We start from the raw sequence: 56,261 nt of genomic DNA, 5'->3' as shown, positions 1-56,261 counted from the left end.
CGGGTGTGGTGAACAGGACGGACGCGGGGATGCTGGGCCAGCAGAAGTTCGACGCCGAGGTCAACGTCATGAACACGGTGTACGAGCACATGGGCCTGCGCGGACTCACCGTGGGCGACAAGGGCCGGGTGCGCGGCACCGTGCTGGTGGCCTCCACCCAGGGCACCTGCGACAGCTGCAAGTTCGTGGTGGAGTCCATGAACAACGAGTACTTCCCCCACGTCGAGGTCATCGTCCTCTACGGCAAGCCGGGGGAGGGCAAGCCGTACGGACCGATGGGTCAGCTGAACGAGCGGGGTCTGTCGATGGGATTCGTCTCCATGAGCATCCCCATCTGGTACGGCTACCGGAAGGTGTGGGAGACCGAGATCGAGACCGACGACGGGAAGTACTACCGCCTCACGCCCGCCCACCACCCCAAGAACGGCTGAGCGTGGTCAATCCCCCTGCGCCCAGGCGGCGACCGGCAGCGAGAGGTACACCCCGAAGTCCTCCAGCCCGGTGGCCTCGCAGATGCCCTCGTGCAGCGAGTCCACCCGCTCCTGCCGGTCCGCCGCCCTGCTCGCGAACCACTTCGACCTGATCTCGATCACCACGTCGAGCCCGCTGCGGTCCAGCGGCCCGAGCGCCCGGAACCGGACCTCCACGTCCCCGGGCTGGAGGTCCCCGTCGTACGGCTCCTCGGGGCACTCCACGGCGAGCGACACCAAGTGCGGCAGTACCGCCCCCAGTTCGCGCAGAACGGCCTCGGGCACGGTGGGCGCGTACGTCACATCAACCAGCGGCATGCCCACCACACTAGGCCCTCGCCCGGGTCAGACCACCCGCCGGTCGGCGATCCGGGCCACCTCGGCGAAGTACGCCCGGAACAACGGCTCGTCGGCGGCGGGCACCCGGAACGCGGGCGAGGTGGAGTACTGGAAGGCGCCCGGATCGGTGCCGTAGAGCGGGGCGCCCAGGTCACGCACGGTGCCGATGAACAGCTGGCCCGGCCTGTCGGGCTTCCTGTAGTGCACCAGCGCCCCCAACCACCGCAGCGGCACCCGGAGTTCGGACCGTCCCGCGCCGAACTGCTCGAACACCCCCCGGTCCACGCGCAGATGCAGGTCCTCGTAGTCGAACGTCAGCGGCTCCATGCCGGGACGATAGCCCACGACCGGTCGGCCCGCTGCCGACGGTCTCTAGGCGCTCTCCGGGTAACAGCGGAGTTCGACGGTGTTGCCGTCCGGGTCCTGGACGTAGAGGGAGGTGGCGGTGCCGCGGGCGCCGAAGCGGGGGCCCGGGCCGTCGAGGACGGTGAAGACGCCGGAGTCCACGACCTCCTGCCAGTCGAGGGGTTCGACGGTGAGGCAGATGTGGTCGACGTTGGATTCCTGCCGGGGGCGGTGGAACAGGTCGATGATGGTCGCGGCGTTGACCCGGACGGACGGGAAGGACACCTTGCCCGCCCGCCATTCCTCGACCCGGACGGGCTCCAGGCCGAGCAGGCCCGTGTAGAAGGCCAGCGAGCGTTCGATGTCGGCGACGTTGAGGACGAGATGGTCGAGGGCGATGACGCGCATGGGGGCCTGCTCCGGGTGGTGAGGGTGGTCGTGGTGACGGGTTCCACGATCCCTGGATCCCGGCTTGGTATCAAGACAAGATCGAATGATGATCGTTTAGCTGGATCCGACGATCCTGATCCGAGGCCGTTGGCCGTTTGGGTGGCCTTGTCGTGGGTGGCGGTTATCGTGCGCACATGAACGTTCCCGAGGTCATCCCCATCAGCCACGAGCCCGACTACCGCACCGACACCATCGGGCGGTACGAGGGCGGGCAGTTCTTCGCGTCCGTCACGGCGGCGTTCCCCGAGGGGTGGAGCGGGGACGACTGGGCGTCCGTGAAGCGGTGGCACGCCGTGCTGCACCGGTTCGACGAGGCGGGCAGGCACCTGGACTCGCGGATCGAGGCGACGGGGACGACGGCGGAGGGCGAGCGGGCGGCCATCGAGGCCGCCCGCCTCCTGCTCGACGGATGGCTGGCCGAGCTGCCGGGCCGGGAGTACGGGGACATCGCCGTCGCCCCCTTCGAAGTCCGCTTCGAGGGGGCGCTCTTCGGCCTGGTCGTGGAAGAGGACGAGGAGGACGACGAGGAGGAGGACGAGGACGGCCGGCTGTGGGTGGAGCTCTACCCGGACGGCCTCGGCTTCTACCCGCCCTGGGACGGCTCCTACGACACCTGAGCGTCAGCCCCCCAGCCCCCGCAGCGTGTGGTAGACGCCGCACGCCTGCAGGGCCAGCGGGAGCAGCGACAGCGCGCACAGCGTGTGCAGGATGTCGGCGAGGCGCCCCCAGTACGGCAGCAGGCGGCGCCCCGGGACCGTCCACCCGGCGACGAGCAGGGAGGCGGCCGCGCCCAGCAGCAGCCCCAGCAGGCCCAGGCGCCCGCCCGGGGACGCCGAGCCGGCCTCCCGCGCGAGCAGCACCAGCAGCCCGTACGCCCCCGGCAGCAGCAGCGCGAGCCGCTGCCGCGTGCTGCCGATGGCGCGCCCGTGCAGCAGGAGCAGCACGGCGAGCGCGCCGCCCTCCGCCGGGCCGGCCCAGCCGTCCGCGTACGCGAGGACCGTCAGGCAGGCGGCGCTGACGGCGCCGATCGCCGCGTACAGCGCCATCAGGTAGTCGTCGGCGACGAGCGCGCGCGGCAGGACGGCCTCGGCCGGGACGGGCTCGATGTTCTCCTGGAGCTCCTCCGCGTTGCGCGGCAGCATCGGCAGCCGCAGCCCGGACAGCCGGAACGCGATCGAGGGCACGAACGCGCCGACCAGCACCGCGAACACCGCGACCAGCGACACGAGTTCGGACGGCGTCAGCCCGGACAGGATCAGGACCCCGGCCAGCACGCCGATCACCGCGACCAGCACGATCCCCACGAACAGCGGCGCCGCCGCCCCCACCGCCGCCAGCGCCAGCACCGCCGCGCCCGCACCCGCCGAGGCGGCCGCCAGCACCCGGGCGCCCAGCAGGTCCCCGCCGGAGCCCGCGCCGCCGGGCAGCAGCAGGGCCGCCAGCCCCAGGTACGGCACGGCCGCGGCCCCGAGGGCGGCGCCCGTACCGGCGTCGGACATCGCCCGGGAGGCGCTGGCCGCGCCGAGCAGCAGCAGGAGCGCGACGGCCCCGGCCGCCGCCTCGCGGGCCCGCCCGGGGCCGGGCAGGGCCAGCAGCACCCAGCCGGCGGCGAGCGCGGTGAGGGCCAGGGCCAGGGCCAGGCGGCGGGTCAGCGCGGGGCGCCAGCCGTCGCCGCGCTCCTCCATGCCGGTGGCCACGCCGTCCACCAGGTCGTCGAAGTGCACGGCGGGCAGCGCCTCGTGGCGCGGCCGCAGGTACACCGTGTCGCCGTCGTGCAGGCCGAGCGCCTCCGGGGAGTCGTCCTCCGCCAGCGGCTCCTCACCGAGCCGCTGCAGCACCCAGCCGCCGTGCTCCAGGCCCTCCTCCGCGAGGTCCGGGCCCGCGTGCGCCAGGACGGCGGGCAGCAGGTCGGCCAGGGGCACATCGGCGGGGACGGCCAGTTCGAAGGCCGTCCCCGGCGCGTGGAACCTCAATCGGCACAGTCCTGCCACGACACTGCTGCTCACGCCGGTCCTCCGGTTCGGTGAATGCTCTCCGCCCGGATGAACGGCCTGCCCGGTGTGTCGCGTTCACCGTGAACCGTCTGTTCACCGTGGACCGCCCGTTCACCGTGAACCCCCGACGACGCTCCGCACGTGGGTCAGATCGTGAGCAAGCGGGACGACGTGGCGATGAGGAGCCCCGAGTGAGTGTCGAGCTGGTCAGCCGGACGCCCCGGCGGCCCGGGCCCGAAATGCCGGACGGCGAGATCCAGCTCCAGGAGCCGCCGGGCCTGCCCGAGAAGCAGAGCGGCATGGCCGGCGTCATCGCCATGGCCCCCATGGCGCTCGGCTCGCTCTCGATGGTGTTCATGTTCCTGCACCCCGGCGGCGGCGACGGCGGGGCGCTCAGCTACGTCGCGATGGGCATGATGGCCCTGTCCGCCGTCGGCATGCTCGTCACCCAGCTGATCCGCGGCTCCAGCGACCGCAAGCAGCAGCTGCGCGCCGAGCGCCGCGACTACCTGCGCTACCTCGCCCAGATGCGCCGCCAGGTCCGCCGCGCCATCGACGCCCAGCGCAAGGCGCTCGCCTGGCGCCACCCCGCCCCGTCCGAACTGGGCTCCCTGGTCGGCACCACCCGGCTGTGGGAGCGCCGGGCCGCCCACCCCGACTTCAGCGACGTCCGCATCGGCATCGGCGCCCAGCGTCTCGCCACCCCGCTCGCGCCGCTGGCCACCAAGCCCGTCGAGGACCTCGAACCGCTCTGCGCCCACGCGCTGCGCCGCTTCATCCACGCCTACGGCACCGTCGCCGACCAGCCGATGGCCATCCACCTGCGCGGCTTCTCCCAGGTGCTGCTGCGCAGCGACGACCCGGCCGCCGCCCGCGACCTCGTACGGGCGGTGCTCGCCCAACTCGCCGTCGTCCACGGCCCGGACGAGCTGCGCGTCGCCGTCGTCGCCGACGACGCCCACCGCGCCGAATGGGACTGGGCCAAGTGGCTGCCGCACGCCCTGCACCCCACCGAGACGGACGGCGCCGGGCCCGTGCGCCTCGTCGCCGGCAGCCTCGTCGAGGCCGAACAGCTCCTCGGGGACGAGTTCACCGGCCGCCCCGGCTTCGAACCCGACGCCGTGCCCAACCGCGACGAGCCGTTCACCGTCATCGTCCTCGACGGCCCCGGCGCCCACACCGGCAGCCGCGCCGCCCTGGCCGGATACCGCAACACCGTCCTGATCGACCTCGCCGACACCCTGGAGTGGAAGGCCTCCCGCGTCACCCTGCGGCTGCGCGTCGAGGACGGGCGCCTCGCCATGGTCGGCGCCGACCGCAACCGCAAGGACGTCGTCACCGAGCTCGGCCGCCCCGACGCCCTCACCGCCCCCGCCGCCACCCGCCTCGCCGCCCGGCTCGCCCGCTACCGCATCGCCGACGGCGTCGACGCCGCCGAGCCGCTCGCCACCGACTTCGACCTCACCGCCCTCCTCGGCATCCCCGACCTGCACGCCCACGACGTCGACGCCCTGTGGGCCCAGCGCGGCATCCCGCAGCGCCTGCGCGTCCCGCTGGGCCTCGGCCCGGACGGGCGGCCCGTCGACCTCGACCTCAAGGAGTCCGCCCAGGGCGGCATGGGCCCGCACGGCATGCTGATCGGCGCCACCGGCTCCGGCAAGTCCGAACTGCTGCGCACCCTGGTGCTCGCCCTCGCCGTCACCCACTCCTCCGAGGTGCTCAACTTCGTCCTCGTCGACTTCAAGGGCGGCGCCACCTTCCTCGGCCTCGACGACCTCCCGCACACCTCCGCCGTCATCACCAACCTCGCCGACGAGGCCGCCCTCGTCGACCGCATGCGCGACGCCCTCCACGGCGAACTCGTGCGCCGCCAGGAGGTGTTGCGCGAGGCCGGGTACGCCTCCCTGCTCGAGTACGAGACGGCGCGCAGCGCCGGCGCCGCGCTGCGGCCGCTGCCCACCCTGTTCGTCGTCGTCGACGAGTTCAGCGAACTCCTCTCCGCGCACCGCGACTTCATGGAACTGTTCGTGATGATCGGCCGCCTCGGCCGCTCCCTCGGCGTCCACCTGCTGCTCGCCTCCCAGCGCCTCGACGAGGGCCGCATGAGCGCGCTCGAGTCCCACCTCTCGTACCGGATCGGCCTGCGCACCTTCTCCGCCATGGAGAGCCGCGGCGTCCTCGGCGTCCCCGACGCCTACCAGCTGCCCTCCTCGCCCGGCAACGGCTTCCTGCGCAGCGACACCTCCACCCTCACCCGCTTCAAGGCCGCCTACGTCTCCGGCCCGTACCGCCCCAAGCGCCGCGCCGGGCAGCAGGCCGCCATCGCCGGGCAGGTCGTCGCGTACGGGACGGACTACGTGATGCCCCGTCAACTCCCCGTCGCCGCCGTCGAGGTGGAGGAGGAGACGGCCGCCGGCTCGCTGCTGGAGGTCGCCGCCGGGAAGCTGCGCGACGCAGGCCCGCCCGCCCACCGCGTCTGGCTGCCGCCCCTGGACGTGCCGCCCACCCTCGACGAACTGCTGCCCCCGCTCGTCCCGCACCCCGAGCGCGGCCTCACCACCGCCGACGAACGCTCCCACGGCGCGCTCACCCTGCCCGTCGGCGTCGTCGACCGGCCCTTCCACCAGCTGCGCGACATGCTCACCGCCGACCTCTCCGGCGCCGGCGGCCACGTCGGCGTCGCGGGCGCCCCGCAGAGCGGCAAGAGCACCCTGCTGCGCGCCCTCATCACCGGCCTCGCCCTCACCCACACCCCCGCCGAAGTCCAGTTCTACTGCCTCGACTTCGGCGGCGGCACCCTCTCCGCGCTGCGCGGCCTGCCGCACATGGGCGGCGTCACCGGCCGCCACGACGGCGAACGGGTGCTGCGCACCGTCGCCGAGATCAACGCCGTCATCACCCGCCGCGAACGGTACTTCGCCGAACTCGGCATCGACTCCCTCGCCTCCTTCCGCCGCCGCAAGGCCGCGGGCGAACTGCCCGACGACCCGCACGGCGACGTCTTCCTCGTCGTCGACGGCTGGAACACCCTGCGCCAGGAGTTCGCCGACCTCGTCCAGCCACTCACCCTGATGTCCCAGCGCGGCCTCAACTACGGCGTCCACCTCGTCGTCGGCACCACCCGCTGGGGCGAGATCAGCAGCGGCCTGCGCGACCAGCTCCAGACCCGCTTCGAACTGCGCCTCGGCGACTCCATCGACTCCGTGATCAACATGCGCGCCGCCGCCAAGGTCCCCAAGGCCCCCGGCCGGGGCCTCACCGAGGAACAGCTCCACTTCCTCGGCGCCCTGCCCCGCATCGACGGCTCCGGCCGCACCGACGACCTCGGCGAGGGCGTCGCCGACCTCGTCGACGCCGTCGCCGCCCACTGGACCGGCCCCCGCGCTCCCGAGGTGCGGATGCTGCCCCTCACCCTCGACGCCGACCGCCTCCCCGCCCCCGAGGGCCGGCTGCGGGTGCCCATCGGCCTGGAGGACACCGAGGTCTCGCCGCTGTGGCACGACTTCGAGGAGAGCCCGCACCTGCTCGTCGTCGGCGACAGCGAGGCCGGCAAGACCAACATGCTGCGCCTGATGATCCGCGCCATCACCACCGCCTACACCCCGGCCGAAGCGCGCATCATGCTCGTCGACTACCGGCGCGGCCTCTACGACGCGGTACCCGAGGAGTACCGCCTCGGCTACGCCGTCGCCGTCGACAAGCTCCGCCAGATCGTCGACGGCGCCTCGCGCGCCATGAAGAACCGCATCCCGCCCGCCGACATCACCCCCGCCCGCCTCAAGCTGCGCGACTGGTGGACGGGGCCCGAACTCTTCGTCCTCGTCGACGACTACGACCTCGTCGGCGCCGGCAGCGGCGCCCACCCCTTCGCCGCCCTCCTCGAGGACCTCTCCCAGGGCGCCGAGATCGGCCTCCACCTCGTCATCGCCCGCAGCGCCAACGGCATCGGCCGGGCGATGGGCGACCCGCTGATCCGCAAGCTCCAGGAGGTCAACTCCCCGGTCCTGCTGATGTCCTGCCCGCCGAGCGAGGGCTACCTCTGGGGCAACCTCAAGCCCCGCACCCTCCCCGCCGGCCGCGGCCTCTACATCACCCGCCGCCGCACCGTCCAGGTCCAGACGGGCCTCCTCCCGGACCCGGAGGCGGAGTGACGGGCGGCGGGCTCGGGCGGGGCCCTACGTGTGCGGTGTTCCGCGCGCGAGAGTGTGGCGAGCGTCGGTGGTGTGCGGGCCGGTCGGGAGATGGATTGACATCGTCCCCGCCCTAAGCGGCGGGGATTCCTCCCGCGCCTGCGGCACGGACACCCGTGAATCGCTGGTCGCCGAGGTGGGTTCCCCGTTCATCGGGCCGTGCCTGGCGTGGGATTGCCACGCCGGGTCTGACCGGCCCTCCAGGGACGTTCAGCCTGTCCGCCTGCCCGGCGGCCAGGATGTTGCGAGCAGCATTGAGGTCACGGTCATGGAGCACACCGCACGCGCCACACGTCCACTCGCGGACCGCGAGGGGCTTGGGGCCGTCCCGGTGCCCGCACCGCGAGCAGAGCTGGGACGACGCGAACGCACGGTGCACGATGCCGACGGTGCGCCCGTACCGGGCCGCCTTCTCCTCGAGGAGGCGTCGGAAGGCGGCCCATCCGGCGTCGTGGACGGACTTGGCCAGCCGGCCGCGTCCGAGGCCGCGCACGTTCAGGTCTTCCAGGTACACCGCTTGGGTTTCGCGGATGATCCTGGTCGTCTGTTTGTGCAGCCAGTCCCTGCGGGTGTCGGCCACCTTGGCATGTGCCCTGGCGACCTTGCGTCGGGCCTTCTCCCGCTTCTTGCTGCCCTTGGCCTTGCGGGAGAGTTCCCGCTGCGCGGCCTTCAGTCGCTTCTCCGCCTTGCGCAGGAAGCGCGGGTTGTCGATGACGCTCCCGTCGGACAGGACGGCGTAGGTGGTCAGTCCGAGGTCGATGCCGATCTCGCTGTCCAGCGTGGGAAGGTGCTCCGGCTCGACGTCGACGATGAAGCTCGCGTGGTAGCGGCCCGACGGATCGAGCAGGATCGTCACCGAGGACGGATCGGCGGGCAGGGCACGCGACCACTTCACGCGTACGTCGCCGATCTTCGCCAGGTTCAGCTTCCCGTTGGAGCGGATGCGGAACCCGTTGCGGGTGAACCGAAGGCTCTGCCGGCTGTCCCGCTTCGACTTGAACCGGGGAGGCCCCATCGCACGCCCCGCGCGCTTGCCGGACACCGAGTCGAAGAAGTTCCGGTACGCGGTGTCCAGGTCCCGCAGGGACTGGATCAGAGGGTCCACACCGACCGAGGCCAGCCACGAACGCTCGGTAGTGCGCTTCGCCCCCGTGATCACCAGCTTCTGCAAGTCGGTGCCCCTGGGATACGGAAGGCCGTCCTTGCGGGCCTGCTTCCGAACCGCCAGGGCATCGTTGAACACCACCCGCGCACACCCGAACGTACGGGCCAGCGCCGAGCGCTGACCAGCCGTCGGATAGACGCGATAGGAGTACCGAAGGTGCACAGGATCAACCTAGCGGGAGCCACTGACAACGGCCCCTGCATAAACCTCCGAAGCCCACTCCGCCATTTCGCGGCCCCGAGCCAAGGACCCTCCCCCACCCTCCGGGCGGGGGGACCCCCATCTCCCCGGCCCGAAGGCCGGGGCATCCTGGGAGATCAAAGGTGATGGGCGGTTCTTCGGCGTCGACGCTGCGGGCGGTCGGGGCGCATCTGGTGATCGCGCCGGTCGGGGCGGAGGCGGCTGGGCTGGCGGAGGCGTTGGCGCCGGTGCGGGGGGAGGCGCGGGCGGTGCTGCTGTTCGCGGCGGCCGCCGACGCGGCGCCCGTGTTGCTGGCCTCGCTGGACGAGGTGGCGAAGGTGGTGGCGGAGCGCGGGGCGGAGGTGCTGGTGCTGGCGGCCTCCGGGCTGGCCGCGCCGGGGCCGGACGGGCGGCGCCCGGCCGAACTGCTGGCCGCCCGTTGCGGGTTGACCGTCGTGGCGCCGGACTCCGTCGTGAGCATCGAGGCGGACGGGACGCTGCTCGCCGTTGACGGCTCCTGGTGGCGCTGCCGTCCCTCCGGGCCGGGCGCCGCGATGGGCGCGTACTGGCCGCCCGCCGCGACCGTCACCCCGCTGAGCGGCGCGAACGCCTTCCAGGTCACCGAGGCCGCCGTGACCTCCGCTCCGCCCGTCCTGGAGCAGGCGGTCGCGGACGGTCTGCTGCTGGTCCTCGGCGAGCCGGGCGGCGGACTGCCGACGGGGCCGCAACTCGCCAACGCCACCAGCCTGTTGCTGGAGAGGGCGGGCGACCCCGAGCACCTGACGCTGAGCGCGCCGTGGGCGGAGCCGGTGGTGCTGATCGAGCTGGTGGCGGTGGTCGCGGCCTCGCTGGGGCGGGAGGTGTGGGCGTCCGTCGGCGTGCCGGTCGGCGGTCGGCGGAACGTCCACCCGACGGCGGACGGCGGCGCCGGATGGGAGCCGTACCTGACGGAGCTGGTGGCCCGGCCGAGCGACCGTACGGTGACGGCCGTCGGCTGGCGCACCCGGCCCGACCTGCCGCCCGTGCCCGGTGTGGCGCGCTACCCGGCCTTCCCTGGCTGGGAGTTGGAGGCGGTGGCGGCGGGGCTGTGGCTGCGTCCGTCGGCGACCTCGGACCGTGGGCCGCGCCTGCGGCGCCCGGACCCGGCCGGGCCGGTGCTGGTCGTCGGCACGCCGGGGCGGCCGGTGCCGGAGACGGTGTGGGACCACCTCGGCGCGATGCTCGGCTCCCTGCCGGCGGCCTCGGGGCGCTTGGCGCTCACGGTCGCGGGGGTGCTGGACGTGGAGTCGCGGGCGGTGGGGCGGTTCTGCGCGCGGCTGTACGGGCTGGAGTGGGTGGAGGGGGCGGAGACCGTCGAGGCAGGGCCAATGTTGGCCCCGATCGTCGAGCCGGAACCGCACCCGGAGCCGGAGCCGGAACCGGTGCCCGAGCAGGAGCCCGAACCCGAGGTCGAGGCGGAGGCTGAGGTCGTGCCCGACCTTGCCCCGCCGACGCCCGTGGTGACCGTGGCGAGCACGGAGCCGGAGCAGGAGCCCGAACCGGACCCCGAGTCCGAGGTCGTCGAGGTCGTTGAGGTCGTCGAGCCGGAAGAAGAACCCGAGCCGGAAGAAGAACCCGAGCCGGAAGAAGATCCCGAGCCCGAGCCCGAACCCGAGCCGGTAGAGGGCCCAACATTGGTCCCTGAACCCACCCCCGAGCCGACCCCCACCCCCGCCACCGACCGCGCCACCCTCACCACCCAACTCGGCCCCACCTACCAGCGCCTCGCCCGCCGCGCCGAGGACGCCGCCACCCGCCTGCCCGCCCTGCGCGTGCAGACGGCGGAGGGCGAGGCCGAGCCCGAGCTGGTCGCCGTGCTCCTGCACCAGGGCGACAGCACCCCCCTCGCCCCCCGCGCCGAGCTGCTCGCCGCCGCCCGCGACGCCACGCCCGGCGCGTACGGCCCGTACCTCCGCTGCCTCGCCGCCGGGCTGCGCCGCCTCCCCAGCCACTACGGCGGCGTGCTCGTCGCCGGCCCGCCCGAGGCGGCCGAGCCCGAGCGGTACGCCCCGGGCACGGTGCTGGTGGAGCCCGCGCCGGTGAGCGGCGTCGCGGCGCCGGGGGCGGACCTGGGCGAGGGCGTGGGCGTCGAGTTCGCCGTCTGGTCGGTCGGCGGGCGCCGCAGCTCGGCCTTCGGCGAGCCGGGCGAGCAGCCGTCCGTGATCTTCGCCCCGGGCACCGAGTTCGAGGTGGTCGACGTGGACGAGCCGGACCCGGACACCGGCCGCCCGCTGCGCGTGCTGCTGCACGAGATCGGCGGAGTCCGCCCGGGGCCGGACCGCCTGCGCGGCTGGCTCGCCCGCCGGGACGCGATCGCCCCGGCCGACCGCGTGCGGCCCTCCGACCCGTCCCGCTACCTGCTCGACCTGGGCGCCACCCGGTAGCGGCCGGGCCCGGAGCCTCACACCCGGGGGCTCACGCCCAGGGCCTCACACCCGGGCCCTCACAGGGGGCGGCGCACCTTGGCCGCCGCCCCCGCCCGGGGCGCGCCGTCCACCGACAGGCAGATCCCGTACACCCGCTCGTGGCCCGTCCACCCGTTGACCCGCCCCCGGTTGTTGCTGATCTGCACCCGCCGCCGCGCCGGCTCCACGGCCGAGACGAGGTGCAGGTAGACCGTCCCCGCGACCCGGGCGAGCACGATGTCCCCGACGGCCAGCAGCGCGGGCTCGACGGGCGCGACCACCACCGCCTGCCGGCTGCGGATCAGCGGCACCATCGACGCCCCGCTGGGCCGGAACTCCACCGTGGCCCCCTCGGCCACCCGCCTCGCCACCGCGTCCAGTGCACCCATCCCGCGATGCTCCCAGCCCGCCGAGCCCCCGGTCCACGGGATAAACCACTCGCACGGGCCGCCCCCGGGAGCGCCCGCCCCGGCCACCGGGTTAGGACTGGACGGGACATCACCGCTCACCCCCCCCCCCCCCCACCGCCCGGCCCCGCGCCCGGCGGCCTCACCCCCAGGGGCCCGCGCATGAACGACTCCCCGACCGCCGGCGCCACCGTGCACCTCGTCGAGCCGGACGGAGCCGCCGGCCCGCCCCTCGGGCACGGGTTCCTCGCCGGCCCGGCCACCGTGCTCGTGCCCGACCCGCCGCAGGCGCTCGGCGACCCCTGGCAGCGGTACCTGGTCCGCATCGGTGCCGAGACCGTACGCGTCGCCGGGGTGAGCCTGGCCGCCGTGTCGGCGGACGGCATCCGGACGGCGGCCGCCGTCCTCGCCCTGGTCGAGCCCTCCGTCCAGGCCGACCAGGCGACCGTAGGGACGACCCTGGCGGCGCTCACCGACAGCCTGCGCCGCCACCAGGGCGACCTGTGGTCCTCCTACCAGGCCCTCGGCTTCCCCGTCGCGGCCCCCGGGAACAGCGGCAGCCAGCCGGAGACCGACGGCTGGTGGATCTCCCACGCCGCCCACGACCTGGTCGTCTTCGCCGCGGGAATCTGCTGCGTCACCACCAACTGCGGTGGTTGTGGGAAGAGTTGAGGTGAGCAAGCCCCCGTCGTCCCGCCGCTGGCTACGGTCGACCCGGCTGCAGGACGCCGCCCTCGCCCTCGCGGTGATCGTCCCCGAGGCCTTCTTCTTCGGGGACCCGGTCGCCCCCGGCGCCACCACGTCCGGCCGCCTCGAACTGCTCGCCTTCTGCCTGCCCGAACTCCTCGCCCTGATGTACCGGCGCCGACGGCCCGTGGCGGCGTTCGCGGTGGTGTGGGCGGCCGCCGTGGGCGCCAACCTGCTCACCGCCACCACCGACTTCCAGTTCACCCCGTACTTCGGGATGCTGGTCGCGCTCTACACCGCCGCCCGGCAGAGCACCCGTGCCGCCGCGTTCGCCGCCCTCGCGCTCGCACTCGTGCCCGCCGCCCTGGCCGTGCGCTACACCGTGGAGCAGCTGGCCGCGCCCGGCTACCACACGGCCGCGCTGATCGCGGGCATCGCCTTCTACCTGCCGGTGACGGCCGCGACCTGGGGCATCGGCGTGTGGTCCCGGGCGGTGGCCGAGGCGGCCGCCCGGGACAGGCGAGAGCTGGCCCGCGCCCGGCGCGCCGTGGTGCACGAACGCACCAGGATCGCCCGGGAGTTGCACGACATCGTGGCCAACGCCGTGGCGGTGATGGTCATGCAGGCCGAGGCCGCCCGCGCCGACGCCCGCCCCGCCCCGGGCGCCCGACCGGCCGCCGCGGACGCCTCCTTGGCCAGGATCGAGGAGGTCGGCCGCGCCGCCATGGCCGAACTGCGGCGCCTGCTGCGGCTGTTGCGCACCGCCGAGGCCTCCTTCGACACCGACGGGACGGAGCCGGACACCGCCCGCCACGGACTCGCCGACCTCGCCACGCTCCTGGAGGACGTGCGCCGTGCCGGGGTGCTGGTCGAGCTCGAAGTCTCCGGCACCCCGGCCCACTTGGACGACAGCCTCGACGTCACCGCCTACCGCCTCGTCCAGGAGGCCGTCACCAACGTCACCAAGCACGCCGGCCCGGGCAGCCGGGCGGTGGTGCGCATCGGCTGGTCGGAGGTGCTGCACCTGGAGGTGGTGGACGACGGTGCCGGGCGCAGCGGCCTCGCGGCCGCCCGGGGGCTGTCCACCGGCCACGGCCTGCTGGGGCTCGCCGAGCGCGTCGCCCTGTTCGGCGGCGAGCTGTCCGCGGCGCCGTACCGCAACGGCTTCCGCGTCACGGCCACCCTCCCGCTGACCCCTGTTTCCCCCTCGGCCATCGAGCCCGGCGAATCCCCCTGACCGGTTTTCCGCAAAAGCGCCCCAACCCCCTTCCTCCGGGCGGATTCCGATCGCCGCCGAAATGTCGGGGCACGGAATATCGGGGCGGCATCGAATTCCGTACGGAAAAGGGGCCAATTCGCCAACGCCCCAGGTCGGCACGGTTCGTCCGATCGCCGAATTCCGGTCGTCCGATGAACTTTGGCAAACACTCCTCCTCCGCCGCCGCACCCGCCGACACCGCCCGGCAGGATCGGGGGCCATGAGTCGAATCACCGCAATTCCGCAGGGGGTTCCCGCATGAGGGCCTTCCGTTTCCTGCCCGGCGTCGCGCTGGCCGTGGCCGCCGCCGTGATCGGGCTGACCGCCGTCGTCCCGGCCTCCGCCTCGACCTCGCGGGTGGACCTCACCGTCCTGGTCGTCACCGATGGCAACCCCTGGGTGGAGGCCATCCGCCAGGAGCTGAACACCGAGGGCGTGCCCACCACCGTCATCGACCTCACCAGCGGCAGCCGCGCGACCCTGACCGCCGGGTTCCTCGCCGACACCCTCGCCGACGGCACCCCGCACGGCCACTTCGAGGGAGTCGTCCTGCCCAACGCCGCGCCCACGCAGCTGAGCGCGGCCGAGCTGAGCGCGCTCAGCGGGTACGAACAGGCCTACCACGTACGGGAGGTGGACGGTTACGTCTGGCCGGGCGCCACCCTCGGCCTGAACACCCCGACCTGGGCCGGCTCCCTGGACGGCACCACCGCCACCGCGACCGCCTCCGCCCGGGCCGACGCCTTCCGCTACCTCAACGGGCCGGTGCCCTTCGAGGGCACCGCGGGCGGCAGCGGCTCGTACGGCTACCTGCCCACCGCCCTGCCCGACGACCCGACCACGGGCGCGCACTTCGAGCCGTACCTGACCGAGACGATCCCCGGCACCACCACCACGGGCGTCCTCGCCGGGGTCTACTCCTCGGGCGGGCGCCAGCAGTTGGCGCTGACCTTCGCCTACAACTACTACCAGCAGCAGTACCGGCTCCTCGCGCACGGCATCGTCGAATGGGTCACCCGGGGCGTGCACCTGGGCCAGTGGCGCAACTACTTCTCCGCGCACATCGACGACCTCTTCAACGACAACGCCCGCTGGAGCCGGAGCGGCCACTGCACCCCGGGCGCGGGCGACTGCGCGGCGGGCGTCCCGGCCACGGGCGTGATCCGGATGACGCCCGCGGACGTCACCGCCACCGTCGCCTGGCAGCAGCAGAACAACTACACCCTCGACCTCCTGTTCAACGGCGGCCCCAGCCTGGACTACGCGGCCGCCAACGGCGGAACCGACCCGCTGACCACCGCGCTGCTCGCCAACAGGAACAGCTTCTGGTGGGTCAACCACACCTACCAACACCCCTTCCTGGGCTGCCTCCAGGACTTCACCGTCATCCCGTGGAAGTGCCGGACGGACGCGAGCGGCGCCGTCCAGTACGTGGACCAGGCGACGGTCAACAGCCAGATCCAGCAGAACATCCAGTTCGCCCAGACCAACGGACTGCCCTTCAGGCCGAACGAGTTGGTGGCGGGCGAGCACTCCGGCACCGCCGTGCTGCCCCAACAGCCCTCCGACAGCCCGAACTTCCTCGCCTCGCTCAGCCAGAACGGCATCCAGTGGCTGGGCGTCGACGCCTCCCGGGAGAGCGGCCAGCGCCAGATCGCCTCGGCGCTCGGCGTGCCGCGCCACCCGGTCAACGTGTTCTACAACGTCTCCACCCAGGCCGACGAGGTGAGCGAGTACAACTGGCTCTACACCTCCAAGGCCAACGGCGGCAGCGGCGCCTGCGAGGCCAACCCGGCCGCCACCACCTGCATCACCCCGCTCGACCTGACCACCGGCTGGGCGAGCTACGTGCTGCCCCTCCAGGCGAAGATCACCCTCGGGTACGTGCTCGCCAACGACCCGCGGCCGTTCTTCATGCACCAGTCGAACCTCGCCGACGACCGCCTCGCCCTCCAGGCGCTCAGCGGCATCCTCACCTCCTACCGCAGCTGGTTCACGGCGGACACCCCGGTGGTCGACCAGACCCTCACCGACGCCGGCACCACCCTCCAGCAGCAGACGGCCTGGCAGCAGACCCGCACCGCGGGCACGGTGAGCGCCTACATCCAGGGCGGCACCGTCACCGTCCAGGGCCCGGCCGGCACCTCCGTGCCCGTCACCGTCCCGTCGGGGACGACCGTCACCGGAGGCGGCACGCTCTTCGGCACGGTGTACGGCGGCGAGCAGTCCGGCACGTCCGCGCTGGGCAGCGCCCCGACCAGCCTGACCCTGGCCACCGCCGCCTTCGGCACCGTCGCCGCGAGCAGCCCGGCGCCGACGGGCGGGCTCGCCCTCGCCTCGTACGGAGTGGGCAGCGCGCACGAGGTGAAGCGCGGCGGCGCCGCCGTCACCGTCACCGACCGGTTCGGCGTCCACGTCCTGCCGAAGCTGGCCGGCAGGCCGGAGGAGGAACTGCACATCGGCGCCTCCCACCACCACCCGTACCGGACCGGGACGTAGCCGGCACGCAAAACCGAAGGAAGCGGCCGGCGGCCCGGGTGAACCCCGGGGCGCCGGCCGTCCGTGGTCATGGGAGTGAGGCCCGGCGGAGCGAGGAGTGCGGGAATGGGCGAGGAGACGGTGGACGGCGGGTTCCGGCTCGCGGCGGTGTTCGACCGGGTGGACCCGGTGACGGGCCCGGGCTTCGCCCCGGACCGGCCCCGGCTGGAGCCGGCCGAGCGGGAGGCCCTCGCCCGGTACCTGGACGCGGGCGAGGCGGTGCTGCTGACGCCCGTGCTGATGGACGACGTCCTCGACCCGCAGCGCCGGGGCGAGGTGCCGATGGGCTACCGCACGGACGGCCGCTGGGTCTGGACCGACACTGTGACGTACTACCTGGTGGAGTACGGCCTGGCGCCCGAGGCCGGCCTCCTCGCCCACCTGCGCGCACAGGGCGGTGCGCCCTGCCCGCCGGTGGACCCGGAGGCGGTGGAGCGGGCCGTCGCCTTCGTGCTCACCCCGCCCGGGGAGGACTCCGAGCCGGTGTGGACGATCGGGTCCTGAACCCGGCTGAACCCCGGCGGGCCCGCCGTCCGTAGCTCACCACAGGAGTGTCGTCGAGCGCAGGGGAAGCATGGTGGGCGAGGAGAAGCGCGGCGGGGCGGGGGCCTCGGGTTCGGCCGGGTTCCAGCTCCCGGCGGTGAACTGGGCGCTGGCGGCCGAGGAGCCCGAGGCGGAGCCCGCGAACGGGCCTGCGGCGGAGTCCGCGAAGGGGCCCGTGAACGGGCCTGCGGCAGGGCCCGCGAAGGAGCAGGAGAAGAGCGGCAGCGGGAAGGGCGGCGCCACCGCGCCCGTCCCGCCGCCCGCCGTGCCCCCGGTGCCCGAACCGGAGCCGGAACCCGAGTCGGACCCGGCCGCCGCCCTGGCGGTGCCCGCGCCCGCCGCGGCCACCCCGGCGGCGGTGGCGGCCGCCGTCGTCGCCGAGCCGGACACGGCGGGGGAGAGCGACCCGGGCCCGCGCCCCGGCCGGGTCTCGCGCCCGATGATCGCGGCGGCCGTCGCCGTCGGCCTGGTCCTGGTCGGCGCCTCCGTGGTCGTCACCCGCCTCGGCCACGACCCCAAGACGGGCCCCGCCCGCGCCGACAACCCGCCCGGCTACGGGCAGAGCGACGGCGGCGGCAACGGCTTCGCGCCGACCTTCGACGAGCACGGCGGCACGAGCGGCACCAGCGGCGACGGCGGAACCCCCGCCCCGGGCCAGGGCGGCGCGCCCGCCCCCGCGCCGGACGGCGGCACCGCCACCCCCGGCGACCAGGCCGCGGCCGCCCCCAACGCGGGCGTCCCCGCGCAGCCCGGCCAGCCCGCGCGCCAAGGCAGCGGCACCGGCACCGGCGGCACGGACAGCCGCTCCCAGGGCGGCTCGGGCACCTCGGGCACCTCGGGCACCACCGGAGGCGGCGGCACCAGCGGCAGCTCCGGCGGCAGCACCTCCGGGGGAGGGGGCACCGCCGGCGGCGCCGCCCCGGTGCAGCCCGCCCCCCAGCAGCCCGTCCCGCCCGCCAAGCCCGCCCCCACCGTCGCCTTCGCCGGCCCGTACTGCAGCGCCAAGGGCACCTCCCAGGTCAACGGCTGGTTCGACCAGGGCGTCTCCGGCTGGCACAAGAACTCCGGCGGCTGGAGCGGGGACGGCTGCAACGGCACCTACCTCTCGGTGCCCATGTCCGGCGCGGCCAACAAGGACGACGGCAACTCGGTGGTCTGGACCTTCAACCTCGACAACGTCACCTCCTGCACCCTCGCCGTCTACATCCCCGCCAGCGGCGACGTGAAGAACGTCGGTGGCAAGCCGACCTTCTACACCGTGAGCAGCGGGGGCTCGTTCAACATCGACCAGACGGCCTACCGCGGCAGTTGGTTCAACGCGGGCACCTTCCCCTACCGGGGCACGCTCTCCGTCACCCTGCACACCCGGGGCGTGGACTGGGGCGGCAACAGCTACGCCCACCACGCCGCCAGCGCCGTCCGCGCCACCTGCACGCCCTGACCGACCCCGCCCCACCCCGGCCGCCCGCCCGGCGGCCCACCACCCCCATGACGAAGGGAACCCCCAGGCATGTCGCGCCCGGTGCTGACGGTCTGCGCGGAGCGGCAGGAGCCCGGCTCCTACCGCACGATCGGCGAAGCCGTCCAGGCGGCCCGCAGCGGCGCGGTGATCGCGGTGCGGCCCGGAAAGTACGAGGAGAACCTCGTCCTCACCAAGGTGGTCAGCATCACCGCCGAGGAGGCCCGGGGGAGCGTACGGATCAGCCCCCGGCGCGGCTCGGTCGTCCAGGTCCTCGCCGAGGCCGTCCAGTTGACCGGCCTGGTGCTCCAGGGGCAGGACGAGGACCTGCCCGCCGTCGACGTCCCGCGCGGCCAGCTCGCCCTCCAGGACTGCGAGGTGGTCGGCAACTCCTGGACGGCCGTCCTCACCCGCCAGCAGGGCGAACTGGCCATGCGCGGCTGCCGGGTGGTCAACACCGCCGGCGCCGGGCTGGTCGAGACCTCCAGCGGCAACAGCGTCATCGAGGACAGCGTCGTCGAGCACCTCGGCACCTCCGCCCTCGTCATCGGCGAGCGCGCCAACCCCACCGTGCGCCGCACCGTCCTGCGCGACGCGCGCGGCAACGGCGTCTGCGCCAACGGCGAGTCGCGCGGCGTCGTCGAGGACTGCGAGATCTTCGCCACCGACAAGCCCGCCGTCGCCATCGAGGAGCAGAGCACCACCCGCCTGCTGCGCACCGAGATCCGCGACGCGGCGCTCGGCGTGTTCGTCGGCACCACCGCCCAGGCACTCCTGGAGGACTGCACCGTCACCGCCGTGCGCGGCCACGGCTACGTCCTCACCAACGGCACCGACCCCGTCATGCGCCGCTGCCGCGCCGTGCGCCCCCAGGGCAGCGGCGTGCACGTCTCCGGCCGGGCGCGCGGCACCCTGGAGGACTGCGAGGTCGTCGGCGCCACCGGGCCCGGCATCCACGTCGGCGAGTCGGCCGGGCCCGCCGTGCTGCGCGCCGTCGTGCGCGACAGCGAGGGCGACGGCGTCGAGCTCACCGGCGAGAGCGCCGCCGAGTTCGACAAGCTGGAGGTCCACGACAGCGCCGGCAACGGCGTCGTCGTGCGCGAGGGCGCCAACCCGCTGCTGCGCCGCACCACCGTCACCAACGCCGGCGCCCACGGCATCGAGGTGCTGCGCGACGGCCGCGGCCGGATCGAGGAGGCCACCGTCCTCGACTCCGCCAAGCACGGCGTGCGGATCAGCGACGGCGCCAACACCTACCTCGGCGGCTCGACCGTGCGCGGCGCCAAGTCCTGCGGCGTCTCCGTCGGCGCCGAGGGCGTCGCCACCCTGCGCGACGTCCAGTCCGCCGACAACGCCTTCGACGGCGTGAGCGTCGAGCGCGGCGGCGAACTCACCGCCACCCGCGCCGAATTGCGCGCCAACCGCCGCCATGGCCTGCACCTGATGGGCGGAGCCCGCGCCACCCTCACCGCCTGCCGGCTCACCGGCAACACCGTGGACGGGCTGCGCTCCGAATCCGCGGAGCCCGTCCGGCTCACCGACTGCGTCGCGATCGAGAACCAGGGCGCGGGGCTGCGGCAGAGCGAGCCCACCGAGCGCCTCGCCGTCGAGAACCTCGACAGCCGCGACAACCGCTCGCCCGACGCCCACGGCACCGCCGCGGCCGCCTCCGCCCCGTCCGGCGTGCCCTCCGCCGACGGCTCCTCCGACGCGCCCGCCGAGGCCGGCGCCGCGACCGGCGCCCCCGCCGCCCCGCCCGGGCCGCAGGGCCCCCAGGCCGTGCTGCAGACCCTCGTCGGCCTGGAGGGCGTCAAGGAGCAGGTCGCCACCCTCGTCAACCTCAACAAGCTCGCCCGCCGCCGCGAACAGGCCGGCCTGCCCGCCCTGCCGATGAGCCGCCACCTCGTCTTCGCCGGCCCTCCCGGCACCGGCAAGACCACCGTCGCCCGGCTCTACGGCGCGATCCTCGCCGAACTCGGCGTGCTGCGCAGCGGCCACCTCGTCGAGGTCGCCCGCGCCGACCTCGTCGCCTCGATCATCGGCGGCACGGCCCTCAAGACCACCGAGGTCGTCAAGGAGGCCCTCGGCGGCGTGCTGTTCATCGACGAGGCCTACACCCTCTCCGCCGGATCCGGCGGCACCGGCCCCGACTTCGGGCGCGAGGCCATCGACACCCTCGTCAAGCTGATGGAGGACCACCGCGAGGACCTCGTCGTCATCGTCGCCGGGTACGAGGCCGAGATCCGCGACTTCCTCGCCTCCAACCCGGGCCTGGCCTCCCGGTTCAGCCGCACCGTCGAGTTCCAGAACTACAGCGTCGACGAGCTCACCACCATCGTCGAGCACGCCGCCGGAGGCCACGGCTACGAACTGGCCGAGGGCACCCGCGAGGCCCTCGCCGTCCACTTCGACCGGATGCCCAAGGGCCCCGACTTCGGCAACGGCCGCGCCGCCCGCAAGGTCTTCGAGGAGATGGTCGACCGCCAGGCCTCCCGGCTCGCCGTGCTGGAGAACTTCGACAACGCCGACCTCACCCGGCTGCTCCCCGCCGACGTCGGCGAGCAGGCCGCCGCAGCCGCCGCCCGCGCCGCCGCCGGGGAGGAGGGGCCCGCCGAGCCCGGCCTGCTCGACCGGCTGCGCGCCATGGTGGGCCTCGGCGCCGCCAAGCAGCAGGTCGAGGACCTCGTCAACCTCACCCGCCAGACCCGCCGCCGCGTCGAGGCCGGCCTGCCCGCCGCCACCATCAGCCACCACCTGGTCTTCTCCGGCCCTCCCGGCACCGGCAAGACCACCGTCGCCCGGCTGTACGGCCAACTCCTCGCCGAACTCCAGGTGCTGCCCGCCGGGCAGTTGATCGAGACGGCCCGCGCCGACCTCGTCGGCCGCTACATCGGCCACACCGCCCAGCTCACCCGCGAGGCCTTCGACCGCGCCCGCGGCGGCGTGCTGTTCATCGACGAGGCCTACACCCTCACCCCGCGCCACGGCGGGGGAGGGGACTTCGGCCAGGAGGCCGTCGACACCCTGATGAAGCTGATGGAGGACCACCGCGACGAGGTCGTCGTCATCGTCGCCGGGTACGAGGACGAGATGCGGGGCTTCCTCTCCTCCAACCCCGGCCTCGCCTCCCGCTTCTCGCGCGAGATCACCTTCGACCACTACGCGGACGACGAACTGGTCACCATCGTGCGCCTCCAGGCGGAGACGGCCGGGTACAGCTGCACGCCCGAGACGCTGGCCGCCCTCGGCACCCTGTTCACGGGCGTCCCGCGCGACCGCTCCTTCGGCAACGGGCGCTTCGCGCGGCAGGTGCTCGAATCGATGATCACCCGGCAGGCCGGGCGGCTCTCCAGCCTCGACATCGCCGACCTCGACGAGCTCAGCCTGCTGCTCCCGCAGGACATCCCGGCCGAGCGCATCGGCAGCCTCGCGTGAGGCGAGGGGCAGCCCTCGGGCTCGCCGTCGTGCTGCTGCTGCCGACCGCCGCGGCGGCCGACTCCGGCGACGCGCTGCCCGGCGTCACCCAGCAGCGGCGCGACGCCGGGGGCAAGCCCGCCGGGTGCCTGCCGCCGTCCACCAAGGGCACCCAGCTCACGCCCTGGCCGCAGACCTTCCTGCGCCCCGAACGGGCCTGGCCGCTCAGCCGGGGCGAGGGCGTCACCGTCGCCGTGGTCGGGACCGGCGTCACCGACGGGGCCGGGCTGCTCGCCGGGCGCCTCGACCACGCGCCCCGGCTCGCGGGCGCGGGGGACCCGGCGCAGGACTGCGTCGGGCACGGCACCTTCCTCGCGGGCCTCATCGCCGCCGACCACCGCGACGGCACGGGCTTCTCCGGGATCGCCCCGCGCGCCCGCGTCCTCGCCGTCTCCGTCACCGACGACGGCGGTGCCACCTCGCCCGACCTGCTCGCCCGGGGCATCACGGCCGCCGCCGACGCGGGGGCCCGGGTCATCGCCGTGGGCGTGGCGCTGCCCGCCGGGAACGACGCGCTGGCCGCCTCCGTCCGGGCCGCGCGGGCCAAGGGGGCGCTGGTCGTCGCCCCGGCGGGGCCGGACGCCTCGGGAGGCCCCTCGAAGCCGGTGCCCGCCTTCCCCGCCGCCTACCCCGAGGTGCTCTCCGTCCGTGACCTCGCCCCGGGCGGAGTCCTGCCCGAGGGCGCCGCGGTCGGGGGGCGGGTCGACCTGGCGGCGCCGGGCGTCGCCGTCATGGGGCCCGGCCCCGCCGCCGGCGGGTACTACACGGGCGCGGGGCCGAGCTTCGCCACGGCCTTCGTCGCGGCCTCGGCGGCGCTCACCCTCGGGTACCAACCGGGGCTCACGGCCGACCAGTTGGCGCAGCGCCTCGAAGCGACGGCGTACCGCACCACCGACCCCGCGTACGGGTACGGCACCGTCGACCCGGTCGCCGCCGTCACCCGCCTCACCCCCGCCGACCCGGCCCCCGTACCCGCCGCCACCCCCCTCGCCGTCCCCCCACCCCCGCCCCCGAGCCCCGCCCCGGACCGCGCCACCCTCATCGCCCTCACCTCCCTCGCCGTCGTCCTCCTCGCTGCCGCCGCCGCCGTCCTCGCCCCCCGCGCCCGCAGCCGCTCCTGGCACCCGGGGCGCCTGCCGGCCGACTGACGCGGGCCCGCCCGGGGTGCCGGACGGGCGGGGCGCTCAGGTGGTCGCCGGGTCCGCCGCCGCCCCCTCGCCGACGCTCTCCTGGGCGGGGACGGCGCGCAGCTGGGGCGCCGGCGGTGCGGGGATGACGGCGGCGACGGCGGCCGCGATCAGCGCGACGGCGCAGCCGATCACCAGGCCGACCCGGAAGCCGCCCTCCGAGGGCAGGGCGTGCCCGCCCAGGGTGACGGTCATCTGGGACAGCACCACGCCCATCACCGCGGCGGACACCGAGGTGCCCAGCGAGCGCATCAGGGTGTTGAAGCTGTTCGCCGAGGCCGTCGCGGACAGCGGCACCGCGCTCATGATCAGCGCGGGCATCGCGCCGTAGGCCAGGCCGACACCGCTGTTGCAGACGATCGTCACGATCAGCACGCCCCAGGTGGCGCCCATCAGCGGCAGGGCCAGCCCGTACCCGACGGCGATCGTCAGCGCCCCGGCGACCAGGGTGAACTTCGGTCCGCGCGCGGCCGACAACTTGCCGCCCAGCGGGGAGACCACCATCATCATCAGCCCGCCGGGCGCCATCCACAGGCCCATCGCCAGCATCGACTGCCCCAGCCCGTAGCCGGTGGCCTTCGGCAGCTGGAGCAGCTGCGGCACGATCAGCGCCTGGGCGTACATGCCGAAGCCGACGAGGACGGAGGCGGCGTTGGTCAGCAGCACCCGCGGGCGGGCGGTGACCCGCAGGTCCACCAGCGGGTCGGTGACGCGCAGCTCCCAGCGGGCCCAGATCAGCAGGATCGCGGCCGAGGCGGTGAAGAGGCCGAGGGTCCGGGTGCTGCCCCAGCCCCAGTCGCCGCCCTTGGAGACGGGCAGCAGCAGGCAGACCAGGCCGAGGCCCAGGCCGATCGCGCCGACGAGGTCGAAGCGGCCGCCGGCCCGTCGGCGCCCGTCGGCGGACGGGGCCGGGGCCGGGATGACCTTCCAGAGCGTCCCGATGATGACGACGGTGAGCACGGCGGTGCCCCAGAACAGCACCCGCCAGCTGGCGTAGTCGGCGACGCCGGCCGCGATCGGCAGGCCGAGCCCGCCTCCGATGCCCATGGACGCGCTGACCAGCGCGATCGCCGAGCCGAGCCGTTCGGGCGGCAGGACGTCGCGCAGCAGGCTGATGCCGATCGGCACGAGGCCCATGCCCATGCCCTGCAGCGCCCGGCCGGCGATCATCGGGACCACGGAGTCGGCCACCGCGCACAGCACCGAGCCGAGCAGCAGCGGGACGCAGGAGGCGATGAGCATCGTCCGCTTGCCCAGGAGGTCGCCGAGGCGGCCGCTGATCGGGACGAAGACGGCGGCGGACAGCAGGGTCGCGGTGATGACCCAGGAGGCGTTGGACGCGCTGGTGTGCAGGAGTTGCGGGAGCTCGCTGATCAGCGGGGTGACCAGGGTCTGCATGATCGCGGCGACGGTGCCGGTGAACGCGAGCGTCGCGACGATCGGACCGGTGCGGGGAGTGGGGGCGGGGCCGTTGATGACGGGCCTCCTCGAGCGTTCGGGGGAGCGGGGGTATGCGGTTCGCACATCATGTGCAGATAGCACAGGCTGATCAGGCTACACACGATGTGTGCCATGCACATCCTGTGGGATGCGCACATCTCTGGCATACTGGACGCGATCGACGATGAAACCGCAGGTCAAAGCGGTGAGGAAGGGATTTCGACATGGCCAGCCCCACGCACGAGGTCGCCCTCGAATTCCTGGTGTTCGCCCGGCACCGCGACCTCAACCAGGTCGACGACCGCCGCCCCGAGGGCAGCCAGCTCGAACGCGGCGCCTACATCCTGCTCAGCCGCGTCGCCGCCCAGGGGCCCATGTCGATCGGGCAGCTCAGCGACGCCTTCGGCCTCGACGTCTCCACCCTCAACCGCCAGACGGCGACCCTCACCACAGCCGGGCTCCTCGACCGCATCCCGGACCCCGACGGCGGCATCGCCCGCAAGTTCCGGCTCACCGAGGAAGGCCGGCGCCGCCTCGCCGACGAACGCGAGGCGCACGTACGGGCACTCGACCTCGTCATGGCGGACTGGCCGCAGGAGGACATCGCGACCTTCGCCGAATACCTGCGCCGCTTCAACACCAGCATCGAACGGATCGACGGCCGCCCCTGGCCACGAGGCTGATCACGGGAACACCGGCGCCGCCCCGGGAGCGGTAACCGGCGCGAAGGCCACCGGACTCGAAGACTTCGGCGCCACCCTCATCACCCGCGCCCTCTACGAGGCCACGCAGGCCCCCACCATGGCCGGCGCGTACGCCACCGCCGCCCTCGACCTCGGCGCCACCACCGGCCCCTCCTCGCCGCGGCCACCCTCACCACACCCGCCGCCGAACGCGGGCCGCTGTGGGTCAGCGCGGCCTTGGTCGCCGCTGCTCCGGTGCCGGGCCGAAGGGTCGCGGCGTAGCGGAGGCACGCCCGCGCGCAGGTGAGCCCAACCTGGCGGCGGCCGGTGGCTGTTGCTCGCACTGGGTGGTGAGGGGCGTGGGACGCCGGATCGGTCTGGATCACGCCGCGTCCGCGCAGGAAGTCGGCCTGGCCGACTTCCCACGCGCGGGCTCACGCCGGGTGGCGGCCCGCCATGGTGTCGCCGATGAGGGCGGCGGCCTCGAGGTAGCCGTGGCGGTCGCGGGGGCGGAGGGAGGCGGGGGTGGCGAGGGTGAGGGCGGCGCGGCAGCGGGGGGTGAAGTGGGAGACGAGCTGGGCGCCGGGGACGGCCCGTTGGCCCGGCGGGGCGGGGGTGAACAGGAGGACGGCGGCGGGGCCGAGGCGGTCGAGGTGGGCGGAGGCGTCGCGGGCACCGTCGGCGGAGGCGGGTTCGCAGATCAGCACCTGGTCGGCCGCCGAGGCGAGTTCGGGCGCGCCGGTGGCGTCCGTCAGCACGACCGGGAACTGCCCGACGGCCTCGGCGAGCGCGCCCCGGTAGTCGCTGCCGGCGGGCAGGGAGCGCAGCAGCAGCCGCCCGTTGCGGACGTCGCCGGCTCCCGGCCCGGACGGGTCGAGGACGATCACCCCGTCCGCCCGGTGCTCCGCCAGCACCCCGCCGAGCACTGCCGCGACCCCCGCCCCGCCGCCGCCCACCACGGCGATCCGGTGGCAGATCCGCAGCGGGGTGCGGATCCGTTCGACCAACTGCCGCCGCCGGGCCTCCCCGCCCCGGGGCAGCGCGAGCCGCCGCCGCGGCGCGGCGGCGGCGACCGGCGAGGGAGGGGGAAGGGGAGCAGCGGTGGCGTCCACGGGCGGCGGGAACGGGAACGGGAAGGGCGCCGGGGCGGCGACGGCGGGCTGCCGTTCCGCCGGCGGGATCAGCACCGTGCCGAGCGGGTCGAGCGGCTTGCGCGGTACGAGCCGTACGGGTTCGGGCCACACCGCGGGGGTGTAGTCGGAGGTCTGGGCCTCGGGGGTTGGGTCGAAGAGGGCCATCGCCTGACCTCCCGGGTTGCCGCCGCCTCTGCAACCTGTTCCACGTCCGGGAACCCGCCGCGGGTTCAGCTCCGGTTCAGCTGAACCGCCCCGGCGGGGGACCCCGTTGAGCGGTTCGGGACGCGGGGAGGCGCGCCCCACGACGACACGGGGACGACGGGAGGAGAGCCGGGAGGAAAATCCCCTGCCGCATCGGCGGGCACTCGCTACCGTCTCCCGATGGCACTCAACGCGCGTTGAGTGCCACGGACCAGGAACCGGTACGAGTCCCGGGAACGGGGCGGGGGAGGGACGACGATGGACGAGGACGAACCGAAGGCACCACCCGGGCGGCCGGAGGAACACCAGGAACGCGAGCACGAACCGGTGACGGAACTCCTCCGCGAGAAGGCCCCGCCCCGGCCCGGCCGCCCCGCGCTGACGGTCCCCGAGCAGCCGGCCGTGCAGGTGATCGCCCAGGCCCGGCGCCTGGCCACCGAGGTGGCGCCGCGCGGTCGGCACCGGCCCACGCCGGACCTGCTGCGGGTCGCGAAGGCCCTGGTCGTGGACGAGCACCCCTCGGCGCCCGGCTGGTCGGCGGCCGAGCGGGAGCTGCTGGCCGGATGGGTGGCGGTGCTGATCGAGCACCGGGGAGAGGACGGGGTGCAACAGCTCGTCAGCGCGCTAAACCTCCTTGGCGACGGACGTTAGCGAAGCGTTTCCGGGGCATTGGCGGCGCCCGGCAGGCTGCTGCACAGCCGCGCCGGACGGGAACGACCGGCGCGTGACCCTGTGCCCGCGCCTCCCGCGGTGCCGCAGCCCGACCTGAGAGGTAGCGCGTGTCCTCGAAGCCGTCCGTCGCCCCGTCCACGCCCGTCGCCCCGCCGGCGGGCCCCCCGGCCGACGCGGCCCCCGCGACCGCCAGAGTCCCGGCCCAGCGCTCCGCCCCCACGAAGGCCCCCGCGAAGGCCTCCGCGCAAGCCTCCACGGAGGCCCCGACGGCCGCCCCCGCAAAAGCCCCGGCCCGCGCCACGCTGGACCAGGACACCCTCGCGGAGATCTACCGCCTCCACGGCGGCTACCTGCTGCGCTCCCTCCTGCGCGCCACCGGCGGCGACCGGGGCAAGGCCGAGGACATCCTCCAGGAGACCCTCCTGCGCGCTTGGCAGCACCCCGAGGCGCTGGCCGCCGGTGCCGAGCAGAGCCGCCCCTGGCTGTTCACCGTGGCCCGCCGCATCGCCATCGACCACTACCGGATGGCCGCCGCCCGCGCCAAGGAGGTCATCGGCGAACCGCTGGAGGACCGCCCGCTCGCCGAGGACCCGTACGAGCAGGTGGTCGTCTCCCGCGACATCGCGCTGGCCCTGCGCCGGGTGCAGAAGCACCACCGCGAGGTGCTCGTCGAGCTGCACCTCAAGGACTGCTCCGTGCAGGAGGCCTCCTCCCGGCTGGGCGTGCCCCCGGGCACCGTCAAGTCCCGCAACTTCTACGCGATCCGGGCGCTGCGCCCGGTCCTGGCCGCCGAGCACGGCTACGCCCCGACGGGGACGGGTGCGGCGGCCGTCTGAGGACGCGGCCGCGGAAGAGCCCCCGCCCGGGCAGTGGGCGGGGGCTTCAGTGCATCCACGGACGGATGGTCAGATCCGGGTGTCCTCGACCACCGGCAGCTGCCCGTCCTCCTGGGCCCCCGGGGCGGAGGAGCCCGCCGGCGGCACGAACGCCGCGCGCGGCGAGGCGCCGCCCGTCGCGGCCTTGGGCTTGGCCCCGCAGAACGCCGGCTCCAGCGCGCCCATGAGCCCCTGCGTCACCGCCCCGTTGTTGGAGGCGTTGGCGAACACGACCACCGTCCGGTGCCCGTCCGGGGCGGCGAAGGACTGCGTCTGGTACCCCTGGACGATGCCGCCGTGCCCGTACACGTCCCCGCAGGACAGCGAGATGCGGCGCAGCCCCAGCCCGTACGCGATCTTCGCGCTGGGCGTCGGGATGGCGGCGCTCATCTGCCGCAGGGAGTCGTCCGTGACGAGGCCGCCCGCGCTGCCGGCGACGAGGGCGGTGAGGAAGGTGTCGAGGTCCTCGGCGGAGGAGATGACGCCGCCGGCGGCCCAGAGCCAGGAGGCGGTCTGCTCGGTGGAGTCGAGCAGCGGCTTGGAGCGGTCGTCGTTGGTGAGGTACCCGGTGTAGTGCGGGCCCTCGATCTTCTGGTCCGGCACGACGAAGGAGGTGCGGGTGAGGCCGAGCGGCTCGATGATCCGCTCGCGCAGCACGTCCGCGTACGGGCGGCCGGTGAGGTTCTCGACGGCGAGGCCCATCAGCACGAAGTCGGTGTTGGAGTACGAGTAGCGGCTGCCGGGCGTGTACTGCTGGCCGTGCCGCACCGACATCGCCACCAGCTCGGTGGGGCTGTACACCTTGGTGCGGATGCGGGCCTCGAAGGCAGCGGTGGTCTCCTCGCCCGCCTGCTCCAGCAGGTCGTTGGTGTGGTCGTAGATCCCGGCGCGGTGCTCCATGACCTGGCGGCCGGTCATCGTCCAGCTGTCGGGGAGGGTCCCGGCGGGCAGGTACTCGCGCAGCGGGCGGTCGAGGTCGATGCGGCCCTGCTCCGCCAGCTGCATCACGAGAACGGCGGCGAACATCTTGCTGTTGCTGCCGACCCGGAACCTCCACGCCCCGTTCATCGGGGTGCCGTCGAGGTCGGCCTTGCCGACGCTCAGCGTGCGGGTGTTCTCGTCGTCGCCGTGGTCGCTGATCACGGCGAAGGCGCCCGGGGCGCCGGCGGCCTGGGTGGTGCGCAGCGCGGCGAGCACGCCGGCCGTGTCGGGCGCGGGCGCGCCGGTGCCGTCCTGGCCGGCGGCCGCGGCGTTCGCGGCTCCGGTGGCGGTCAGGACGGCCGCGGCGGCGGCCACGGCCAGGGGGCGCAGGAGGCGGGTCTTCGCCATGGTCCTCGGTTCTCTGTGCGGCTGACGCGGCGTCGGTGCGCGTCTGTCGGTGATCCACTATCGGATGCTCGGGAGGGCGGTGGCAACCTGAACCCGTGGGCCCGTATCGCCCGTTATGGGCGGTGATGTGAGGCGGTTTCACACCGCTCCTCCCCGCCGGGACCGGCCCCCGGGGATCTGCACCCAACCGTTTCCCCGGCCGGAGGCAAGGCTTTACCTCCCGTCATCTACCCGCGTTGACCGAGTCCCGCCATGCTGTTCGAGCGCCTGGCGCGGCCCCCGGAACGGTCTGCGCCACGGCCACTTCGCCCCCGTCCCCCCGACCGTGGAGCACCCATGCCCCTCACCTCCCTCGCGCGCCGCGCCGGCGCGCTGCTGCTCGCCACCGCCGGCCTGATATCCGCCGCCGGCACCGCCTCCGCCGCCACTGCCGGGGCCGCCGCCCCGCAGGCCCTGCCCCTGGCCGGCACGTTCAGCACGGTCGTCTTCCCCGACCAGGACCACAGCGTGGTCTACAGCCTGATCAACTCGGCGACGAAGTCCGTCGACGTCACCATGTACGAGCTGCGCGACACCACCGCCGTCAACGCCCTGATCGCCCGCCGGCGGGCCGGCGTGACGGTGCGGGTGATCCTCGACGCCCGCCACACCTCCGTCAACGGCGCCGCCTACTCCGCCCTCAAGGCGGCCGGCGTCGGTGTGACGTACTCCTCCTCGGCGTTCGTCTACACCCACCAGAAGACCGTCACGGTGGACGGCGCCAAGTCCCTGATCCTGACGGGGAACCTGGACTCCACCTACTACAGCAGCAGCCGCGACTACGGCGTCCTCGACGCCGACGCCAACGACGTCGCCGCGATCGAGCAGGTCTTCGCCGCCGACTACGCCAAGACCTCGATCACCCCCTCGGACGGCGACAACCTCGTCTGGTCGCCCACCGACTCCCAGGACCGCCTGCTCGCCCTGATCAACGGCGCCCAGACCTCCCTGGACGTGGAGGAGCTGGAGTTCGGCGACCCGGCCCTGGTGGACGCCATCACCGCCGCCGCCAACCGCGGCGTCACCGTGCGCGTGGTCGGCATGAACCCGAGCTCGTACGGCTCGTACTTCGACCAGGTCACCGCCGCCGGCGCCAAGGTCGTCACGTACTCCTCCACCACCGGCCTGTACATCCACGCCAAGGCCATCGTCGCCGACTACGGCACCGCCTCGGCCAAGGTGTTCGCGGGCTCGGAGAACTTCTCCGACAACTCGCTGAACAACAACCGCGAGCTCGGCCTGATCGTCAACGACGCGGGCGTGCTCTCCACCATCGAGAGCACCTTCGCCACCGACTTCGCCAACGGCACCCCGTACTAAGCCCGTTGGTCCCGTTGGGTTCCGTCCGCCCGTTCTCGACCCGAGGATCGACATGACTTCGACAGCGAAGCCCCGCTCCCGCCGCACCGCGACCGCGATCGGCTCCGCCGCCGCGCTGGTCGCCGCCTCCGCCGGCCTCTGGGCCGCGAGCGGCGCCGACGCCCAGGCGGCCGGCCTGCCCACGCCCGACCACATCGTGGTCGTGGTGATGGAGAACCACGCCTACAGCCAGGTCATCGGCAGCTCCAGCGCGCCGTACATCAACGGCACCCTGGTGGCCGGCGGCGCCAACCTCACCCAGTCCTACGCCATCACCCACCCCAGCCAGCCGAACTACTACGCGCTGTTCTCGGGCTCCACCCAGGGCATCACCGACGACAGCTGCGTGAGCGTCGGCGCCCTCCAGGCCGCCAACCTCGCCTCCGAGGTCACGGCCGCCGGCAAGACCTGGGGCAGCTACAACGAGTCCCTGCCCAGCCAGGGCAGCACGGTGTGCAGCAGCGGCAACTACGCGCAGAAGCACAACCCGTGGTTCGGCTTCGGCAACGTCCCGGTCAGCTCGGCGAAGACCTTCGCCCAGTTCCCGACGAACTACGCGACCCTGCCCAACGTCTCCTTCGTGGTGCCGAACCTGTGCAGCGACATGCACGACTGCTCGGTCTCCACCGGCGACACCTGGATCAAGAACAACCTGGGCGCGTACGCGAGTTGGGCGAAGGCCAACAACAGCCTGCTGATCGTCACCTTCGACGAGGACAACCGGCTCGCGGGCAACCGCATCCCGACCGTCGTCTACGGCGCCCACGTGACCCCGGGCAGCACCTCGGCCACCACCTACAACCACTACGACGTGCTGCGCACCCTGGAGGACCTCTCCGGGGCGAGCGGCCACGCCGGCAACGCGGCCACCGCGAAGGACGTCTCCGGCATCTGGAACTGACGCGCTCCCCGGCGGGCCGGCCGCGCTCCGGAGGCCGGCCCGCCGGGGCTCGACCCGCGCCGCGCCCGCCTGGTAAGGATGGGCGGGTGCGATTCGAACGTGTGCCGATGCCCGAGGCCGTGGCCGCCCGCCCCCGGGACGACCGGGGGTACCCCGTGCCGGCCATCACGCCCTGGCAGGACGGGCTGCCGCAGTTCGCGCTGACCGACCACGACCGCAGCGCGAACTGCGCGCTGGAGCGCCTGTGTTCGGTCTGCGGGGGCTTCATGCCGCGCGGCCCGGTGTGGCGGGTGGTGGGCGCCGACGAGAGCGGGGCCATCGCCGCCGCGCTCGCCGGGGGCCGCCCGTACCGCAATCTCGCGCCGACCCTGGAGGGCCCCGGGCACCGCGCCTGCATGCTGTACGCGGCGATGGTCTGCCCCTACCTGGCCCGCCCCAACGCCCGCCGCCGCACCGGCGGGCAGGGCCCGTCCGAGGCGCAGGGCCCGGCCACCGCTCTGACCGCCGCCGCCGTGCGCGGGGCGGTGCGCGGCGGTGAGGGCGCGGTGGTCGGGTTCGGCGACTACGAGTACGCCGTCACCGGGGCCCAGGTGCTGTTCCGCTTCCTCGACCTCGTCGAGTTCCTGCCGCACGAGTCGGCGGACGAGCAACTTCCCTTGCTACAGGCCGAGTTGGACTCTAGGGCCGGAAGGACGGCAGGCCCTTGACGGTCGACACCTGGACGGGCGCGGCCGAGCCGTCCGAGGGCAGCGTCGCGATGCCGTCCGGGGTGCGCACCGCGAGGGTCTTTCCGTCCGGGGACCAGACCGGCTCGGTGTAGTCGGTGGCGGCCTTCGGGGTCAGGTCCTTCTCGGACTTCGCGTCCAGGGTCGAGCGGCGGAACAGGTGGTCGTGGCCGTCGACCGAGCGCACGAAGACGACCTGCTCGCCGTCCGGGGAGATCGCGGGCTGCGAACCCTTGCCCATGCTGTGCGTGTTGGGGCGGATGTAGGTGTCGTAGACGAACACCTCGTTCGCCGGGCCGTTCGCGTACGCGATCTCGCCGCGCTGCCCGCCCGCGTTGGGCCAGCCGTTGCCGGCCTGCGGGGGCTGCGGCATGTTCTCGTTGCCGCCCTCGGAGTTGTGCGGGGCGAGCACCTCGGGGGTGCCTCCGACGGACTTGGCCGGGATCGTCTCCAGCTTGACCGCGCCGCCCTTCTCGGAGGCGAAGACGATGTTCTTGAACCGCTCGGTGGCGTTCGGCGAGGTGTCGGCGAGGTTGTCCCTGCCAGAGCGCTGCCAGGTGGGGTGGGACCAGGTCTCGCCGGCCGGGTGCTTGGCGACCACGGTCTTGCCGCCGCCGTCCGGGTTGGAGGTCACCAGGTCGCCGTCGCCGTTGACGAACACGGCCCTCTTGCCGTCCGGGGACCACTGGAGGTCGCGGACGGCGGTGCCGAAGTCGACGGTGGTGCCGTTCATCGCGACGGTGGTGCCGCCGGTGCTGATGGTGAGGTGGTTGGCCGCGGAGGTGCCGTTGACCACCTGGCCGGTGGGCCCGGGGGGAGTGGCCTTGCCGGTGCCGCCACCGCCCGTACCGCCGGAGCCGCCCGAGCCGCCCGAGCCGCCGGGAGCGGCGGTGGTGCCGCTGGTCGGGGCGGCGACGGGGTCGCTGTTGTCCGGGCCGCAGGCGCTGAGCAGGACGGCGCTGACGGTGGTCATCAGGGCGATCGCGGCGGCGGTGCCGAATCTGTTGCGCACGGACATTCCAGGTTCCCCCTCTGGTGCGAACTGCGTCGGGGAAGAGACTGGCAGAGCGAGGTCAGCGCACGGTCGGGGTCGCGTCACAGGGCTGGAACAGCACCCGGGCACGATCCTTCGCCGCGCCGCCGTACCGCCGTCGGGCGCCGGGGTGGCCGGTCCCGGCGCCCGACGGGTCGTCAGGCGATGGCGTACGAGCTGCCGAAGGCCGTCACGGTCAGCGGGCCGTCGAGGTCGTAGTTGCCGGTGGCGGCGATCCGGCGCAGGCACTCGACCCGGTCGACGGACTTTCGCCACTCCTCGGCGGTGGAGGAGTTGGCCGGGTTGGTCAGGTCGTCGACGCGGACGTCGAAGAAGGCGTCCAGCCAGGCCTTCTCACCGGCGGCGGACGGGGAGCCGACCTTGGCGGTGGTGCGGGAGACGAGCGCGGGCAGGGCGTCGTACTCGCTGCCGTTGCCGTGCTGGATGGACGCGTCGTAGAGCTCGGCGCGGGCGAGGGCGGTGGTCAGGCCGAGCCGGTCGGCCTGGTCCATGGCGGGGGAGAAGTAGCGCTGGTCGACCTGGTCGTCCTGGACCTGCCGGAAGGCCGGGTCCTGGGCGGCCTGCTGCCAGGCGGCGATGTAGTCGGCCTCGGGCAGGCCGCTGGTGTCGCCGCTGCCGGCGGCGGCCAGGCGCTCCAACTCGGGGATGAAGCGGGCCAGCGGGTTGTCGGGGGAGACGGCGGTGTAGGCGCGGACGACCTTGAGGGCGTCGCCGTCGTTGGTGGTGAAGCCGGCGCGGCCGGCGGTGACGCCGCGTCCGTCGTTGATGTTCTCGGCGTAGGCGTACTGGATGACGGTGGTGCTGTTCTCGAAGACGCTGATCAGCTGATCGGCCCGGCGGCGCTGGTCGGGGCTCAGGCCGCCGGCCCGCACCTGGGAGGTGGCGGTGACGGTCGCCGCCTTGGCCGGGGCGTCGGGGGCGGCCTCGGCGGCGGTGCAGGCCCAGGTGGAGGCGGCGGTGAGGGCGACGGCCGCGACGGCGGTGGCGGCGCGGTGGGAACGGGTGATGCGCATGGGGGGCTCCTGTCGTGTGCGTGTGCGTGTGAGGGGGTGGGGGGTGGGGGGTGACTACGGCGCCTGGGTGTGGGTGAGGGTCTCCCAGCCGATGAAGTAGTTCGCGCCGAACGGGCTGTGCGCGGCCACGTACTGCTCGGTCTGCGGCATCGGGAGGCCCTCGCGCAGGTGGTACTCGTTGTACGCGAGCTGTACGGCCGGGCCGAGGCCGGTGGAGACCTCGCCGCCACAGAGCCAGTCCGGCACGGCGGCGCCGTTGTCGTACGCGGTGTGGAACTCCAGGGCCTTGACCAGCCGTTCGCGGCCCTCGCCCCACAGGTCCAGGCCCTGGAGCCGGGCCGTTTCGGCCGTCTGGGCGGCGGCCTCCAGGCCCCAGCCGGTGTGGCCGAAGTCGCGGCAGGTCTCCTGGGCGAGGCCGTCCGCGAAGGTGGACTGGCCGTTCCAGTACGTGGTGAGCGCCGCCTCGCCCTCGATCCCGGAGTTCGGCGGGGGCACCGGGAGGTCGCCGTCGGAGGCGAGGTAGACGTACGCGGGCAGGCGGCCGCGCCACAGCTCGGCGGCCCGGTCGAAGAGGGCGCGGTCGTCGAGGAAGACGGCGATGCCCATCAGGGCGTCGGTCTCGATCAGCTCCCAGTTGCCGTTCTTGCGCGGACTGCCGGGGGTGAGCAGCGGCACGTACGCGGTGCGCAGCATGGCCGAGAACCGCTCGACGGAGGCGGCCGGCCAGCCCGCGCCCGAGTGGCGGACCAGTTCGGCGGCGCGGGCCCAGTTGTTGCCCGACCAGCCGGTCTGGAGCGGGGCGTTGGTGTTGGTGTGGCGCTGGATGACGGCCGACCAGGCGTCCATGATCTCGATCGCCTTGTCGGCGTGGCGCTGGTCGCGGGTGAGGACCCACTGCAGGGCGTGGGCGTACGCGGCCATGGAGTCGTCGCGCTCGTCGGAGCAGCCGTTGTTGGGGTGGGAGCTGGAGCCGCACTCGACCTCGGCGCGGGGGCGGGGCTGCCAGTCGAGGGCGGCGTACTTGCTTGTCCGGAGGTCGGCGAAGGCGGACTTCCAGGGTTCGGCTCCTGCGTCCAACTTCGCTTTGACGAAGTCGAGTTGGCTGCTTCCGACCAGCACGCCGGGGTGCTGGAAGGCGGCCGCGGGGGCGGGCGGGGCCGGCGGGGCGGTGGCCCCGGCTGCTCCGGCGGCCGTGGGTGGGAGGAGGGCGGCGAGGGCGGCTGCGGTGATCAGCGCCCTGGTGATGCTACGACCCATGGGGGGTGTTGTCCTCTCGACGGGGAGGGGAGCGGTGGGGGAGGTCGCGCTTCGGGTTCTTGTTAGGAAAGCTTCCTAACAAGAAGGCATTGAAGCACCGATGGCCGGGAGTCGTCGAGGTGTCGGGGTGCCCGTTTTAGCGGCTGTCGGATTGCTCCGTATGTCGGATTTATCGGGAAATCGTGAGGATTGCGTGGCGTTCGGAGCGGTGTTTATCGGCCGTTGATCGCCGCGCCCTAGCGTCGGGGTCATGAACGAGACAGTGGCCGAGGGGCCCGCGCCCGAGGGGCGGATGACGGAGCAGGACACCGAGCGGTTCCGGCTGCTGCTGACCCGGCTGGAGGAGTCGCTGGCGGCCGACCGCGCGGCAGCCGCGCTGGAGGGCTGAGTGGGGACGACGAAGGCCCGGGGTGCGCGATGGCACCCCGGGCCTTGTTGTCCGGGAGTTGACGATTCGTCAGCTGTCAGCAGCTGCAGTCGCAGCAGCACCCGTCGCAGCAGTCGCAACCCTGGCAGCAGTCACAGTCGCAGCACTGGCAGCAGTCGCAGGCGTCGCAGCAGTCGTGCCGCTCGCAGAAGCCCTTGCGGGGCTCGCGGGTGAACGGGTCGTTGTGCTCGCAGCAGAGCAGCTGGCAGGTGCAGGCCATCAGCGCCCACATCGCGCAGCCTGCGAGCAGGTTGCGCGGCGGCGGCTTCTGGCCGCCGGGCGGGGTGAATCCGGGGCCCATCGGCACCCACGGCGGCGGGGCCTGGTTCGGGTCCTGGCCCGGCGGCGTCCGGTACGGGTTCTGGCCGGGCGGCACCGGGTTCGGCGGGCCGTACGGGCTCGGCGGCGGGGGCGGGCCGTACGGGCTCGCGGCGGTCGGGGTCACCGGTGCCACCGGGGAGGCCGGGGCGTCGCCGTGGGTGCCCTCGTGCTTGTGCGTGCGGCAGGCGGCGCCGTGCGCGGGCCTGCCGAAGACCCGCTCGACGGCCCGCTCGGTCTCGTGCGCCAGCAGCACGTGCACCAGCTGCCTGTCGGTCAGCTCGACCTCGCCCAGCGCGAGCCGGATGCCGTGGACGGCGTCCCGGCAGAGGCGTTCGGCCTCGGCGCGGTCGGTGCCCGTGGCGGTCAGCGGGTTCCAGGCGCCGCTCGCCGCGTCCTCGGCCTGGTCCTCGGCGGCGTCCAGCAGGTGCGCGAGGCGGCCGAAGAGGCGCCCGGCCTCGGCGAGCGGGGCCGCGTTGCCCGGGCGTCCGGCGATGACCGCGGTGTGCTCGAAGGCGGCGGCGGTGGCCGTCTCGGTCGGCTCCGTGACCAGCAGTACCGAGTCGCCTGGGCGCATCGAGCGCTCCAACTCGCCCTGCCGGGAGGCGGCTTCGAGCAGCACCCCGGTGTCGAAGCCGACGACGGACGCGCTGCCCGCGCTGCGCCGGTCCCAGCGCCGGGTGACGGCGCGGGCCCCCGCCGCGACCGGCCGGCGGGCGAACACGCCGTCCCCGTCCTCGACATGGTCACGGATCTTCACCGAGGCGAGGGTGAGCGAGACGGCGGCGGCGAGCCTGGCCCCCTCGCCCTTGGCGACCGAGGCCGTGCGCATGCCGCGAAGCGGGCAGGGCCCGGCCGTGCGCCGCCAGGAGGAGTCCTCGCGGGCGGCCTGCGCCTCGACCAGGACGGAGATGATCAGACCGTCGTAGTTGGTCGCCGTGCGCGCGAGCTGGCCGTGGTCGTCGCGCAGCGCGAGGCAGAGGCCGCACAGGTGCGCCATCCAGGAGGCCTGGAGCCGTTCGGACAGGCGGTGCCTGCACGGTCTGATGATGCCGAACACGGAAGTCCCCCTCGCTGCGGGCCGCTGACCGGCCACGATGTCCGGGACATCATATGATCGACGGCGCTGGCGGTCCGAGGCTTCGTACGGCGGATCTCACCCCTCCCCGGAGGTGCCACCCTCCACCGACGGCAACTCCACCGCCACCGCCCGCAGCGCCGCCTCCACCCGCTCGATCGCCTGCCCCACGGTGTGCGGCAGCCGCGCCACCGACAGTCGCCGCAGCTCCTGCGGCCCCCCGCGCACCGGCAGCACGCGCACCCCCGGCGGTACGGCGGGCGCCAGCAGCGCCGGAACGGTCGTCAGCCCGAAGCCCGCGGCCACCAGGTGGAGCTTGGCCAGCCAGTCCCGGACGGACAGCACGATCTCCGGCCGCTCGTCCAACCCCGGCCACACGCCCATCAGTTGGTCCTCGCCCACGGACGGCGCCGCGATCCACCGCTGCCCGCGCAGGTCCGCCACGTCCACGTAGTCGGCGCGGGCCAGCGGATGCCCCGCCGGCACCGCCAGGCAGAGCGAACGCTCGCTCAGGGTGCGCAGCCGCAGCGGCGGTGGCTCGTCGTCCAGCGGCCGGTACGGCGGCGCGGAGGCGAGCAGCGCGAGGTCCAGGCTGCCCGCCCGCAGCGCGCGCACCAGCGTCGGGGTGGTGCCCTCGCGCCCGACCACCAGCAGCTCCGGATCGGTGCGCCGCAGCCGCGCCAGTGCGCGCGGCAGCAGCACGGCACCCGCGACCGGCACCCAGCCCAGCCTCACCGTCCCCGGTTGGCCCGGCAGTTGGGACAGCTCCCGGGCCGTCGCCTCGATCTCGCCGAGCACGGCCGTGGCCCGCCGCAGCACGATCCGCCCGGCGGCCGTCAGCCGTACGCCGTCGCGCCGGCGCTCCAACAGCTCGGCCCCCGCCGCCCGTTCGATCGAGGCGATCTGCCGGGAGACGGCGGACTGGGTGTAGCCGAGGGTGAGGGCGGCCGAGGTGAACGTCCCCTGCTCGGCGACGGCGCGGAAGACCCGCAGGGCGGTGAGTGACACATCGGTGAAGTCCATGACGATCACGCATACTACCCGTGCGCAGCTTTCGTTGGACGCATGCTCCCGGGGCTCCTAGCGTTGCGGGCATGGACATCGAACACACCGCAACCACTGCGGACTTCAACGCCGGCACCGCCCCCCGGACCGCCCCCCGGACCGCCCCCCGCACCGCCCCCCGCACCGCCCCCCGCACCGCTCGTACGGCGCTCGTCACCGGCGCCAACCAGGGCCTCGGCCTCGCCCTGGTGGAAGGCCTCGCCGCCCGCTTCGAGCCCGAGGACCTCGTCCTGCTCACCGGCCGCGACGAGGGCCGCGTCGCCCGCGCCGCCGCCGAGGTCGCCGCCCTGCCCGGCACCCGCGCCCGGGTCGAGGGGCGCGTCCTGGACGTCACCGACACCGCCGCCATCGCCGCCCTCGCCGAGGAACTGCGCCGCAGCCGCGGCGGCGTCGACACCGTGATCTCCAACGCCGTCGCCCGCGTGCTGCCCACCGAGTCGCAGGGCCCGCGCGTCGACGAGTTCATCGACGTCTCCAACACCGCCACCCACGCCGTGCTGCGCTCCTTCCTGCCCGTGCTGCGCCCCGGCGGCCGGCTGCTGGTGGTCGCCAGCACGCTGGGCACCCTCGGGTACCTGGATCCGAAGCTGCACCCGCTGTTCGACGGCGCGACCCTCGACCAGGTCGAGTACGCCGTCGAGTCCTGGCGCCGCGCCCACCACAACGGCACGGCGCAGGAGGCGGGTTGGCCGCTCTGGCTGAACGTGCCCTCCAAGGTGGCGCAGGTCGCCGCCGTCCGCGCCGTCGCCGCCGAGCGCCGCGAGCGCGACCTCGCCGAGGGCACCCTGATCGCCTCCGTCTGCCCCGGCATGGTCGACACCGCGACCTCCCGTCCCTGGTTCAGCGACTTCAGCCAGGCGCAGACGCCCGCCACGGCGGCGAAGGCCGTGCTCGACCTCGTCACGGCCGAGGGCGTGGACCCGGAGCTGTACGGGGAGTTGGTGCGCTTCGGTGAGGCCCTGCCCTGGTACGACGGCGCCCCGCTGGCGGAGCAGGACGCCCTGATCATCCCGTGACCGGGCGCCTCGTCCCGTGACCGTGAACCGCTGATTCCCAGATCCGGGATAGCATCCCGCACATGGGAATCGACACGGCCGCCGACGAGCGGCTGGCACAACGCCTCGCCGAACTGCGCATCGAACGCGGCTGGACACTGGAGGAGTTGGCGCGGCAGGCGGACGTCAGCCGCTCCACCCTCTCCCGCGTCGAACGGGCCGAGGTCAGCCCCACCGCCGCGCTCCTCGGTCGTCTCTGCGGGGTGTACGGGCGCACCATGTCCCGCCTCCTCGCCGAGGTCGAGGCCGGGCCCGTCCCGCTCGTACGGGCCGAGGAGCAGCAGGTCTGGCGGGACGGGACGACGGGCTTCGTCCGCCGTTCCGTCTCGCCGCCGCACGGCTCCCTGCACGCCGAGATCATCGAAGGCCGCCTGCCCGCCGGCGCCGACATCGCCTACGACCGCCCCTGCCTTCCCGGCCGCGAGCACCACCTCTGGCTGTTCGAGGGCGCGCTGGAGCTCACCCTCGACGGCGAGGCCCACCGCCTCGCCCCCGGCGACTGCCTGCGCTACACCTCCACCACCTGCCGCTTCCGCAGCCTCGGCCCCGGCGAGGCCCGCTACGCGCTCGTGGTGGTCGAACCGTGAGCCGGGCCGTGAGCCGGGCCGCGAGCGCGGCCGACGGCAAGCAGCGCTTCGACGCCGCCGGGCGACGCGTCCTGCTCGTCTGCGTCGCGGGCGGGTTCACCACCCTGCTCGACCAGTCCGTCCTCAACACCGCCGTCCCCGCCCTGCGCGAGAGCCTCCACGCCCAGCCCGCCCACCTCCAGTGGATCGTCGCCGGGTACTCCCTCGCCTTCGGCCTCGCCCTCATACCCGGCGGGCGGCTCGGCGACGTCAAGGGCCGCAAGTGGTTCTTCGTCTCCGGGCTCGCCCTGTTCACCCTCGTCAGCCTCGTCTCCGCCACCGCCACCGCCCCCACCGTGCTGATCGCCGCCCGGCTCCTCCAGGGCGCCGGCGCCGGCCTCGTCAACTCCCAGATGATCGGCACCCTCCAGGACGTCTTCGACGGCCAACTGCGCGCCCGCGCCCTCGGCATGTACGCCGTCACCGGCGGCCTCGCCTTCGCCCTCGGCCCGCCCATCGGCGGCGCGGTGATCGCCCTCGCCGGGCCCGAACTCGGCTGGCGGCTCACCTTCCTCCTCAACCTCCCCTTCGGCCTGGCCACCCTCGCCCTCGCCGTCCGCCACCTGCCCAGGCCCCGCCCCTCCGCCCGCCACGCCGACCTCGACGTCCTCGGCCTGCTGCTGGTCGCCGCGCTCACCCTCGCCCTCATGCTGCCCTTCGTCCAACCACCCGGCTGGCTCGGGTGGTTGGGCTTCGCCTCACTGGCCCTGGCCCTGCTCGCCACCCTCGCCTGGTGGCAGCGCCGCTACGCCCGCGCCGGCGGCCACCCCCTGATCCACCCGGCGCTCACCCGCTCCGCCCCGTACGCCCTCGGCACGGCCACCGCCATGCTGCAGTTCGGCTCCTCGCTCGCCGCCTCCCTCGTCCTCACGATGTTCCTCCAGGACGGCCTCGGCCTCTCCCCGATGGGCGCCGCCCTCGTCGCCCTCCCCTCCGCCGTCGCCATGGGCACCGCCTCCGCCCTCGCCTGGCGGGTCGTCCAGCGCTTCGGCCGCCGCACCATCACCTACGGCATGACCGGCTCCGCCCTCGCCGTCGCCACCAGCGGCCTCCTCGCCCACTGGGCGCCCACCACCGCCCTGCCCTGGCTCCTCGCCCTCCTCCAACTCCTCGGCGGCGCCTCCGCCGGCGTCATGGTCTCCACCAACCAGGCCCACGTCCTGCGCCACGCCCCCGCCGAAGCCGCCGGCGTCAGCGGCGCCATCCTGCAGATGACCCAGCGCATCGCCGCCGCCGTCGCCGTCTCCGCCCTCTCCGGCGTCTACCTCCGCCACACCGCCACCGGCGGCGACCACCGCACCGCCTACCTCGCCACCAGCCTCACCTGCGCGGCCCTCGCCACCCTGGCCGCCCTCACCTCCCACCTCACCCCCACCACTCCCGCCCAACACGCCCCCACCCCGTCCCCCCACCCCACCCCAACCCGCACCCCCGCCCCCTGACCCCACTCCCCGCCCGGACGGCCCTGCTCGTGGGCCGTCCCCCTCACGGAGCCGAGGCAGCCGGGCTCCTGGTCGGCTCGTGCGGCGCCTCGCCCGCACGAGCCGCCCCCGCCGAGGCCCGCCCGCGCGAGCAGGGACCCCTGCGAGCTGGGGCCTTCGGCCCCCCCGACCCTGCCCGCGCGGCCCCGCCGAGGCCTTCGCTCCGCTCAGCCCCTCAGGCGGCCCCCGTTGTTGGCGGCTCCCCATCGATTGAGGGCGCTGGGGTTTCGGTCGGCTTGAGTAGCCTGCCCGCCCGCATGAGCCGCCCCTGCGGAGGCCTTCGCCCGGCTCGGCCTGCTCTACCAGCCCCCGCCGTATGTGCACGGGCTCCGCCCTGGCCGCCCCGGGGTCCTTCGCCTGTCCCGGCCTTTCCCCATCCGCCCTTGCCCCCAGCCCGTAGGCCGTAGGCCGTCCTCTTCGCGGATTGGGGGCGCCGGGATTCTGGTGGCTCGTGCGGCTTCCCGTCCGCACGAGCCGCCCCCGCCGAGGCCTCCGCTCGGCCTGCCTCACCAGCGCCTGTCGTCCTGCTTGCCGCACGCGCACGGCCCCCGGTCTGCTCACCGCCCGTGCGAGCAGATCCCTCCCGCCTCCGCGAGCCGGGGTCTTCGCCTATCTCGGCCGCCCTTGCCTCCGGCCCCGCTACCAGGCCCGTGCGGCCCCGCCGAGGCCTTCGCTCCGCTCGGCAGCTCAGGCGGCCCTGGTTGGGGGCCGTGCTCCTCGCGGAGTTGAGGTCGCCGGGCTCCTGGTCGGCTCGCGCGGCTTCCTGCCCGCACGAGCCGACCCTCGCCATGGCCTTCGCTTCGCTCGGTCTGCCCCACCAACTGTTGGCTTCCTGGCTGCCGTATGCGGTGTCGGGGCCTTCGAGGAGCTGACACAAGGCTCGGGCGTCGGCAGGTGATCATGCGGCAGGCCAGTTCGAGGAAGGCCTCGCGGATGTCCCAGGGGCCCGCAGGCCCCGTAAGCCGTGGATTCGGGCGTTCGTTCGCTCGACCACCCGCCGCACGGCTCCGAGTCCGGAGCCGTGCGGCACGCCTCGACGGGCGATGACCGGCTCGATGCCGAGCTTCTACAGCAGTTGGCGGGGCCGAGGGGCTCAGCCTTCCTCGGGGGTCGTGCGTCGTCGGACGTCGGCCATCAGTTTGTGCAGTGTCGCGATGAGCGCGGTGCGTTCGTGGTCCGACAGGCAACTGACGAGCGCGGCTTCCCGGCCGAGCACGGTGTCGACGGATCGCTCGATGAGCGCGTGGCCTTCGGCCGTGAGTTCCACCAGGACTGCTCGGCGGCCGGTGCCTGCCGGTGTTCGTTCGACGAGGCCGTCGCGTTCGGCTCGGGCGACGCGTTGTGAGATCGCGCCGGCGGTGACCAGCGTCCGTCGGGCGATCTCGCGGGTGCTGAGGGTGTAGGGCGGGCCTGAGCGGCGGATCACGGAGAGCAGGTCGAGGGTGGCCGCGTCGATCCCCGCCTCTCGCAGGGCCCGGCTTCGGTCGTCGGTGAAGAGCTTGGCCAGCCACCAGATGGGGGTGACGATCTCGATCGATTCGGTCGGGGTGCCCGGTCGCTCCCGTCGCCAGGCCGCGGCGATCTCGGTGGCGGAAGGGGCGGGCACTGAGTCCCCTGCGGCGGCGTCGTCGGCCACGATGTGATTCCTTGTCGATCCCAGCTATGTTTAGGCCTAAACGTATCAGTGGGCAGGAGGATCCATGACCCGCATCGTGGTCATCACCGGAGGGACCAGCGGCATCGGCCGTGCCGTCGCCCAAAGGTTCGCCGCCGACAAGGCAGAGGTCTTCATCACCGGACGTCATGCTGAAACCGTCGAGCTGACCGCCGAGGAGCTGGGGGTGCACGGCGTCGTCTGTGATGCGACCGACCCGGGGCAGGTCGCATCGCTTGCCGCCCGCCTCGGGGAGCTGGACGTCCTGGTCAACGCCGCCGGTGGCCTGCCCGAGGGGACAGCGGGCGATGGAGCGCCTCTGGACGCGCTGCTCGCCCAGTGGCAGGCCAACCTCGCGCAGAACCTGCTCACCGCGGTGCTGACCACGGCCGCGGTCCAGGACAAACTCACCAGTGACAGCTCCGTCATCAGCATCGGATCGATCGGCGCCGAGCGCCGTGGCGGCTCCTACGGCGCGGCCAAGGCCGCCCTGGCCGCGTGGAACGCCTCGCTGTCCGCGGAGCTCGCTCCCAGGGGAGTGACCTGCAACGTCATCTCCGCGGGCTACATCGCGGACACCAACTTCTTCCGCGGCCGGCTGAGCGACGAACGCCATCGTGCGCTGGTGGAGGAGACGCACAACAAGCGGCCGGGCGCGGTCGGCGACATCGCTCAGACCGTCTGCTTCCTCGCGTCCCCGGGCGCCCGGCACATCACCGGACAGACCATCCATGTCAACGGAGGCGCCTTCACCACGCGGTAGCGCCTTCGGCCCCGGAGCGACTGACGGGACGGCACGTACGACATCACCATCCGACGGAAGTGGACCGGGCAGTGTCCCCGTCCGAGACATTCGGGGCGTACTGATGAAGCGCTACATCCTGACCGGCACCCCTGGAGCGGGGAAGACGACGATCCTGCGCCGACTGGAGCACGACGGCTACACCGTCGTCGAGGAAGCGGCGACAGACGTCATCGCCCTGCATCAGGCCCGAGGCGAACCCGCGCCCTGGACGAAACCGTCCTTCCTGGACGCGATCACCGACCTGCAGCGCCGACGGCAGGAGCAGGCCGCGTCCCGCTCGGACACCGTGCAGATCTACGATCGGTCACCGGTCTGCACCTACGCCCTGGCCACCTATCTCGGACATCCGGTCACGTCGGGCCTGGCCCGCGAGCTGGAACGCGTCCGGGCCGGGCACATCTACGAGAAGAAGGTCCTCTTCGTCCAGAACCTCGGGTTCGTCACTCCGACCGACGCGCGGCTGATCACCTTCGAGGAGTCACTGCGATTCGAGCAGGTCCACCGGGACGCCTACACCTCACTCGGCTACGAGTGCGTGTTCATCGCCCCGGGTCCGCTGCCGGATCGGGTGGCAGCGGTCAAGAGGCAGCTCGAAGCAGCGCCGTGAACCACCGGTCACATGGGAGTCACTCGTTCAGCGGTTCCCAGCCCAGCCCAGCCCTGTCCGTCCAACGGTGCTCAGCCCCCTGCGCAGGAAGTCGGCGAGGCCGACTTCCTGCGCAGGGGGGGCGGTGCGGCTACACGCCCGGGTCGGCGGGGAGGCGGCCGGTGCGGATGGCGGTGAGGAGGGTGGCGTGGTCGGCTTCGGTGCGGTCGGCGTAGCTGGTGGCGAAGGTGGCGATGGCGGTGTCGAGGGCGTCGCTCTTGCCGCAGTAGCCGGAGAGGAGGCCCGGGTCGGCGGTGTGGGCGTGGGCGCGGGCGAGGAGGGCGCCGGTGATGCGGGCGTAGTCGTCGAGTTGGCCGGGGAGGAGGGCGGCCGGGTCGACGCTGCCCTTGCGGTTGCGGAACTGGCGGACCTGGTAGGGGAGTCCGTCGACGGTGGTCCAGCCGAGGAGGGTGTCGCTGACGACCTGCATGTGCTTCTGGCCGAGGACCACCCGCCGCCCTTCGTGCTCCAGCGGCTGCGCGCCGCCGCGCCCGGGCAGGTACGGGAGGAGGGCGGAGGGCCGGGCCTCCTTGACCTGGAGGACGAGCGGCTGGTCGCGGTGGTCGGTCAGCAGCACGACGTACGAGCGGGTGCCGACGCTGCCGGTGCCGACGACGCGGAAGGCGACGTCCTCCACCCGGTGGCGGGCGAGCAGCGTCCGCACCTCGGCGGGGACGGTCGCCACGTACGGGCCGAGGGAGTCCGCGACGGCCCGGGCGGTGGCCCCGGTGACCTCGGTGAGGACCGGCGGGGCCGCCGTGAAGCGCCAACCGCCCTCCGCCGTACGGGTGGTGCTGCGGGCGGCGAAGCGGGCGCTGGTGTTGTTGAGGGCCTTGGCGCCGACCTTCTCCAGGACCTCGGCCAGGTCGTGCGCCTCGGTGAAGGAGACCAACTGCTCGTCCGCGACGGCGTTCCACGCGTCGAGCGCGGGCAGCCGGGCGAGCGTGCGCAGGGTGCGGCGGTAGGAGCCGGCCGTGTGGGCGGCGGCGTCGCGGGCGACGGCCTCGCCCGCGCCGGTCTCGCGGGCGGCGAGGACGATGCTGGCGGCCAGCCGCTTGAGGTCCCACTCCCAGGGGCCGGGTACGGTCTCGTCGAAGTCGTTGATGTCCATGACGAGTTGGCCGCGCGCGTCGCCGTACAGGCCGAAGTTGGCGGCGTGCGCGTCTCCGCACAGCTGGGCCGTCACGCCGGTGACGGGGGTGCCCGCGAGGTCGGCGGCCATCAGGCCGGCCGAGCCGCGCAGGAAGGCGAACGGTGAGGCCGCCATCCGCCCGACCCGGATCGGCACCAGGGAGGCGATCCGGCCCGCGTTGGAGGACTCCAGCGCCTCGATGGCGGTCGGGCGGCCGGGGGCGGGCGCGAACTCGGCGTGCCGCTCGCGCGGCACCCGTTCGCGCAGCGCCTTCCCGCGCTCGCGCGCCCGACCGTCCCGCTCCGTCGCGAATCCCGTGACCGCGAACTCCCGCCGCGCCGCGTCTGTTGCCACTGCTCCCCGCCCGTCCGTTCTGTTCGACTGTCACCCGTGACCTGCACGGATGACTCACGGGGGGAGTGACGTCCGGGGCGGCGCGGTGGTTCCTGAGGATGTCGGAGGACGATCGGGCAAAGAGTCGCAGGACAGTCGGGCAGTGAAATGACGGACCGTCAGAGCGGAAGCAGCTCCGGCCGCTTGGCCTCGACGTGGTCGCCCGAGGATTCGCCGCGCAGCCGCCGCCCGACCCAGGGGATCAGGTGCTCCCGCGCCCAGTGGAGGTTCTCCCGCCGCTGGTCCGCGGGCGAGAGCGGGCGCAGGGCCGGCCAGGGCGCCTCCGGGTCCTGCGCGGTGCGCAGGCCGAGTGAGCGCGCGGCCAGCAGGGCGACGCGCTGGTGGCCCTCGGGGGAGAGGTGCAGCCGGTCCTCGCTCCAGGCGCGGCGGTCCTGCACGGCGCGCAGCGACCAGAGGTCGGCCACCTTGCAGTCGTTGCGGTCGGCGACGGCCCGCATGTGCCCGTTGTACGTGGCGATCTTGCCGCGCAGGTGCTTGAGCAGCGTCATCTCGCGGGTGTCGAAGCCGGTGCAGATCAGCACCGTCCCGGCGTTGGCGGCGAGTTGGGCGACGGCGGCCTCGAAGCGCTCGGCCACCTCGTCCGGGTCGCTGCCGGGCCGCAGGATGTCGTTGCCGCCCGCGCAGAAGGTGACCAGGTCGGGCTGGAGGCGCTTGACCTGCGGCACCTGCTCGGCGGTGATCTGGTCCAGCAGTCGGCCGCGCACGGCCAGGTTGGCGTAGCGGAACCCGCCGTGGGGGCGGCCCTGGGCGAGCAGCCCGGCGAGCCGGTCGGCCCAGCCGGCGAAGGCGCCGTCCGCGCCGGGGTCGTTCAGTCCTTCGGTGAAGCTGTCCCCGAGGGCTGCGTACGAACTGAGGTCAAGGGTCTCCTGGAGGTTCGGCATGACGTAGATAGTTCACCTTCTCAAGTGACCTACGCCACCGTAGGTGGCCCTGGCAGAGCGTGAGATGGACCACGTACCCTCGGCGGCCGGTTCCGCGCCCCTCCGTCTCCCGAGTCCGTCTCCTGAGTCTCTCCCGCATCCGTCCTTCGAAGGAGCACCGCCGCATGGCCCTCACGCCTTTCCCCGGCACGCCCGGACACTGGTCCGTCGACGAGCGCTGCATGAACTGCGACGCCGCCCGGCAGTTCGCCCCCGGCCTGATCGAGGAGCGCGCCGGACGCTCCGCAGTCGTGCGCCCGCCGAAGGGCGAGGCGGAGGAGCGGAGCCTGCTCGCCGCCGCCCACGCCTGCCCGACCCGCTCGATCCGGCCCGCCGCGGGCGCGCTCACCCCGGAGAACGACCCGTTCCCGCTCGCGCTCTCCCACGACGGCGGCGAGGCCGACGGGGACGTCCTGCTGCTCGGCCACAACTCCCGGCAGACGGCGGGCGCCAGCGCCTACCTGTGTCGCCGTCCCGACGGCTGGCTGATGATCGACACGCCCCGCTACTCCGAGCGCCTCGCCGCCCGCTACGAGGCCCTCGGACCCGTCACCGACGTCCTGCTCACCCACCGCGACCACGCCGCCCACGGCCGCGAGTACGCCGACCGGCTCGGCGCCCGCCTCACCGTCCACGAGGGCGACCTCGACGCCGCCCCCGACGCCGACCGGGTGCTGCGCGGCACCGACCCGGTCGACCTCGCCCCCGGTGTCGTCGCCCACCCCTTCCCCGGCCACACCCGCGGCAGCGTGCTGTACGTCCTCGACGAGCGGCACTGCTTCAGCGGCGACAGCCTCTACTGGTCCCGGACCACCGGGGACGTGGAGGTGCACGAGTCCATCACCTGGTACTCGATCGAGGAGCAGGCCGCCTCCCTGGCCCGCAGCCTGGGCCGGCTGCGCTTCGAGTGGCTGCTGCCCGGCCACGGCGACCGCCGGTGGATGCCCGCCGAGGAGGTGCAGCGGCGGCTGCACGCGCTGGCGCTGCGGTGCCGGGCGCTGCGGCCCGCCCCGGTGGACTTCACGGCCGTCCGCTGGTGAGCGCCCCAGGGCGTGCGCCGGTGCCCGCGCCGGGTGCGCGGGGGTCTGCGCCCGGCGGGGAAGGCGGCGCGGGTGTGCGACCGGCGGCCTCGGGGCAGCCGCCCCTGGAACGCCCGCCACCGCGGACCGACACTGCGAACTCCCCTCCAAGCAAGGACGGTTGAGGACCATGCCCCGCCAGACCCCGGAGCGCACCGCCACTTTGCGGCGCTACCTGATGTGCCGGCCGACGCACTTCACCGTGGACTACGCGATCAACCCCTGGATGGACCCGACCCAGCCCACCGACACCGCGCTCGCCCTGCGCCAGTGGGAGCGCCTCCACCGCACCTACCGCGGCCTCGGCCACACCGTGGAGCTGATCGAGCCCGTCCCGGGCCTGCCCGACATGGTGTACGCCGCCAACGGCGCCACCGTCCTCGGCGGCCGGGCGCTGGTCGCCAGCTTCCGCTACCCCGAGCGCGCCCCCGAGTCCGACGCCTACCAGGCCTGGTTCCGCGCCCACGGCTACCGCGAGGTGCACCGCGCCGCCCACGTCAACGAGGGCGAGGGCGACCACCTGGTGGTCGGCGGCCGCGTCCTCGCCGGTACGGGCTTTCGCACCTCGCGCGCCGCCCACGCCGAGACGGCCCGCCTCCTCGGCGCCCCCGTCGTCACCCTCACCCTGGTCGACCCGCGCTTCTACCACCTGGACACCGCCCTCGCGGTGCTCGCCGACGACCACGTCATGTACCACCCGGAGGCCTTCGACGCCGACAGCCGGCGCGTGCTGCGCACCCTCTTCCCGGACGCGATCCTCGCGGACCGGGCGGACGCGGAGGTCTTCGGCCTCAACGCCGTCTCGGACGGCCGTCGGGTGCTGCTGCCCGAGTCGGCGAAGCACCTGGCCGGCCGGCTGGCCGAGCACGGCTACGAGCCCGTCCCGGTGGACGTCTCCGAGCTGCTGAAGGGCGGCGGCGGGGCGAAGTGCTGCACCCTCGAACTCAGGCCCTGACGGAAGGAGTTACCAGCAGAACCTCCAGGGTGCGAGGCCCGTGCACCCCCTCCACCCGGTCCAGTTCGATGTCGCTGGTCGCGGACGGCCCGGAGATCCAGGTCTGCGGGCGGCGCGGGTCCAGGCGCGGGAGGGCGAGCGGTACGGAGGCGACCACCTGCTCCGGCGCCCGGACGACGCAGAGGTGGTGGTCGGGCACGAGCGTGAGCAGGCGCCGGCCCTGCCCGGGGCCGGCGTCCAGCACGATCGTCCCGGTCTCGGCGACGGCCAGCGCGCAGCCCGTCAGCACGCTGTCCACCGCGTCCAGCCGGGCGGCGGTCAACGTGCCGTCGTCCGGCAGGAGTTGGACGTCGGTCCCCGCGAGCCAGGCGGGCGGCAGCCCGGGTGGCACCGCGAGTGTCCGGCTGCCCCGGGCCGCCAGCAACCCGGCGATCCGGCCCGGCAGTTCGGCCTCCGTGCAGCGGTGGACCAGCGCCCGGTAGTCGGCCAGGTTGCGGTGCAGCAGGTCGAGCAGTGCCGCAGGGTCGTCGGCCGGAGCGTGGGAGGCCAGGTAGTCGCGTACGGGCTCGGGCGCCTCCGGCGCGCCGTCCAGCGCGGCGCGGATGCGGCCGAGGATCAACTCCCGTGCGTTGGAACGTGCTTCGGGGCTCATGGGCGGTTCCTCCGCCACCAGTCGCGGAACGGTTCGGCGGGCACCTCGGGCAGGTCCCGGCTGTCGGTCCAGGCCCGCCCGGGCCCGGGCAGCCGGCGCGGGTGCAGCGCCCGGGTGCGCCCGGCGAGGCGTTCGGCGGCGGCGAGCACGGCCGGGTGGTCCAGGACGTACCCGGCGGCGCCCATCGCGGCCCGCTCCAGCCGGTGCCCGTGTCCGCCCTGCTCGGCGACCTTCTCGCGCAGGTGCACCAGCACCTCCGGGATGTCGATCGCCACCGGGCACACCTCGTAGCAGGCCCCGCACAGCGAGGAGGCGTACGGCAGCGAGGCGTCCACCGGGCTCGCCGTGCCGCGCAGTTGGGGCGTGAGGACGGCGCCGATCGGGCCGGGGTAGACGGAGCCGTACGCGTGCCCGCCGGCCCGCTCGTACACCGGGCAGACGTTCAGGCAGGCCGAGCAGCGGATGCAGCGCAGCGTCTGCCGCCCGACCTCGTCGGCGAGGATGCCGGTGCGGCCGTTGTCGAGCAGGACGAGGTGGAACTCGGAGGGCCCGTCGCCCTCGCTGACGCCCGTCCACAGCGAGGTGTAGGGGTTCATCCGCTCGGCGGTGGAGGAGCGGGGCAGCAGTTGGAGGAAGACCTCCAGGTCCCGCCAGGTCGGCACGACCTTCTCGATGCCGACCACCGAGATCAGGGTGCGCGGAAGCGTCAGGCACATCCGGCCGTTGCCCTCGGACTCGACGACCACCAGCGTCCCGGTCTCGGCGACCATGAAGTTGGCGCCGGAGACCGCGACCCGGGCCCGCAGGAACTTCTCCCGCAGGTGCAGCCGCGCGGCCTCGGCGAGTTCGGCGGGGGAGTCGGTGAGCCCCTCGGGCGCGGGGCGGCCCCAGGCGGCCATCCGCTCGGCGAAGATCTCCCGGATCTCGCCCCGGTTGCGATGGATCGCGGGGACGAGGATGTGCGAGGGCCGGTCCTCGCCCAACTGCACGATCAGCTCGGCGAGATCGGTCTCGTACGCGGTGATCCCCTCGGCGGCGAGCGCCTCGTTGAGCCCGATCTCCTGCGTGGCCATGGACTTGACCTTGACGACCTCCCCTTCTCCGGTGGTCCGGACGAGGTCGGCGACGATCCGGTTGGCCTCCTCGGCGTCCGCCGCCCAGTGCACGGTGCCGCCGGCGGCGGTGACGGCCTCCTCCAACTGCACCAGGTAGCGGTCGAGGTGGCGCAGGGTGTGGTCCTTGATCGCCGTTCCGGCGGCCCGCAGCCGTTCCCAGTCCTCGAGTTCGGCCACCGCGCGGGCCCGCTTGTCCCGGATGGTGTGGGTCGCCCGGCGCAGGTTGGCGCGCAGCCGCTCGTCCCGTACGGCCCGGGCGGCGGCCTGCGGGAAGGCGGGCATGCCGAGGAAGGTGGGCATGCCGAGGAAGGTGGCGTCCGTCACGCGGGCCTCCAGGGGTGCTGCTCGGTGGCGGCCAGGATCTCGGCGAGGTGCAGCGGCCGCAGCGGCGCCCCCGTGCGGCGCAGCATCCCGCCGAGGTGCAGCAGGCAGGAGTTGTCGGCCCCGCAGAGGACCTGGGCGCCGGTGCCGAGGGCGGCGGCGAGCTTGTCCTCGCCCATGGCGGCGGAGACGGCGGCGTTCTTGACGGCGAAGGTGCCGCCGAAGCCGCAGCACTCCTCGGCGCCGGGCAGCTCCACCAGCTCCAGGTCCTTGACGGCGCGCAGCAGCCGGAGCGGCCGGTCGCCCAGGCCGAGCATCCGCAGGCCGTGGCAGGAGGGGTGGTAGGTGACGGTGTGCGGGAAGTACGCGCCGACGTCCTCGACGCCCAGCACGTCGGTGAGGAACTCCGTGAGCTCGATCACCCGGGGCGCCAAGTCAGCGGCGGAGTCGGCGAGTTCGCGGCCGCGCCCCTCGGCGGCGGCGCGGGCTCCGACGCGCGGGTAGGTGTCGCGGACCATCGCCACGCAGGAGCCCGAGGGCGTCACCACGTGGTCGTACCCGGCGAAGGCCCGCGCCGTGCGCCGCAGCAGGGGCTCGCAGGCGCGCCGGTAGCCGGTGTTGTACTGCGGCTGCCCGCAGCAGCTCTGCTCGGGAGGGAAGTCCACCGCCACGCCGAGCCGTTCCAGCAGCCGGACGGTGGCCACCGCCGTCCCCGGGAACAGTGCGTCGTTGACGCACGTGGCGAACAGTGCGACGCGCAACTCCCCGTCCCCTCCACTCGATCCGCCGTCGGCCCGCTCGCGTGATCGTAGCGAGCGGACCGGCGCCGGTGGGGGATCTTCGGGCCTCATACCAGCCAGAGGTCGGGGCCGAACACCTCGTAGTGGATGTCGGCGGCCCGCACGCCGGCGGCGAGGAGCTGCTCGCGCACGGACTTGAGGAAGGGCAGCGGCCCGCACAGGTAGGCGGTCGTGCCGGCCGGGACCTCGATGGTGGACAGGTCGACCAGGCCGGTGCGCTCGGCGGGCCACTCGCCCAGCGGCCGCTCGTAGAAGACGTGCGCCACGGCGTCCGGCAGCTTGGCGGTCAGCTGCTCCAGGTCGGCGCGGAAGGCGTGGGAGAGCTGGTCGCGGTCGCCGTGCACGGAGACGATCCGGCGGGTGGAGCCGGCCGTGGCGAGGTGGTCGAGCATCGCCGTCATCGGGGTGTTGCCGATCCCGGCGGAGGCGAGGAGCACCGGGCCGTCGCCCTCGGCGAGGGAGACGTCGCCCAGCGGCGGGGCGAGTTCGACGGTGTCGCCGGTGCGCAGGTGGTCGTGCAGGTGGCCGGAGACCTCGCCGCCGGGCTCGCGCTTGACGCTGAACCGCAGGGCGCCGTCCGCGCCGCCCGAGAGGCTGTACTGGCGGATCTGGTGGGCGCCGTCGGCGAGTTCGACGCGCACCGAGACGTACTGGCCGGGGCGAGAGGCGGGCAGCGGGCCGCCGTCGGCCGGGCGGACGACGAAGGTGGTGACGGCCTCGGTCTCCTGGTACCGGGTGACGACGGTGTACGGGCGCCACAGGCCGGCCGGGTCGCCGCCGGCGGCCGCCTCCGCGCGCAGCCGGCCCTCGACGGCGATCAGCGCGTTCGCCATCAGCCAGTAGACCTCGTCCCAGGCGGCGGCGACCTCGGGGGTGACGGCCTCGCCGAGCACCTCGACGATCGCGGCGAACAGGTGCTCGTGGACGATCGCGTACTGGGCGTCGGTGATGCCGACCGAGACGTGCTTGTGGGCGATGCGGGCGAGCATCGCGTCCGGCCGCTGGTCGGGGTGGGCGATCAGGGCGGTGGCGAAGGCGGCTATCGAGCCGGCCAGGGCCTCGCGCTGGGTGCCGTTGGCCTGGTTGCCCCGGTTGAACAGGTCGCGCAGCAGCGCGGGGTGCGCGGCGAACAGCCGGTCGTAGAAGCGCGGGGTGATGTCACCGATCGCGGCGCCCACGACGGGCAGGGTGGCCTCGATGACCTCGGCGGACTTCGCGGACAGCATCAGTCGGGCTCCTTACTGGTATCTCAGATTCGTATTAAAGGCTGTGGAGGATGACGGGCCTCACTCGGGAAGTGGTGGGGTCAGTCGGCGGGGCGCGAGGTCAGGCTCAGTAGCACCGGGCCGGTGGGCGGGGCCACCAGGTCCTCGACGCTGAGCGGGTCGAGCGAGGCGAAGAACGCCTCCTGCGCGCCCCGGAGCACTCCGCGCAGACGGCAGGCCGCCCGCAGCGGGCACGGCGGGTCGTCCTCGCAGCCGACCACGTCGCCGACGCCCTCCAGCTCGCGCAGCAGCAGCCCCAGCGAGCCGGTGCGGCCCGCGAAGGTGAGCATCAGCCCGCCGCCGCGACCGCGCCGGGCCTCCACCACCCCGAGGTGCTGCAGTCGGCTGACCACCTTCGCCGCGTGGGTGTACGGCACGCCGACGGACTCGGCCACCTCGCGGGTGGTCGGGTTGTCGCCCTCGCTCAGGACGGCCAGTCGCATGGCGATCCGCAGGGCGATGTCGGTGCTCTTGGTCAGCCTCACGCTCGGAACGCTATACGAATGCGACTCGGCAACTCCAATTTCCTGCACGCCCCGCCGCACCCCGGTCGGAAGCGGTCCGGATCGGACATCGTGTCCGAACTGGACGGAACGTCCGAGTCGGACGTACAGTCCGAACCATGACCGACGCCCCCGCCGACACCCCTGCCGACGCCCGCCTCCCGGAGGACCCGCGCGTTCGCGCCTGGGCCCCGGTCGCCCAGGCCGTCGCCCTGCTGCTCGGCCCGTACGCCGAGGTCGTCCTGCACGACGCCGTCGCCGACCGGGTCCTCGCCGTCTGGAACCCGATGACGGCGCGCGGCCCGGGGGACCAGTCGCTCCTCGGGGAACTGGACGGGATCGACCCCGCCGCCCCCGACGTCTACGGCCCGTACCAGAAGCTCCTGCCCGACGGACGCAGGCTCTCCTCCGTCAGCGCCGTGCTGCGCGACGCGGACGGCCGGGCCTCGGCGGTGCTCTGCGTCAACCTCGACCGGGGCCCGCTGGAGCAGGCCGCCGCCCTGCTCGCCGGGTTCGCCGCGCCCACCGCCCCGCGCCCCGAGCCGCTCTTCGAACGGGACTGGACGGAGCGGATGAACGAGGTGATCGGCGGTCACGTCCGCGCCCACGGCCGCCCGTTGGAGCGCTTCACCCGCGAGGACCGGCTCGCCGTACTGCGCGAACTCGACCGCTCCGGCGTGCTGGCCCTGCGCCGGGCCGCCCCCGCCGTCGCCACCGCCCTGCGGATCTCCCGCTCCACCGTCTACGCCCTGATCGCGGAGCTCAAGTCCGCCCCCACGCCCACCCCCGCACCCGAGAGCGAGTGACCACGACCATGGCCCAGCTGCCCGACTTCCGGCTCGAAACCTACTTCTCCCGCTGGGAGTTCACCGCCCGCCACCACCTCGCCGCCTCCGACGCCCAGACCATGACCATGGCCGAAATCCTCGCCCTGGCCGGCCCCGAGGACCGCGAGGCCTGGGACACCCTCGCCCTCGGCTACACCGAGACCTTCGGTGACCCGGGGCTGCGCCGGGCCATCGCCGGAATGTACGACCGCGTCGAGGCGGACGACGTGCTCTGCTTCGGCGGGGCCCAGGAGGCCATCAACCTCGCCATGCAGGTCCTGCTCGGGCCGGGCGACCACGCCGTGGTGGTGACCCCCTGTTACCAGTCCGCCGAGACGATCCCGCTCTCCCTCTGCGAGGTCACCGGTGTCGCGCTGGACGAGCACGAGGACTGGGCGCTCGACCTCGACGCGGTGGAGGCCGCGCTGCGCCCGAACACCAGGGTGGTCTCCGTCAACTTCCCGAACAACCCCACCGGGAAGGTCATCCCGGCCGCCGACTTCGCCAGGCTGGTCGAGCTGTGCGAGGAGCGCGGCATCCGGCTGTTCTCGGACGAGGTCTACCGGGGCCTGGAGGCCGACCCGGCCCGCACCCTGCCGCAGGCCGCCGACCTCTCGCAGAGCGCGCTCTCCCTCAACGTCGTCTCCAAGTCGCTCGGCCTGGCCGGGCTGCGGATCGGCTGGATCGCCTGCCGGGACCGGGAGTTGCGCTCCCGGCTGGAGCGGGCCAAGCACTACACCACCATCTGCAACTCGGCGCCCAGCGAGATCCTGGCGCGGATCGCCGTCACGGCGAGGGAGTCGATCCTGGCCCGCAACCGGGCGATCATCGCGGAGAACACCCCGCGCTTCGACGCCTTCTTCGCGGAGTTCGGCGACCTCTTCGAGTGGCGCGCCCCGGACGGCGGCTGCGCGGCCTTCCCGCGCTACCTCGGGGCGGACGGCGTGGAGGCGTTCTGCGCGGGCCTGGTCGAGGAGGCGGGCGTGCTCCTGCTGCCCGCGAGCGCCTACCGCTCCGAGCTGACGCCCACCCCGACCGACCGGTTCCGCCTCGGCATCGGCCGCCGCGACCCCGGCCCGGCGCTGGAGGCCTTCGGGGACTGGCTGCGCAAGCGCTGACCGGGTAAGAAATCTGCCCGAGGCAGAAGGCAGGCATGGGAAGAAAGCTGACCAGGTAAGGAAAGCTTCCCAGGTAAAGAAACGGGGTGGGGGGGGCCCCCCCGCGCGGGGGGCCGGCCCCCCCGCCGGGGGGGGCCCCGGGGCCCCCCCCCCCCGCCGGCCCCCCCCCCCCCCCCCCCCCCGCGGCCGCC

General features: G+C 74.0%; 49 protein-coding genes and 2 pseudogenes (1 of these 51 cut by a window edge). 28 read left to right on the top strand and 23 right to left on the bottom strand.

What is annotated here, in order from left to right; genetic code table 11:
- Positions 1–431, top strand: the 3' portion of a protein-coding gene (locus ACIRRS_RS17290; protein ID WP_402971283.1) for a hypothetical protein. The gene continues 22,444 nt to the left of window position 1, outside the view; 431 of the gene's 22,875 nt are visible here — the last part of the coding sequence; the start codon falls outside the window, past its left edge; the stop codon is at positions 429–431.
- Positions 432–437: 6 nt separating this feature from the next.
- Here ACIRRS_RS17290 and ACIRRS_RS17285 read toward each other — a convergent pair whose 3' ends face one another.
- Genes ACIRRS_RS17285 through ACIRRS_RS17275 form a run of 3 tightly spaced genes read right to left on the bottom strand, consistent with a single transcriptional unit; the run spans position 438 to position 1,562 of the window.
- The gene (locus ACIRRS_RS17285) at positions 438–788 is read right to left on the bottom strand and encodes a hypothetical protein (RefSeq protein ID WP_402971281.1); all 351 of its coding nucleotides are present in this window, start codon (positions 786–788) and stop codon (positions 438–440) included.
- Between the two features lie 27 nt (positions 789–815).
- The gene (locus ACIRRS_RS17280; protein WP_402971278.1) at positions 816–1,136 is read right to left on the bottom strand and encodes a hypothetical protein; all 321 of its coding nucleotides are present in this window, start codon (positions 1,134–1,136) and stop codon (positions 816–818) included.
- A gap of 45 nt (positions 1,137–1,181) precedes the next feature.
- Positions 1,182–1,562, bottom strand: a complete 381-nt coding sequence (locus ACIRRS_RS17275; protein ID WP_402971275.1) for a VOC family protein — start codon at positions 1,560–1,562, stop codon at positions 1,182–1,184.
- Positions 1,563–1,738: 176 nt separating this feature from the next.
- Here ACIRRS_RS17275 and ACIRRS_RS17270 point away from each other — a divergent pair, with 176 nt between their 5' ends.
- A complete protein-coding gene (locus tag ACIRRS_RS17270; protein WP_402971273.1) occupies positions 1,739–2,221 on the top strand; it encodes a hypothetical protein in 483 nt (160 codons plus the stop codon).
- 3 nt (positions 2,222–2,224) lie between these two features.
- Here ACIRRS_RS17270 and eccD read toward each other — a convergent pair whose 3' ends face one another.
- Positions 2,225–3,610 carry a type VII secretion integral membrane protein EccD gene (gene eccD, locus ACIRRS_RS17265; RefSeq protein WP_402971270.1) on the bottom strand — a complete coding sequence of 462 codons (1,386 nt, stop codon included), beginning with the start codon at positions 3,608–3,610 and terminating at the stop codon, positions 2,225–2,227.
- A 227-nt stretch (positions 3,611–3,837) separates the two neighbouring features.
- On the opposite strand from eccD, the gene eccCa reads away from it, so the two are divergent.
- Positions 3,838–7,749 carry a type VII secretion protein EccCa gene (gene eccCa, locus ACIRRS_RS17260; protein ID WP_402971643.1) on the top strand — a complete coding sequence of 1,304 codons (3,912 nt, stop codon included), beginning with the start codon at positions 3,838–3,840 and terminating at the stop codon, positions 7,747–7,749.
- Between the two features lie 112 nt (positions 7,750–7,861).
- On the opposite strand, the gene ACIRRS_RS17255 is transcribed toward eccCa, so the two are convergent.
- Entirely contained in the window at positions 7,862–9,115 is a 1,254-nt protein-coding gene (locus tag ACIRRS_RS17255; RefSeq protein ID WP_402971267.1) for an RNA-guided endonuclease InsQ/TnpB family protein, read from the bottom strand.
- A gap of 164 nt (positions 9,116–9,279) precedes the next feature.
- Here ACIRRS_RS17255 and ACIRRS_RS17250 point away from each other — a divergent pair, with 164 nt between their 5' ends.
- Positions 9,280–11,556: a hypothetical protein gene (locus tag ACIRRS_RS17250; protein WP_402971264.1), complete on the top strand. Its 2,277-nt coding sequence runs from the start codon at positions 9,280–9,282 to the stop codon at positions 11,554–11,556.
- Between the two features lie 59 nt (positions 11,557–11,615).
- Here the strand turns inward: ACIRRS_RS17250 and ACIRRS_RS17245 are convergent, their stop codons facing one another.
- Entirely contained in the window at positions 11,616–11,966 is a 351-nt protein-coding gene (locus ACIRRS_RS17245) for a S26 family signal peptidase (protein ID WP_402971261.1), read from the bottom strand.
- Positions 11,967–12,146: 180 nt separating this feature from the next.
- On the opposite strand from ACIRRS_RS17245, the gene ACIRRS_RS17240 reads away from it, so the two are divergent.
- The 7 genes from ACIRRS_RS17240 (at position 12,147) to ACIRRS_RS17210 (ending at position 23,091) form a co-directional block, all read left to right on the top strand.
- A complete protein-coding gene (locus ACIRRS_RS17240) occupies positions 12,147–12,656 on the top strand; it encodes a hypothetical protein (protein WP_402971258.1) in 510 nt (169 codons plus the stop codon).
- 1 nt (position 12,657) lies between these two features.
- On the top strand, positions 12,658–13,908 hold the full coding sequence (locus ACIRRS_RS17235; RefSeq protein ID WP_402971255.1) for a sensor histidine kinase: 1,251 nt from the start codon (positions 12,658–12,660) through the stop codon (positions 13,906–13,908).
- Between the two features lie 279 nt (positions 13,909–14,187).
- On the top strand, positions 14,188–16,428 hold the full coding sequence (locus ACIRRS_RS17230) for a hypothetical protein (RefSeq protein ID WP_402971252.1): 2,241 nt from the start codon (positions 14,188–14,190) through the stop codon (positions 16,426–16,428).
- A 105-nt stretch (positions 16,429–16,533) separates the two neighbouring features.
- Positions 16,534–16,971 carry a hypothetical protein gene (locus ACIRRS_RS17225; RefSeq protein WP_402971249.1) on the top strand — a complete coding sequence of 146 codons (438 nt, stop codon included), beginning with the start codon at positions 16,534–16,536 and terminating at the stop codon, positions 16,969–16,971.
- Positions 16,972–17,041: 70 nt separating this feature from the next.
- Positions 17,042–18,451: a hypothetical protein gene (locus tag ACIRRS_RS17220; RefSeq protein WP_402971247.1), complete on the top strand. Its 1,410-nt coding sequence runs from the start codon at positions 17,042–17,044 to the stop codon at positions 18,449–18,451.
- 69 nt (positions 18,452–18,520) lie between these two features.
- Positions 18,521–21,904, top strand: a complete 3,384-nt coding sequence (locus ACIRRS_RS17215; RefSeq protein ID WP_402971244.1) for a right-handed parallel beta-helix repeat-containing protein — start codon at positions 18,521–18,523, stop codon at positions 21,902–21,904.
- Entirely contained in the window at positions 21,901–23,091 is a 1,191-nt protein-coding gene (locus tag ACIRRS_RS17210; RefSeq protein ID WP_402971241.1) for a S8 family serine peptidase, read from the top strand. Before ACIRRS_RS17215 ends, ACIRRS_RS17210 begins: the two co-directional genes overlap by 4 nt.
- 36 nt (positions 23,092–23,127) lie before the next feature.
- Here the strand turns inward: ACIRRS_RS17210 and ACIRRS_RS17205 are convergent, their stop codons facing one another.
- Positions 23,128–24,606 carry an MFS transporter gene (locus ACIRRS_RS17205; protein ID WP_402971641.1) on the bottom strand — a complete coding sequence of 493 codons (1,479 nt, stop codon included), beginning with the start codon at positions 24,604–24,606 and terminating at the stop codon, positions 23,128–23,130.
- Between the two features lie 188 nt (positions 24,607–24,794).
- Between ACIRRS_RS17205 and ACIRRS_RS17200 the strand changes: the two genes are divergently transcribed.
- A complete protein-coding gene (locus tag ACIRRS_RS17200; RefSeq protein WP_402971238.1) occupies positions 24,795–25,253 on the top strand; it encodes a MarR family winged helix-turn-helix transcriptional regulator in 459 nt (152 codons plus the stop codon).
- Between the two features lie 67 nt (positions 25,254–25,320).
- Positions 25,321–25,505, top strand: a pseudogene (locus ACIRRS_RS17195) (Cmx/CmrA family chloramphenicol efflux MFS transporter); the annotation flags it as partial.
- Positions 25,506–25,687: 182 nt separating this feature from the next.
- Here the strand turns inward: ACIRRS_RS17195 and ACIRRS_RS17190 are convergent.
- Positions 25,688–26,551, bottom strand: a complete 864-nt coding sequence (locus tag ACIRRS_RS17190; protein ID WP_402971236.1) for a hypothetical protein — start codon at positions 26,549–26,551, stop codon at positions 25,688–25,690.
- A gap of 297 nt (positions 26,552–26,848) precedes the next feature.
- Here ACIRRS_RS17190 and ACIRRS_RS17185 point away from each other — a divergent pair, with 297 nt between their 5' ends.
- Positions 26,849–27,241: a hypothetical protein gene (locus tag ACIRRS_RS17185; RefSeq protein WP_402971233.1), complete on the top strand. Its 393-nt coding sequence runs from the start codon at positions 26,849–26,851 to the stop codon at positions 27,239–27,241.
- A gap of 128 nt (positions 27,242–27,369) precedes the next feature.
- Positions 27,370–28,098 (top strand): sigma-70 family RNA polymerase sigma factor, encoded by a 729-nt coding sequence (locus ACIRRS_RS17180; RefSeq protein WP_402971230.1) that lies wholly within the window; start codon positions 27,370–27,372, stop codon positions 28,096–28,098.
- Positions 28,099–28,167: 69 nt separating this feature from the next.
- On the opposite strand, the gene ACIRRS_RS17175 is transcribed toward ACIRRS_RS17180, so the two are convergent.
- Complete coding sequence (locus tag ACIRRS_RS17175; protein ID WP_402971228.1) at positions 28,168–29,466, bottom strand: serine hydrolase domain-containing protein; 1,299 nt, start codon at positions 29,464–29,466, stop codon at positions 28,168–28,170.
- 336 nt (positions 29,467–29,802) lie between these two features.
- Here ACIRRS_RS17175 and ACIRRS_RS17170 point away from each other — a divergent pair, with 336 nt between their 5' ends.
- From ACIRRS_RS17170 to ACIRRS_RS17160, 3 genes are all read left to right on the top strand, one after another.
- A complete protein-coding gene (locus tag ACIRRS_RS17170) occupies positions 29,803–30,825 on the top strand; it encodes a phosphatidylserine/phosphatidylglycerophosphate/cardiolipin synthase family protein (RefSeq protein ID WP_402971225.1) in 1,023 nt (340 codons plus the stop codon).
- Between the two features lie 52 nt (positions 30,826–30,877).
- A complete protein-coding gene (locus ACIRRS_RS17165) occupies positions 30,878–31,765 on the top strand; it encodes an alkaline phosphatase family protein (RefSeq protein WP_402971224.1) in 888 nt (295 codons plus the stop codon).
- 86 nt (positions 31,766–31,851) lie between these two features.
- On the top strand, positions 31,852–32,472 hold the full coding sequence (locus ACIRRS_RS17160) for a hypothetical protein (RefSeq protein ID WP_402971221.1): 621 nt from the start codon (positions 31,852–31,854) through the stop codon (positions 32,470–32,472).
- Here ACIRRS_RS17160 and ACIRRS_RS17155 read toward each other — a convergent pair.
- The 3 genes from ACIRRS_RS17155 to ACIRRS_RS17145 all read right to left on the bottom strand — a co-directional run bounded on the left by ACIRRS_RS17155 (position 32,444) and on the right by ACIRRS_RS17145 (position 35,814).
- A complete protein-coding gene (locus ACIRRS_RS17155) occupies positions 32,444–33,502 on the bottom strand; it encodes a TolB family protein (RefSeq protein WP_402971218.1) in 1,059 nt (352 codons plus the stop codon). The two genes, ACIRRS_RS17160 and ACIRRS_RS17155, sit on opposite strands and share 29 nt — an antisense overlap.
- 179 nt (positions 33,503–33,681) lie before the next feature.
- Positions 33,682–34,557 (bottom strand): chitosanase, encoded by an 876-nt coding sequence (locus ACIRRS_RS17150; protein WP_402971215.1) that lies wholly within the window; start codon positions 34,555–34,557, stop codon positions 33,682–33,684.
- Between the two features lie 54 nt (positions 34,558–34,611).
- Positions 34,612–35,814, bottom strand: coding sequence for an alginate lyase family protein (locus ACIRRS_RS17145; RefSeq protein ID WP_402971213.1), 1,203 nt, complete (start codon positions 35,812–35,814; stop codon positions 34,612–34,614).
- 250 nt (positions 35,815–36,064) lie between these two features.
- Here ACIRRS_RS17145 and ACIRRS_RS17140 point away from each other — a divergent pair, with 250 nt between their 5' ends.
- On the top strand, positions 36,065–36,202 hold the full coding sequence (locus ACIRRS_RS17140) for a hypothetical protein (RefSeq protein ID WP_402971210.1): 138 nt from the start codon (positions 36,065–36,067) through the stop codon (positions 36,200–36,202).
- A 76-nt stretch (positions 36,203–36,278) separates the two neighbouring features.
- Here the strand turns inward: ACIRRS_RS17140 and ACIRRS_RS17135 are convergent, their stop codons facing one another.
- Both ACIRRS_RS17135 and ACIRRS_RS17130 read right to left on the bottom strand, forming a co-directional pair.
- Positions 36,279–37,619, bottom strand: a complete 1,341-nt coding sequence (locus ACIRRS_RS17135) for a DUF5685 family protein (RefSeq protein WP_402971207.1) — start codon at positions 37,617–37,619, stop codon at positions 36,279–36,281.
- A gap of 96 nt (positions 37,620–37,715) precedes the next feature.
- On the bottom strand, positions 37,716–38,660 hold the full coding sequence (locus tag ACIRRS_RS17130; RefSeq protein ID WP_402971204.1) for a LysR family transcriptional regulator: 945 nt from the start codon (positions 38,658–38,660) through the stop codon (positions 37,716–37,718).
- A gap of 71 nt (positions 38,661–38,731) precedes the next feature.
- Between ACIRRS_RS17130 and ACIRRS_RS17125 the strand changes: the two genes are divergently transcribed.
- The 3 genes from ACIRRS_RS17125 to ACIRRS_RS17115 all read left to right on the top strand — a co-directional run bounded on the left by ACIRRS_RS17125 (position 38,732) and on the right by ACIRRS_RS17115 (position 41,825).
- A complete protein-coding gene (locus ACIRRS_RS17125) occupies positions 38,732–39,718 on the top strand; it encodes an SDR family NAD(P)-dependent oxidoreductase (RefSeq protein WP_402971201.1) in 987 nt (328 codons plus the stop codon).
- Positions 39,719–39,780: 62 nt separating this feature from the next.
- Positions 39,781–40,344 carry a helix-turn-helix domain-containing protein gene (locus ACIRRS_RS17120; protein ID WP_402971198.1) on the top strand — a complete coding sequence of 188 codons (564 nt, stop codon included), beginning with the start codon at positions 39,781–39,783 and terminating at the stop codon, positions 40,342–40,344.
- Positions 40,341–41,825: an MFS transporter gene (locus ACIRRS_RS17115; protein WP_402971195.1), complete on the top strand. Its 1,485-nt coding sequence runs from the start codon at positions 40,341–40,343 to the stop codon at positions 41,823–41,825. Before ACIRRS_RS17120 ends, ACIRRS_RS17115 begins: the two co-directional genes overlap by 4 nt.
- A 1,011-nt stretch (positions 41,826–42,836) precedes the next feature.
- Here ACIRRS_RS17115 and ACIRRS_RS17110 read toward each other — a convergent pair.
- Together ACIRRS_RS17110 and ACIRRS_RS17105 are read right to left on the bottom strand one after the other, a co-directional pair.
- A pseudogene (locus tag ACIRRS_RS17110) lies at positions 42,837–42,924 on the bottom strand (IS5/IS1182 family transposase); the annotation flags it as partial.
- Between the two features lie 33 nt (positions 42,925–42,957).
- Positions 42,958–43,500: a MarR family winged helix-turn-helix transcriptional regulator gene (locus ACIRRS_RS17105; protein WP_402971193.1), complete on the bottom strand. Its 543-nt coding sequence runs from the start codon at positions 43,498–43,500 to the stop codon at positions 42,958–42,960.
- A 64-nt stretch (positions 43,501–43,564) separates the two neighbouring features.
- Between ACIRRS_RS17105 and ACIRRS_RS17100 the strand changes: the two genes are divergently transcribed.
- Entirely contained in the window at positions 43,565–44,281 is a 717-nt protein-coding gene (locus ACIRRS_RS17100; RefSeq protein WP_402971191.1) for an SDR family NAD(P)-dependent oxidoreductase, read from the top strand.
- A 103-nt stretch (positions 44,282–44,384) separates the two neighbouring features.
- A complete protein-coding gene (locus tag ACIRRS_RS17095) occupies positions 44,385–44,930 on the top strand; it encodes an AAA family ATPase (RefSeq protein WP_402971188.1) in 546 nt (181 codons plus the stop codon).
- A 130-nt stretch (positions 44,931–45,060) separates the two neighbouring features.
- Here the strand turns inward: ACIRRS_RS17095 and ACIRRS_RS17090 are convergent, their stop codons facing one another.
- Both ACIRRS_RS17090 and ACIRRS_RS17085 read right to left on the bottom strand, forming a co-directional pair.
- On the bottom strand, positions 45,061–46,455 hold the full coding sequence (locus tag ACIRRS_RS17090) for a DUF2252 domain-containing protein (protein ID WP_402971185.1): 1,395 nt from the start codon (positions 46,453–46,455) through the stop codon (positions 45,061–45,063).
- 158 nt (positions 46,456–46,613) lie between these two features.
- A complete protein-coding gene (locus ACIRRS_RS17085; protein WP_402971182.1) occupies positions 46,614–47,396 on the bottom strand; it encodes an SGNH/GDSL hydrolase family protein in 783 nt (260 codons plus the stop codon).
- A gap of 164 nt (positions 47,397–47,560) precedes the next feature.
- Between ACIRRS_RS17085 and ACIRRS_RS17080 the strand changes: the two genes are divergently transcribed.
- Together ACIRRS_RS17080 and ddaH are read left to right on the top strand one after the other, a co-directional pair.
- The gene (locus ACIRRS_RS17080) at positions 47,561–48,475 is read left to right on the top strand and encodes a 4Fe-4S domain-containing protein (RefSeq protein WP_402971180.1); all 915 of its coding nucleotides are present in this window, start codon (positions 47,561–47,563) and stop codon (positions 48,473–48,475) included.
- Positions 48,476–48,644: 169 nt separating this feature from the next.
- Complete coding sequence (ddaH, locus tag ACIRRS_RS17075; protein WP_402971177.1) at positions 48,645–49,469, top strand: dimethylargininase; 825 nt, start codon at positions 48,645–48,647, stop codon at positions 49,467–49,469.
- Here the strand turns inward: ddaH and ACIRRS_RS17070 are convergent.
- From ACIRRS_RS17070 to ACIRRS_RS17050, 5 genes are all read right to left on the bottom strand, one after another.
- Entirely contained in the window at positions 49,459–50,121 is a 663-nt protein-coding gene (locus ACIRRS_RS17070) for a lactate utilization protein C (RefSeq protein WP_402971175.1), read from the bottom strand. The two genes, ddaH and ACIRRS_RS17070, sit on opposite strands and share 11 nt — an antisense overlap.
- A complete protein-coding gene (locus ACIRRS_RS17065) occupies positions 50,118–51,536 on the bottom strand; it encodes a LutB/LldF family L-lactate oxidation iron-sulfur protein (protein ID WP_402971639.1) in 1,419 nt (472 codons plus the stop codon). Before ACIRRS_RS17065 ends, ACIRRS_RS17070 begins: the two co-directional genes overlap by 4 nt.
- Positions 51,537–51,556: 20 nt before the next feature.
- A complete protein-coding gene (locus tag ACIRRS_RS17060) occupies positions 51,557–52,318 on the bottom strand; it encodes a (Fe-S)-binding protein (protein ID WP_402971172.1) in 762 nt (253 codons plus the stop codon).
- Positions 52,319–52,404: 86 nt separating this feature from the next.
- A complete protein-coding gene (locus ACIRRS_RS17055) occupies positions 52,405–53,583 on the bottom strand; it encodes a globin domain-containing protein (protein ID WP_402971169.1) in 1,179 nt (392 codons plus the stop codon).
- Between the two features lie 80 nt (positions 53,584–53,663).
- Positions 53,664–54,107 (bottom strand): RrF2 family transcriptional regulator, encoded by a 444-nt coding sequence (locus tag ACIRRS_RS17050; RefSeq protein WP_402971166.1) that lies wholly within the window; start codon positions 54,105–54,107, stop codon positions 53,664–53,666.
- A 137-nt stretch (positions 54,108–54,244) separates the two neighbouring features.
- On the opposite strand from ACIRRS_RS17050, the gene ACIRRS_RS17045 reads away from it, so the two are divergent.
- Entirely contained in the window at positions 54,245–54,931 is a 687-nt protein-coding gene (locus tag ACIRRS_RS17045) for a transcriptional regulator (RefSeq protein WP_402971163.1), read from the top strand.
- Positions 54,928–56,070, top strand: coding sequence for an aminotransferase class I/II-fold pyridoxal phosphate-dependent enzyme (locus ACIRRS_RS17040; RefSeq protein ID WP_402971160.1), 1,143 nt, complete (start codon positions 54,928–54,930; stop codon positions 56,068–56,070). The genes ACIRRS_RS17045 and ACIRRS_RS17040 overlap by 4 nt, the downstream gene beginning before the upstream one ends.
- Positions 56,071–56,261 lie beyond the last annotated feature (191 nt).

Origin of the sequence: Kitasatospora sp. NPDC101183 (assembly GCF_044767945.1) — a bacterium.
Lineage (GTDB): Bacteria > Actinomycetota > Actinomycetes > Streptomycetales > Streptomycetaceae > Kitasatospora.
This window is presented reverse-complemented; position numbering and strand designations above follow the sequence as displayed.

Excerpts from the sequence above, each read along its gene's own strand:
- ACIRRS_RS17285 (WP_402971281.1), bottom strand. The coding sequence starts at position 788 with ATGCCGCTGGTTGATGTGACGTACGCGCCCACCGTGCCCGAGGCCGTT.
- ACIRRS_RS17280 (WP_402971278.1), bottom strand. The coding sequence starts at position 1,136 with ATGGAGCCGCTGACGTTCGACTACGAGGACCTGCATCTGCGCGTGGAC.
- ACIRRS_RS17275 (WP_402971275.1), bottom strand. The coding sequence starts at position 1,562 with ATGCGCGTCATCGCCCTCGACCATCTCGTCCTCAACGTCGCCGACATC.
- ACIRRS_RS17270 (WP_402971273.1), top strand. The coding sequence starts at position 1,739 with ATGAACGTTCCCGAGGTCATCCCCATCAGCCACGAGCCCGACTACCGC.
- eccCa (WP_402971643.1), top strand. The coding sequence starts at position 3,838 with ATGCCGGACGGCGAGATCCAGCTCCAGGAGCCGCCGGGCCTGCCCGAG.
- ACIRRS_RS17250 (WP_402971264.1), top strand. The coding sequence starts at position 9,280 with ATGGGCGGTTCTTCGGCGTCGACGCTGCGGGCGGTCGGGGCGCATCTG.
- ACIRRS_RS17245 (WP_402971261.1), bottom strand. The coding sequence starts at position 11,966 with ATGGGTGCACTGGACGCGGTGGCGAGGCGGGTGGCCGAGGGGGCCACG.
- ACIRRS_RS17240 (WP_402971258.1), top strand. The coding sequence starts at position 12,147 with ATGAACGACTCCCCGACCGCCGGCGCCACCGTGCACCTCGTCGAGCCG.
- ACIRRS_RS17230 (WP_402971252.1), top strand. The coding sequence starts at position 14,188 with ATGAGGGCCTTCCGTTTCCTGCCCGGCGTCGCGCTGGCCGTGGCCGCC.
- ACIRRS_RS17225 (WP_402971249.1), top strand. The coding sequence starts at position 16,534 with ATGGGCGAGGAGACGGTGGACGGCGGGTTCCGGCTCGCGGCGGTGTTC.
- ACIRRS_RS17220 (WP_402971247.1), top strand. The coding sequence starts at position 17,042 with ATGGTGGGCGAGGAGAAGCGCGGCGGGGCGGGGGCCTCGGGTTCGGCC.
- ACIRRS_RS17215 (WP_402971244.1), top strand. The coding sequence starts at position 18,521 with ATGTCGCGCCCGGTGCTGACGGTCTGCGCGGAGCGGCAGGAGCCCGGC.
- ACIRRS_RS17200 (WP_402971238.1), top strand. The coding sequence starts at position 24,795 with ATGGCCAGCCCCACGCACGAGGTCGCCCTCGAATTCCTGGTGTTCGCC.
- ACIRRS_RS17190 (WP_402971236.1), bottom strand. The coding sequence starts at position 26,551 with ATGGCCCTCTTCGACCCAACCCCCGAGGCCCAGACCTCCGACTACACC.
- ACIRRS_RS17185 (WP_402971233.1), top strand. The coding sequence starts at position 26,849 with ATGGACGAGGACGAACCGAAGGCACCACCCGGGCGGCCGGAGGAACAC.
- ACIRRS_RS17175 (WP_402971228.1), bottom strand. The coding sequence starts at position 29,466 with ATGGCGAAGACCCGCCTCCTGCGCCCCCTGGCCGTGGCCGCCGCCGCG.
- ACIRRS_RS17170 (WP_402971225.1), top strand. The coding sequence starts at position 29,803 with ATGCCCCTCACCTCCCTCGCGCGCCGCGCCGGCGCGCTGCTGCTCGCC.
- ACIRRS_RS17165 (WP_402971224.1), top strand. The coding sequence starts at position 30,878 with ATGACTTCGACAGCGAAGCCCCGCTCCCGCCGCACCGCGACCGCGATC.
- ACIRRS_RS17150 (WP_402971215.1), bottom strand. The coding sequence starts at position 34,557 with ATGCGCATCACCCGTTCCCACCGCGCCGCCACCGCCGTCGCGGCCGTC.
- ACIRRS_RS17145 (WP_402971213.1), bottom strand. The coding sequence starts at position 35,814 with ATGGGTCGTAGCATCACCAGGGCGCTGATCACCGCAGCCGCCCTCGCC.
- ACIRRS_RS17140 (WP_402971210.1), top strand. The coding sequence starts at position 36,065 with ATGAACGAGACAGTGGCCGAGGGGCCCGCGCCCGAGGGGCGGATGACG.
- ACIRRS_RS17130 (WP_402971204.1), bottom strand. The coding sequence starts at position 38,660 with ATGGACTTCACCGATGTGTCACTCACCGCCCTGCGGGTCTTCCGCGCC.
- ACIRRS_RS17125 (WP_402971201.1), top strand. The coding sequence starts at position 38,732 with ATGGACATCGAACACACCGCAACCACTGCGGACTTCAACGCCGGCACC.
- ACIRRS_RS17120 (WP_402971198.1), top strand. The coding sequence starts at position 39,781 with ATGGGAATCGACACGGCCGCCGACGAGCGGCTGGCACAACGCCTCGCC.
- ACIRRS_RS17100 (WP_402971191.1), top strand. The coding sequence starts at position 43,565 with ATGACCCGCATCGTGGTCATCACCGGAGGGACCAGCGGCATCGGCCGT.
- ACIRRS_RS17095 (WP_402971188.1), top strand. The coding sequence starts at position 44,385 with ATGAAGCGCTACATCCTGACCGGCACCCCTGGAGCGGGGAAGACGACG.
- ACIRRS_RS17085 (WP_402971182.1), bottom strand. The coding sequence starts at position 47,396 with ATGCCGAACCTCCAGGAGACCCTTGACCTCAGTTCGTACGCAGCCCTC.
- ACIRRS_RS17080 (WP_402971180.1), top strand. The coding sequence starts at position 47,561 with ATGGCCCTCACGCCTTTCCCCGGCACGCCCGGACACTGGTCCGTCGAC.
- ddaH (WP_402971177.1), top strand. The coding sequence starts at position 48,645 with ATGCCCCGCCAGACCCCGGAGCGCACCGCCACTTTGCGGCGCTACCTG.
- ACIRRS_RS17070 (WP_402971175.1), bottom strand. The coding sequence starts at position 50,121 with ATGAGCCCCGAAGCACGTTCCAACGCACGGGAGTTGATCCTCGGCCGC.
- ACIRRS_RS17065 (WP_402971639.1), bottom strand. The coding sequence starts at position 51,536 with ATGCCCACCTTCCTCGGCATGCCCGCCTTCCCGCAGGCCGCCGCCCGG.
- ACIRRS_RS17055 (WP_402971169.1), bottom strand. The coding sequence starts at position 53,583 with ATGCTGTCCGCGAAGTCCGCCGAGGTCATCGAGGCCACCCTGCCCGTC.
- ACIRRS_RS17045 (WP_402971163.1), top strand. The coding sequence starts at position 54,245 with ATGACCGACGCCCCCGCCGACACCCCTGCCGACGCCCGCCTCCCGGAG.